Genomic DNA, 43,782 nt, shown 5'->3' with positions numbered 1-43,782 from the left:
CGCCAACCCCTAACCCGACAAAAACACTGGGACTTTGTACCTCCGTAATAATTTGGCGTAAACTCCGGGCAAGCCTGTGAGGAGTTTCCATGACTGCCATAACCATTACCGACGCCGCCCACGATTACCTGGCTGACCTGCTGTCCAAGCAGAACACCCCAGGTATCGGCATCCGCGTCTTTATCACCCAGCCCGGCACCCAGTACGCCGAGACCTGCATTGCCTACTGCAAGCCTGGTGAAGAGAAACCTGAAGACACCGCCCTGGGGCTCAAAAGCTTCACCGCGTACATCGACCACTTCAGCGAAGCTTTCCTGGACGATGCCGTAGTCGACTATGCCACCGACCGTATGGGCGGCCAGTTGACCATCAAGGCGCCCAACGCCAAGGTGCCGAGCGTCAACGCCGACAGCCCGGTCAACGAGCGCATCAACTACTACCTGCAAACCGAGATCAACCCAGGGCTCGCCAGCCACGGCGGTCAGGTCAGCCTGATCGACGTCGTTGATGACGGTATCGCGGTGCTCAAGTTCGGCGGCGGTTGCCAAGGCTGCGGCCAGGCGGACGTGACCCTGCGTGAAGGCATCGAGCGTACCCTGCTGGAGCGCGTCCCGGAGCTCAAGGGCGTACGTGACGTGACTGACCACACGCAGAAAGAAAACGCCTACTACTGACTAAGGCGTTCACTGCGAACAAAAAAACGGCGCCCCGTGAGCGCCGTTTTTTTTGCTTAAAATTCATTGCTTTACGCAATATATCTAACAAACAAGATCAACTGTGGGAGGGGGCTTGCCCCCGATAGCGTCATATCAGCCGCCACCTAAGCAACTGGTACGCCGCCATTTGTGAGGTAAAAACTCATGGCCGATAAAGGTGCGCATGCCCCGCCCGATACAGCGACGATTCACTGAAACTGTCACTCGCCAACACCCGTCCCACCACAATCAGCGCCGTACGCCGAAAACCCTTGGCCTCGACCTTTCCGGCAATGTCACTGAGCGTGCCCACCACCCAGTCCTGATCCGGCCACGTGGCCCGGTGCACCACCGCAATCGGGCAATCAGCGCCATAGTGCGGCAGCAGTTCGGCGACGATTTTCTCCAGATGGTTGACCCCCAGATGAATCGCCATGGTTGTCCCATGCCGCGCCAGACTGTCGAAGTCCTCGCCAGCCGGCATGCTGGTTTTATCGGCATAGCGGGTCAGGATCACGCTTTGGGCGATGTCCGGCAGGGTCAGTTCGGTCTCCAGCAGCGCGGCGCAGGCCGCTACGGCGGTGACGCCAGGGATGATCTGGAATGGGATGCCCAGTTCACGCAAATGACGGATTTGCTCGCCGATTGCGCCGTAGAGGCTCGGATCACCGGAGTGCACGCGCGCGACGTCCTGGCCTTTGCCGTGGGCAGTCTTGATCAGGTCGATGATCTGCTCCAGGTGCAGTTCGGCGCTATTCACCACCTGTTCTGCCTGATGCCCCTCCAGGACCGCAGCGGGCACCAGCGAACCGGCGTAAATGATCACCGGGCAACTACGGATCAGCCGCTGGCCTTTGACGGTGATCAATTCCGGGTCGCCGGGGCCTGCGCCGATGAAGTAGACGGTCATTGGGGAGTTCCTGTCAAAAACGGGCGAGCATGAAGATTGCTCATGATCGGGGAGGGCGATTATCGGGGTTTAACCGGCGCAGGCCAACGCAAAGGTGGCTTGGGCGGTTTTTTTGCGGGTGATGAGCAAGCGGGCAGGCGCGCCGCAGAGCTGTTCCGCAAGGGCCAGGGCGGCGCTTTCGGCGATGCCGTAACAGCCCGTATGGGCGAACGCGACGGCGGACTTGTGGCTGAGTCGATCTGCATAAGCGGCCAGTTGCTCGGCGCTGAAGCATTGCAAAGGCAGATTCAACTGCCGCGCCAGCGCCAGCAAGCCTGGCTCGTCCTGTTTGCGGTCGATGCTGGCCAGTGCGGTGATGCTGTGGCGATCAATCCCGCCCTCGGCGAGGGCGGTATCCAACAGCGCCAGCAGGGCGTGAGCCGCACAACCGCGCTGGCAACCCAGGCCGACCACGTAGGTCATGCCGAGTATTGATCGTCGCGGTTGCGGCGAAACAGCCACGCGCTGATCAGGCCCAGGGCCAGCCAGAACGCCACGTTGGTCAGTTGCGAGGCGATTTTGAACTGCGCTTCCAGGGCTTGCGGCGCGAGCATCGCATGCACTTCCGGTTGCGGCGCGCCGATCACGTGCGGTACCGCAAGGATGGCAGCGCCGAGCACTTTGAGCAGCCAGTTGCGGCCGAACACGATGAGCGCAATCCCGGCAGCGGTGGAGGCCGCAGTGCCGATCCACCACGTCTGGCGCAGCGCCAGATCAGCGGCTGCCGTGCCCGGCAACTCGGGCGGCAGGCCCATCGTCGGCGCCAGCACAAAGGTCGCGTAACCGGCCAAACCCCACAGCAGGCCTTGTGCCGTGCGGGTGGGCGCACGCAAGGTATAGAGGCCGGCCAGCATCAGCGCGAAACCGACCGCTACCACCAGGTTGCCACCCGTAGTGGACAGCACGCGCTGCCAGCCGTTTTCCGGCTCCCAGGCTTCGGCATCGTGGGTGTGGGCAGCAGCGCCGGCGGCGTGTTGATGCACCACTTCGGTGGCCGCAGGGGCTTTTTCAAAGGTTTCCGCCTGCAATATCAGCGGGGCGACCCAAAAGCTTTGCAGCAGGGTCAGCAGCAGGGCGGCCAGCAAGCCGGTGAACCCTGCGGTTTGCGCAATACGCTTGATCATGTCGGCAGTTCTCAGTGGCACGGGAACGCGGCGCTGTGGCGAGTATCGTGGGCAGCGTTGTGCACCGCCTCGATATGCGAGAAACCGGCGAAATACACCAGGCACGCGCCGAGGATCGACGCACCGATGGCGGCGGTCAGGCGTTGGCTCAGGGTAGAAGTGCTGCTGGAGGAGTGCGAAGTGCTGCTGATGATCGACATGGCGCGTCCCTTTCAGGTGTCTGGGTGAAACGAGCGCATGAAAACCCCGCGAGCCAGGCACGCAGGGTTCCGAACAGCGCCCGCCCACCGCGGGTTTGTTATCTGATTTGTCGGGCCGGTCTCCGGGCTTGCGAGGGACACTGGGTCTATAAAGCATCGCCTTCCCATGCCGTACTGGCACAGTGGATCTGACGCTTCACTCGCTTACCGTTGCGGGGGCAGCACCGGACTGGTCATGGCGTGCATGATTTACCGGTTTCCCGTTTCACCCCGTGAGGGGCACCCGAAACAAGATGTGTAGGAGAGCATGGGCGGGGGACGGTAGTCAAATGCAGCAAGCCCCTGTAGCCTTGCACCTTCGAGGTTCTTCGGCCCAGGCCGAAGCTAAGAAGGGAACGCGGTTCAAGCCGCGGCTGCCCCCGCAACTGTGAAGGGTTCATCCGACTGCCACGCCACTGCCATCAACGGCGGGAAGGCGCAGTCGGCGCCGGTCTCGCGACCCGCAAGCCCCAAGCCAGGAGACCTGCCTCGCAACCGATTTTCCAATTCAACCGGGCGGGGTGATCCGGTGACGAAATCCGCTTCTGCGCCATGCCGCAGGGCCTATCGTCCCGTATGCCCGCCCCCAAGGGCATCCGATGAAAACACTGGCCAAACTTCCCGTCACCATCGTTACCGGCTTCCTCGGCTCGGGCAAAACCACCTTGCTGCGCCATATGCTCGACAACGCCCAGGGCCGTCGCATCGCCGTGATCGTCAATGAGTTCGGCGAGCTGGGCATTGATGGTGAAATCCTCAAGCAGTGCTCCATTGGTTGCACCGAAGAAGAAGCCAACGGCCGTGTCTACGAACTGGCCAACGGCTGCCTGTGCTGCACCGTGCAGGAAGAATTCTTCCCGGTGATGCGCGAATTGGTCGCCCGTCGCGGCGACCTTGACCATATCCTTATCGAAACCTCGGGCCTGGCCCTGCCAAAACCACTGGTACAAGCCTTCCAGTGGCCGGAAATCCGCAGCGCCTGCACGGTTGACGCGGTGATTACCGTGGTCGACAGCCCGGCCGTGGCCGCTGGCACCTTCGCTGCGTTCCCCGATCAAGTGGACGCCCAGCGCAAGCTCGACCCGAACCTGGACCACGAGTCGCCGCTGCACGAGCTGTTCGCCGACCAACTGGCCAGCGCCGACCTGGTGATCCTCAACAAGTCCGATCTGATCAGCCCGCAAGACCTGGCCCGTGTGCGCCTGGAAGTCGCCGAAGAGCTGCCGCCAGCCGTGAAGATCATCGAAGCCAGCAGCGGTCGCGTACCCCTGGACGTGCTGATTGGCCTGGGTGCTGGGTCCGAAGAGCACATCGACGGTCGTCACAGCCATCACGATCACCACCACGAAGGTGAAGACGACCACGATCACGATGCGTTCGACTCCATCTCCATCGACCTGCCTCAAGCCGACGAAGCGCTGCTGCTCGACGCCTTGAGCCAGCTGGTGGTGCAGCACGGCATCCTGCGCGTCAAAGGCTTCGCCGCGATCCCGAACAAACCGATGCGCCTGCTGATCCAGGGCGTGGGCACCCGTTTCGACAAACACTTCGACCGCGCCTGGACGGCCGATGAAGCCCGCATCACGCGCCTGGTGCTGATCGGCCAGGACCTCGACGCGGCCGGCCTCGAAGCGCAATTGCGCGCCGCGCTCAGCGTTTAACCCATGCACCTGCTCAGGACTCAGCCCGGTGGTTTCGTCGCGGACGACAATATTGCCGACCTTGGCCAAACGCCCGCCGAGCTGGTGATCCTGTGCAGCGGTGATTCCAGCCTGGCATTGTTGGCCGAAGCGGCCCAGCAGTTACCTGACGACTACCCCAGCCTGCGCCTGGCCAACCCTATGCAGGTGCAGAACCATGCCTCGGTCGACCTGTATGTCGATGAGGTGCTGCGCCACGCCAAGGTCATCCTGATTTCCCTGCACGGGGGCATCGGTTATTGGCGCTACGGCATCGAACGCTTGGTGGAGTTGGCCGAGCGCGGCGTGCAGCTGATCCTGGTGCCGGGAGATGATCGCCCGGATCCGGAGCTCAGCGGCCTCAGTACCGTCGGCGTCGAGGTTCGGGATCGCCTGTGGCAGTTTCTGCGTCAGGGCGGGCTGGGCAATGCGCTGGATTTCTATCGCTGCCTGGCCAGTGGCTATCTGGACCGCGATTACCCGTGGGCCGAACCGCAAACCCTGGCGCGCACGGCGATCTATCACCCCCATAAAGCCAATGCCCGGCTCGACGACTGGCAGGCGGATTGGCACGCCGAGCAACCTGTCGCGGCCGTGCTGTTCTACCGCTCGCACTTGCAGGCGGCCAATACCGGTTTTATCGACGTGTTCTGCCAGCGCTTGCAGGCGGCGGGCCTCAATCCGTTGCCGATGGCGGTGGCCAGCCTGAAAGAGCCCGGCTGCCTCGCGGCGGTCGAGGACTGGTTGGATGAAGCGCAGGCCTCGGTGATTCTGAATACTACCGGTTTTGCCCAATCCAGCCCCGAAGCCCCGCATTTGCGCCCGTTTCGCCGCAATATCCCGGTGATCCAGGCGATTTGCGCCCAGGACAACCAGCCCGGCTGGGAGGCCAGCGAACAAGGCCTTGGCCCGCGTGATCTGGCGATGCACATTGCCTTGCCGGAGCTGGACGGCCGCATTATCAGCCGGCCGATCAGCTTCAAGGACCTGGCCTGGCGCAGCGAACGCAGCCAGTCGGATGTGGTGTGCTACCGCGCAGCACCCGAGCGCATGGATTTTGTCGCTGAGTTGGCGCGGCGCTGGGTCGAACTGGCGCGAGTGCCGAATGGGGATAAACGCATCGCGCTGATCCTGGCCAACTACCCGACCCGCGACGGCCGTATCGGCAATGGCGTCGGGCTGGATACCCCTGCGGCGGCGCTGAATATCCTGCTTGCGTTGCAGGCTGAAGGTTACCCGGTGCCGACGGCCCTGCCGGAAAGCGGCACCGCCTTGATCCACGAGTTGCTGGGCGGCGTCACTAACGACCTGGACAGCCTCGACCTGCGCCCGTGCCATCAAAGCCTCGGCCTGGATGACTACGAGGCGATGTTCAAGCGCCTGCCTGCTGCCAATCAACAGGCCGTGCTGGAGCGCTGGGGCACGCCCCACAACGATCCGATGTTCCGTGACGGTCGTCTGATGGTCGCCGGTCTACGCCTAGGCCTGACGTTCGTCGGTATCCAGCCGGCACGGGGTTACCAGGTGGACGCGAGTGCGGTGTACCACGACCCGGACCTGGTGCCGCCCCACGGCTACCTGGCGTTCTATTTCTGGTTGCGCCACACCTATGGCGCCCATGGCGTGATCCATGTGGGCAAGCACGGCAACCTGGAATGGCTGCCGGGCAAGGGCGTGGGCCTGTCGGAAAATTGCTGGCCTGATGCGTTGCTGGGGCCGCTGCCGAATATCTACCCGTTTATCGTCAACGACCCCGGTGAAGGCGCACAAGCCAAGCGCCGTACCCAGGCGGTGATCATCGATCACCTGATGCCGCCGCTGACCCGCGCCGAAACCTACGGCCCGCTACGTAACCTGGAGTTGTTGGCGGACGAATATTACGAAGCCCAACTGCTCGATCCACGCCGCGCCCGCGAGCTGCAAAAAGACATTCTCAAGCTGGTGCGTGAAGCCTGCATCGACCAGGAACTTGAACTGGATGGCGACGCCGATGCGGCGGTCTGGTTGCCACGCCTGGACACCTACCTGTGTGACTTGAAGGAATCGCAGATTCGCGACGGCCTGCATATCTTCGGCGAGTCGCCCCAAGGCCGCTTGCGCATCGACACCTTGCTGGCGTTGCTACGCATCCCCCGTGGTGATGGCCGTGGCCCGCAATCGAGCCTGTTGCGCGTGCTGGCCAAGGCGTTTGAGCTGGGTTTCGACCCACTGGACTGTGCCCTGGCCGAACCGTGGACTGGACGCCGCCCGGCGGTGTTGCAGAGCATCGACGCGCAGCTATGGCGCACCGCCGGTGACACCCGCGAGCGCCTGGAACTCTACGCGGCGCGACTGATCGATCAGGCGCTGGAAGGCCCGCTTGAGCAGTTGGAAGAACCCGGTTGGGAACACGTGAAAGCGGTTATCGAAAGCCTGCGTATTGTCGTAGCGCCACGCCTGGATGCCTGCGGTCCGGCGGAAATGCGCGGTTTGCTGGATGCCCTCAGCGGCCGCTTCGTACCGGCGGGGCCGAGTGGCGCGCCGAGTCGGGGTCGCCTGGATGTACTGCCCACCGGGCGCAACTTCTTCACCGTCGATGTGCGCAACCTGCCCACCACCACGGCGTGGCGCATCGGCTTCCAGTCGGCCAGCCTGATACTGGAGCGGCATTTGCAGGACCACGGCGATCATTTGCGCCAGTTGGGCCTCTCGGTATGGGGCACCGCCACCATGCGCACCGGCGGTGATGATATCGCCCAGGCCATGGCGCTGATGGGCGTGCGCCCAGTGTGGGCCACGGGCAGCCAGCGGGTGGACGACTTCGAGATCCTGCCGGTCAGCCTCTTGGACCGCCCGCGTGTGGATGTAACACTGCGGGTGTCCGGGTTCTTCCGCGATGCGTTTGCCAACCTGATCCGCCTGTTCGATGCGGCGGTTCAAGCGGTCGCGGCCCTCGACGAGCCCGACGACATGAACCCGCTGGCGGCCAAGGTGCGCAGTGAGCGCGCCGCGTTGCTGGCGTCTGGCCTGGACGCAGAAACCGCCGCCAGGCAAGCCGGCTGGCGGATCTTCGGCGCCAAGCCCGGTGCCTACGGCGCGGGCGTGCAGGGCGCGATTGATGGTCGCCTGTGGCAAAGCCGCGAGGACCTTGCCGAGGTTTACCTCAACTGGGGCGGCTACGCCTATGGCGGCGCCGACGAAGGCACCGCTGCCCGCGAGCAGTTTGCCCAGCGCCTGAGCCAGGTGCAGGCCGTGCTGCAAAACCAGGATAACCGTGAGCACGACCTGCTCGACTCCAACGATTACTACCAATTCCAGGGCGGCATGCTCGCCGCCGTGGAAACCCTGAGCGGCGACAAGGCTGCCAGCTATCACGGCGATCACAGCCAACCGGACTTGCCGAAGATCCGCACCTTGAAAGAGGAGCTGAACCGAGTGATCCGTTCTCGCGCCGCCAACCCCAAGTGGATCGACGGCGTGAAGCGTCACGGCTATAAAGGTGCGTTTGAAATGGCCGCGACGGTGGACAATCTGTTCGCTTTCGACGCCACCACGTCGCTGATCGACGACCATCAATACGCCTTGCTCGCCGACGCCTACCTGCTCGACCCCGACACTCGAGACTTTGTGCAGCAGCACAACCCCGCAGCGCTGCGCGACATGACCGAGCGCATGCTGGAGGCCCAGCAGCGTGGCCTGTGGCAAGAACCGGGGGCGTACCGCGAGGCGTTGGAAAACCTGTTGCTGGATATAGAAGAAGACAGCTGATGACTGATACCCCCCATTTCCCGCTGTCCGCCGTGGTCGGCGCCGACGCCTTGAAACTGGCGCTGTGCCTGACTGCCATCGACCCGAAGATCGGTGGCGTGCTGATCGAAGGCCCGCGTGGCATGGCCAAGTCCACTTTGGCCCGTGGCCTGGCGGACCTGCTCGCCAGCGGCCAGTTTGTCACGTTGCCGCTGGGTGCGACCGAGGAGCGCCTGGTCGGCACCCTGGACCTGGACGCTGCGCTGGGCGAGGGCCGTGCGCAGTTTTCCGCCGGCGTATTGGCCAAGGCCGACGGCGGCGTGCTGTATGTCGATGAAGTCAACTTGCTGGCCGACCACTTGGTCGACCTGCTGTTGGACGTGGCCGCCAGCGGCACCAACTTGATCGAGCGTGACGGCATCTCCCATCGGCATTCGGCGCGCTTTGTGCTGATCGGCACGATGAACCCGGAGGAGGGTGAGTTGCGTCCGCAGTTGCTCGACCGTTTCGGTTTTAACGTGGCCTTGAGCGGGCAGACATTGCCGGCCGAACGTGGCCAGATCATCCGCCGTCGCCTGGATTTCGACAGTGACCCTGTTGCGTTCTGCGCCCAGTGGGCCGAACCCCAGGCGGCCTTGCGCGAGCGCTGCACCCAGGCGCGGGCGCGGCTCGACAGCATTGCGCTGGATGATCGGGCCCTGGCGCAGATCACCGAGCGTTGTTTTGCCGCTGGCGTGGATGGCTTGCGCGCCGACCTGGTCTGGCTGCGCGGTGCCCGGGCGCATGCGGCGTGGCGCGGTGCCCAGGCGATTGCCGAAGAAGATATCGACGCGGTGGCCGAGTTTGCCTTGCGTCATCGGCGCCAGGCACAGTCTCCGCCGGCCAGTCCGCCGCCTGAAGACCAGTCGCCCAGCTCCAGCGAGACCTCCGCCGGCCAAGGCCAGTGGGGCGATATGCCCGCGCCGCCGCTGTCCACCGGTGCACGTCGCGAAGTGCCCACCTGGCCAAAAAAGCCTTAGGCATTCGTCCCCGACCTGACGCGGGGGCGGATGCCCGGCCCAAGGCGGGGCGACTGGACAGGGGCAGGCAAGGCAAGGCACGCAGCGCGCAACACGGCGCGATCAACTGGCCGGGCACCTTGCTCGGTGGTCGGCCGCAATCCCGTGAGGATCTGCTGTTTCACCTGCGCAGCCGTTCGGCCCAGGAGCTGTGGCTGGTGATTGTCGATGCATCGGCCTCCACTCGGCGCCACCACGCGTTGAGCGATGCCAAGGGCTTGCTGGCCCAGCTGTTTGATGACGCGTACCGGCAACGGGCACGCATGGCCTTGCTGACCGCCAGCGGACAGTCGCCCAAATGGCAGGTGCAGGGCTTGAAGGCGGCGAAGAGTATGGCGGGTTGGCTGGAGCGACTTGGCGCGGGTGGCGGTACGCCGTTGCTGGCGGCACTGACCGAGGCCGGGCACTGGTTGCAGGCGCGGCGCAGGCGTTATCCGGCTGAACAGCAGAAACTGCTGGTGATTACCGATGGCCGGCTCAAGGACATCGCCGGGCTACCTTTGTTGGAATGTTCAGGGTTGCTGGTGGATATCGAACGTGGGCCGATCCGATTGGGTAGGGCTCAGGCGCTGGCGGCTGGGTTGCAGTTGGATTATCGGCATATCGATAGGGTGTAGTGCCGGTGGCGCCGCCATCGGGGGCAAGCCACCTCCCACAGGTTGAAATGCATTTCAAAGGTGGGAGGGGGCTTGCCCCCGATGAGGCCATCACCTACACCTCAGATCTATCCGCCAGCCCCCGGCACATTCGGCCAAAGATCCGCCACCAGGAACAACCGCTCCGCTTCCTCCCAGTCCTCACCGTTCTGCACCATCCGCACCAACAACTGCGCCGGCGCCATTGGATCAAGTGCGGTCAGCCAATGCTGCATCCGCTCCTCGCTCCACACGTCATCCGCCAGGTAGTGCGCCGGCGCCAGCCAGGCATGCCGGGGCAGGGGTTGCCAGCGCCCGGGTGCGCTGGCGCTGGCAAACGCCTGCCAATCCCGTTGATGCAACCAGCGTCCACGCAAATGCTGCGCGTGGGCGCCGTCCGGTGGTTCGGCCAGGCCGGGCCAGGGATAGAGCAAATACCCGCCGAGCCACAAATGCGCGTCGAACTTCTGGATATCCAGCGCCGCCAAGACTTCGCGGCTTTCCGGCCGCGCCGAAATCGGCAACTGATGCTGGGCCAGATGTGCCAACTTGCGGTCCAGCCGGTCATGGCAACCCGGCCCCAGCCACTGCGCCGTGTCCTGGCCATTTCCGTTCTGCGGCCCCAGATACAGCTTGATCGCCAGTTCCAGGTGGTGCACGCCATCACGATCGCGCAGCAGCATGTCCAGCTCACCCAAGGTATGCCCCGCGCGGCGGATCGGCAGGTTGGCGGCCAGCAGTTCCACGCCCGGCGCGTGCTGCACGGCAAATTGCCACAGTCGCTCGTAGTACAGGCCCAGGCGGCGAGTGCGGGCCAGGCTCAGCCAATGCTGCAAAGCCCGGCTGTCCTGATCCAGTTGCCGCAGCCAATGTTCCAGGCGGTCGGGCGCCTGCACCCAGTCGCTGCCGGCCAACGGATGGCGCTGCGGCCAGGGCGTCTGCGCGAGCATCGGCGGGGCGAGCACCACCCACGCCAGGTCGCGCACCTCAGGGTGACGCAATTGGCGGGGCAGGGTATGCAGGTCGGGGAATACAGTCATGGTCCGAGCATAGCCTTTTAAGCCAGGGGTGGGCGTGTGAGAACCATTGTCATCAAGGCGTAGCGGTGACAAAGGATTTTGTCTGTGGCGGCCTTTCGCCCATAATCGTTTCTTTTTTGCCACACCCCACATCCCGCAGGAGCCCCATGGAGCACTTTCGCAATATCGGCATTATCGGTCGCCTGGGCAGTACCCAGGTGTTGGACACCGTCCGCCGGCTGAAAAAATTCCTGCTGGGTCGCCACCTGCACGTGATCCTCGAAGACACCATCGCCGAGATCCTCCCCGGCCACGGCTTGCAGACCTCGTCGCGCAAAATGCTCGGCGAAGTGTGTGACATGGTCATCGTGGTCGGCGGCGACGGCAGCCTGCTCGGCGCCGCCCGTGCACTGGCGCGGCATAACGTGCCGGTGCTGGGGATCAACCGGGGCAGTCTGGGGTTTCTCACCGATATCCGCCCGGATGAGCTGGAAGTCGAAGTGGCCAAGGTGCTCGACGGCCATTACCTGGTGGAAAACCGCTTCCTGCTGCAAGCCGAAGTGCGTCGCCACGGCGAAGCCATCGGCCAGGGGGATGCCCTCAACGATGTGGTGCTGCACCCCGGCAAGTCCACGCGGATGATCGAGTTCGAGCTGTACATCGACGGCCAGTTCGTGTGCAGCCAGAAGGCCGACGGCCTGATCGTCGCCACGCCCACCGGTTCCACGGCCTACGCGCTGTCGGCCGGCGGACCGATCATGCATCCCAAGCTGGATGCCATTGTGATCGTGCCGATGTATCCCCATATGTTGTCGAGCCGGCCGATTGTGGTCGATGGCAACAGTGAGCTGAAAATCGTGGTGTCCAAAGACATGCAAATCTACCCGCAGGTGTCCTGTGACGGGCAGAACCACTTCACCTGCGCCCCCGGTGACACCATCACCGTGAGCAAAAAGGCGCAGAAGCTGCGGTTGATTCACCCGCTGGACCACAACTATTACGAAGTGTGCCGCACCAAGCTGGGCTGGGGCAGCCGCTTGGGGGGTGGAGGCGACTGATGCTCGATCCCGCGCGTAGCTACGACCTGATTGGTGACGTGCACGGTTGCGCCCATACCCTTGAGCACTTGCTCGACCAGATGGGTTACCACAAGCAGGGCGGCACCTGGCGTCATCCGTCGCGCATGGCGGTGTTCCTCGGCGATATCATCGACCGTGGCCCCCGCATCCGCGAGGCGCTGCATATCGTCCACGACATGGCCGAGGCCGGCCAGGCGCTGTGCATCATGGGCAACCACGAGTTCAACGCCCTGGGCTGGACCACACCGGCGCCCCCGGGCAGTGGCAAGCAGTTCGTGCGTGAGCACAACCCACGGCATGCGCGGTTGATCCACGAGACCCTGACCCAGTTCGAACACCACCCGGCCGATTGGCACGACTTCCTCGGCTGGTTCTACGACATGCCGCTGTTCGTCGACGCTGGGCGTTTCCGCGTGGTGCATGCGTGCTGGGACGACGGCTTTATCGCGCCGCTGCGTGCGACCTTTCCGGACGGCTGCATCGACCAGCATTTCCTGCAGGCCGCCGCCGTGCCCGGCAGTTTTGCCTGCAACGCCTTCGACCGCCTGCTGCGCGGCACCGACATGCGCCTGCCCGATGGCCTGACGCTGACCGGTGGCGACGGCCTGACGCGCTCGTTCTTCCGCACCAAGTTCTGGGAAGACGACCCGAAGACCTACGGCGACATCGTGTTCCAGCCCGACGCACTGCCCGAGCCGGTGGCGCGCACGCCGCTGTCCTCCACCGAAAAAAATTCACTGCTGCGTTATGGCGTCGACGAACCGTTGCTGTTCGTCGGCCACTACTGGCGCAGCGGCAAACCAGCGCCGATCCGCGACAACCTTGCCTGCCTGGACTACAGCGCGGTGCTGTACGGCAAGCTGGTGGCGTATCGCCTGGACCAGGAAACCCGCCTCGACCCGCGCAAGTTCGTGTGGGTCGATGTCGAGCGGCCGCAGGTGCTGACATGAGCCCTTGCGCGACGCACATGCACTTTTGAGGAACCTCCATGGATGATTCGACGTTCGACCAACTGGAGGCCGCGCTGTCCGCTGCCCCCGGTAACGTCGCGCTGCTGACCCTGCTGCTCGGCGCCAGCCTTGAGCGTGGCGAGCACGAGCGCGGGCTCAAGCTGTTGCCTGCTGATCTGGAACACTTGCAAGACGCCTCTGCCTTGAAACTGGCGGCGGCCCAGTTGTTGCTGGCTGACGGCCAGGCGCAAAGAGCGCTGCCCCTGATTGAAGGTGACGATCCCGCAGCGCGTCTGCTCAAGGCGCGCGTGCTGGCGGCTTTGGAGCGCCTCAAGGAAGCCCAGGTGGAATACCGCGCAGCGGTGGACGCCAACCCGGCCCTGGAAGACATGGCGCTGTGGCGCCGCTTGAATGTGTCGGTGGTGGATTTTCCGGGGGCCGAAGGCCGCCCGCGCTTGCGGGTGATCTCCAATGACGACACCGACCAGAGCGAAGTGGTGCGCCTGCTGGTGCCGGAAAACGAAACCCTGACCTTCGACGACATTGGCGGCCTGGATGAGCTGAAAAAGACCATCCACAAGAAGATCATCCTGCCGTACCAGAAGCCGGGATTGTTCCAGCGCTTTCGCAAGAAAGTTGGCGGCGGCGTGCTGCTGTACGGCCCGCCGGGTTGCGGCAAGACCATGCTGGCCCGCGCCACGGCCGGGGAGTGCAAGGCGACGTTTTTCAACGTGGCGATTTCCGACGTGCTGGACATGTACATCGGCGAGTCCGAGCGCAAGTTGCATGCGCTGTTCGAACAAGCGCGGGCCCAGGCGCCGGCGGTGATGTTTTTCGACGAAGTGGAAGCTCTGGGCGGTAAACGCTCCAACACCCGCGAGTCCACGTCGTCCAAGCTGGTCAGTCAGTTCCTCTCCGAGATGGACGGCTTTACCAACGACAACCACGGCGTGCTGATCCTGGCCGCGACCAACGTACCGTGGTCGGTGGATTCGGCGTTCCGTCGCCCCGGTCGTTTTGACCGCGTGCTGTTTGTGCCGCCACCGGATCGCCCCGCGCGGGAAAGCATGCTCAAGTCGATGATGAAAGGCCGACCGATGGCCGACGATATCGACTTCGCCTTTCTCGCCAAGAATACCTCGGGCTTCTCCGGCGCCGACCTCAGTGAACTGGTGGAAACCGCCGCCGATGAGGCGATTGAAGCGTCCATCGAGAGTGGCGCAGAGCAGTCCATCTGCGACCGGCATTTCAAGGCAGCCTTGAAAGACGTGCGCGCCACCACCCTGGAATGGCTGACCACCGCGCGCAACTACGCGCGCTACGCCAACGAAGGCAACCAGTACGACGAAGTGCTGGCGTTCCTCGACAAACACGGGAAGGGCCGCTGATGGCGCAGTACGGTGGTTATCGCATCGAAGATGAACCGCGTCCGGGGGCCTTGGCCAAGTTTGCGGTTTCGCCCTTCTGGCCGCTGCTGGGCCTGATGCTGGGCGGCGCCTGGCTGGGCTTGCCGTGGTTCGTGTTCAACTCGATTGCGGTCGGCAGCCCGACGCGGGGGCGCGAGTGGATACTTGCCGGCGTGGCGCTGGTGGGCAGTATCGTGATCGGTTTTGCATTGCTGCAACTGGTGGGTGCCGGTTATATCCAGACCCCGGCCGAGATTCAGTACGCCTTGCTGGTGCTGGTGGTGTGGAAACTCACCATTGGCTACCTGCTGTACATGCAGCAAAACGCGACCATCGAGATTTACCAGTATTACGGCGGCGAGTTGAACCGCTTTGGTCTGCCCTTGGCGTTGATTGGTGGCTTCGTGCTTAAAGGCATGGTCGTCAAATGGCTGCCGTACACCCTGTGGTATCTGGTGGTGAGCTGATGAATACCGACTATCTGCTGCAACTGGCTTACCAACGCCTGCAAGCCGACCACAACGACGGCGCCATTGATGCCCTGCGCCAATTGCTCGCCAGCGATCCGCATTCGGCCGAGGCCCATGCCTTGCTGGCGATCTGCTTGATGAACATGCGCCGGGTGCATGCCGCCAAGCGCGAAGTGCAGTTGGCGCTGGTTTGCGACGCGCAATTGCCGTTGGCCCACTATGCCGCCGCCCAAGTGGCGATTGCCCAGCGCAAATTCAAGCTGGCCCAGGAGCATGTGAACCAGCTGTTGGACATGGAGCCGCTCAACCCGGTCAACTCCCGCTGCCTGGCCGACCTGTATCAACTCACCGGCCGCCTGGCGCAGAGCCGCGAGCCGTTGGAAAAGGCCCTGGAACTCGGCCCGGACGATCCGGCGAACCTGGTGGCCATGGCGCAGTTCCATCGCGCAAGTGCCCATTGGGACCAGGCCTACCAGTTTGCCCGCCAGGCGTTGCAGGCCGATCCATCGAACGCCGCCGCCGTGGTGGTGCTCGGCCACCTGTTGCTGCGTGAAGGCGACCTCAACGGCGCCCGCGAGCATGCGATCTGGGCCCTGCAGGAAAACCCCAGCAACGTCTCCGCGCTGCATTTGCTCACGGCCGTCAAGGCGCGCAGCAATGTGTTTCTCGGCACGTGGTGGCGCTTCAACAGCTGGATGAACGAGCGCAGCGCCACCGGCGCCATTGTTCTGCTGCTGCTGATGTTTGTGGTCTACCGTGTAGTGGTCATTACCCTCACGGCCCAGGGCTATCCGCAGGCGGCCGAGATGATCAATTGGCTGTGGCTGGCCTTTGCCGCGTATACCTTTGCCGCGCCGCAGATTTTCCGGCGCTTGCTCGACAAGGAGCTTGTCCAGGTCAAGCTCTCCAAGGATTTTTGACGGGCCAGGCCCCGTCGCCCATGCACTCGCTGAACCAGCGACCGTTACCAGAGGTTGTCTACATGTCGTCTTTTGTTGAAATGATCGAAAACATCACCCCGGACATCTACGAGAGCCTCAAGCTCGCCGTAGAAATCGGCAAGTGGTCCGATGGCCGCAAGCTCACCGCCGAGCAGCGCGAGCTGTCCCTGCAAGCGATGATCGCCTGGGAGCTCCAGAACCTGCCGGAAGAACAGCGCACGGGCTACATGGGCCCGCAGGAATGTGCGTCCAAATCCGAGCCGGTGGCGAACATTCTGTTCAAGTCGGATGCGATCCATTGATTGAAATTGGTCGCGGTGCAGTCAGCAAAATGTCGGCGCAACTCGGTGAGCCGACCGTTCAATATGCGTTTCGCCTGGGCGACACCGAGGTGCCGGTCAATCCATTGATCGGTACTCACATTCGCCTGGAGTACCTCGGCGCCATCCACTGCAGCCATTGCGGCCGCAAGACCAAGACCAGCTTCAGCCAGGGGTATTGCTACCCGTGCATGACCAAGCTGGCCCAGTGTGATCTGTGCATCATGAGCCCCGAGCGTTGCCATTACGACGCCGGCACCTGCCGTGATCCAGGCTGGGGCGAGCAGTTTTGCATGACTGATCATGTGGTCTACCTGGCCAACTCGTCGGGCATCAAGGTCGGTATCACCCGCGCTACCCAACTGCCTACGCGCTGGCTGGACCAGGGTGCGAGCCAGGCGTTGCCGATCATGCGTGTGGCCACGCGCCAGCAGTCCGGCTTCGTCGAGGACGTGCTGCGCAGCCAGGTGGCCGACAAGACCAACTGGCGTGCGTTGCTCAAGGGTGACGCGGCGAAAGTGGACCTCAAGCACGTGCGCGATGAGCTGTTCGCCTCCTGCGCCGAAGGCCTGGAAAACTTGCAGGAACGCTTTGGCCTGCAAGCCATCCAACCAGTGACCGACATCGAGCCGATTGAGATTCGCTACCCGGTGGAGCAGTATCCGGCCAAGATCGTCAGCTTCAACCTGGACAAGAACCCGATTGCCGAAGGCACGCTGCTGGGGATCAAGGGCCAATACCTGATCTTCGACACCGGCGTTATCAATATTCGCAAGTACACGGCCTATCAGCTCGCCGTGCATCAGTAGAAGGATGCCACCCATGCGCACCGAACAACCGAAGATGATTTACCTGAAGGACTATCAGGCGCCGGACTACCTGATCGACGAGACGCACCTGACCTTCGAGTTGTTCGAGGACCACAGCCTGGTCCACGCGCAACTGGTGATGCGCCGTAACCCCGAGCGTGGCGCTGGCTTGCCGCCGTTGGTACTCGATGGCCAACAGTTGGAGCTGTTGAGCGTTAACCTGGCCGACCAGGAGTTGACTGGCGCTGACTACCAGTTGACTGACAGCCACCTGACCGTGCACCCCAAGAGCGACACGTTCACCCTCGACACCACGGTCAAGATCCACCCGGAAACCAACACCGCCCTGGAAGGCCTGTACAAATCCAGCGGCATGTTCTGCACCCAGTGCGAGGCCGAAGGTTTCCGCAAGATCACCTATTACCTCGACCGCCCGGACGTGATGAGCACGTTCACCACCACGGTGATCGCCGAGCAGCACAGCTACCCGGTGCTGCTGTCCAACGGCAACCCGATTGCCAGCGGCCCCGGTGAAGACGGCCGCCACTGGGCGACCTGGGAAGACCCGTTCAAGAAGCCGGCCTATCTGTTTGCCCTGGTGGCCGGGGAATTGTGGTGCGTCGAAGACAGCTTCACCACCATGACCCAGCGCGAAGTGGCGCTGCGCATCTATGTCGAGCCAGAAAACATCGACAAGTGCCAGCACGCCATGACCAGCCTGAAAAAATCCATGCGCTGGGACGAAGAAACCTACGGTCGCGAGTACGACCTCGATATCTTCATGATCGTCGCGGTGAACGACTTCAACATGGGCGCCATGGAGAACAAGGGCCTTAATATCTTCAACTCCAGCGCCGTGCTGGCGCGTGCCGAAACCGCCACCGACGCCGCGCACCAGCGTGTCGAGGCCATCGTCGCCCACGAATACTTCCACAACTGGTCGGGCAACCGCGTGACCTGCCGCGACTGGTTCCAGCTGTCGCTCAAGGAAGGCTTTACCGTGTTCCGCGATTCGGGCTTCTCGGCCGACATGAACTCGGCCACGGTCAAGCGCATCCAGGACGTGGCGTACCTGCGGACCCACCAGTTCGCCGAAGACGCCGGCCCGATGGCCCACGCGGTGCGCCCGGACAGCTTTATCGAGATCTCCAACTTCTACACCCTGACCGTGTACGAAAAGGGCTCGGAAGTGGTCGGCATGATCCACACCTTGCTCGGTGCCGAAGGCTTCCGTAAAGGCAGCGATCTGTATTTTCAGCGCCACGACGGCCAGGCCGTGACCTGCGACGATTTCATCAAGGCCATGGAAGACGCCAACGGCGCTGACCTGAGCCAGTTCAAACGCTGGTACAGCCAGGCCGGTACGCCACGTCTGGCGGTAAGCGAGTCCTACGACGCGGCGGCCAAGACCTACAGCCTGACCTTCCGCCAGAGCTGCCCGGCCACCCCGGACAAGGTCGAGAAACTGCCGTTCGTGATTCCGGTCGAGCTGGGCTTGCTGGACGGGCAGGGCGCCGGCATCGCCTTGCGCCTCGCCGGTGAGGCGGCGGCGGGTGCCACGTCCCGCGTGATTTCGGTAACAGAAGCCGAGCAGACCTTCACCTTTGTCGACATCGCAGAACAGCCGCTGCCATCGCTGCTGCGCGGTTTCTCGGCGCCGGTGAAACTGAGCTTCCCCTACAACCGCGATCAGCTGATGTTCCTGATGCAGCACGACAGCGATGGCTTCAATCGCTGGGATGCCGGCCAGCAACTGTCGGTGCAGGTGTTGCAGGAACTGATTGGCCAGCATCAGGCGGGCCAGGCGCTGAAGATGGATCAGCGCCTGATCGACGCGCTGCGCACGGTACTGAGCGACGAAAGCCTGGACCAGGCCATGGTCGCGGAGATGCTCTCGTTGCCGGGCGAAGCCTACCTGACGGAAATCAGCGAAGTGGCCGATGTGGATGCAATCCACGCCGCCCGCGAATTTGCGCGCAAGCAACTGGCCGACCACCTGTTCGAAGGGCTGTGGTTGCGTTATCAGGCCAATCGCGAGCTGTCCAAGCAAACCCCTTATGTGGCCGCGGCCGAGCACTTTGCCCGGCGCGCCTTGCAGAACATCGCGTTGTCGTACCTGATGCTCAGCGGCAAGCCTGAGGTATTGGCGGCGACCCTGGAGCAGTTCGACAGCAGCGACAACATGACCGAGCGCCTGACCGCGCTGGCAGTGCTGGTGAACTCGCCGTTCGAGAGGGAAAAAGCCCAGGCGTTGGCGGTGTTTGCCGAGAACTTCAAGGACAACCCGTTGGTCATGGATCAATGGTTCAGCGTGCAGGCCGGCAGCACCCTGCCGGGCGGGCTGGCGCGGGTGCAGGCGTTGATGGAGCACCCCGCATTCACGCTCAAGAACCCCAACAAGGTGCGTGCCCTGATCGGCGCCTTCGCTGGGCAGAACCTGATCAACTTCCATGCGGCGGATGGCTCCGGCTACCGCTTCCTGGCGGACCTGGTGATCCAGCTGAATGGCTTCAACCCGCAGATCGCGTCGCGCCAATTGGCGCCGTTGACCCGCTGGCGTAAATACGACAGCGCGCGGCAGGCGCTGATGAAGGCGGAGCTGGAGCGCATTCGTGGCTCGGGCGAGCTGTCGAGCGATGTGTTTGAGGTGGTCAGCAAGAGCCTGGCATAACAGGCAATGAACAACCTGTGGCGAGGGGGGCAAGCTTCCTCGCCACACGTGTCCTTCCCTCAACTGATTGGTACTCATCTGATCAGTCCTTTTCCTGCTGACATTTACTGACAGTAGGCTCTGCTAAGCTGCGGCACTTTTCCTTTTTCGGCGGGATCAATGTGTCGCGTACCACTCGTCTACTGACCTTGTTGCAGGCCCTGCGGGGCAAGAAACGTCCGGTGACCGCTGCTGTGCTGGCGGCGCAGTTGGAGGTGTCCGAACGCACGTTGTACCGTGATATCGCCGAGTTGACCGCCCTTGGCGCCCCCATTTTCGGTGAGGCGGGTGTCGGGTATGTGCTGCGCAGCGGGCTGTTTCTACCGCCCTTGATGCTCAACGCCGAGGAGACCGAGGCGGTGGTGCTGGGCTTGCGTTATGTGGATCAGCGTGGGGATGAGGTGTTGAGTCGGGCGGCAGCCAATGCGCTGGCCAAGATTGCCGATGTGCTCGATCCCGCCGCCCAGGAAGCCTTGCGCAACCCGACGCTGCTGCCTGGACCGCCAGGCTTCGGCTACCCGGAGAACCGCGTGCCCCTGAACGTGTTTCGTGAGGCTATCCGCAACCAGGCCAAGCTGCATATCGACTACGCCGATGCCAGCCAGACCCAGAGCCAGCGGCTGGTCTGGCCGCTGGCCCTGGGTTTTCTCAATGAAGCACGCGTGATTGTGGCCTGGTGTGAATTGCGCGGCGCTTACCGCACCTTTCGTACCGACCGTGTGGCGAGCGCTCAAGCCCAAGGTGAAAGGTATCCGGGGCGGCGCAGTGATTGGCTGAGGGCCTGGCGCACGCTGATGGAGCAGAATGAGTCTGCACCGTTCACTCCTGACAAAAGCTGACACAGCCCTGGCTTAGCATGGCGCCATAAATCACCAAAAAAGGAGCTGTGTCATGCCCCAGTCTCAGTTGGCCCCGGCCATCCAGGCCTATATTGCGGCGACCAATACCCGCGACACCTCAGCGGTTGCCCAGTGGTTCGCCGACGATGCGAATGTGTTCGATGAGGGCGAGCACCAGGTCGGCCCCGCCGCGATTGCGCGCTGGATGGAGGACACTGCACGGCGTTACCAGCCGCGGGTGGAGGTGCTGAATGTGCAACACCGCACCGGTAAAGTGCTGGTGAGCAACGTGGTCTCCGGCAATTTCCCCGGCAGCCCGCTGGAGTTGCGCTACACCTTCCGCCTTAACGAGCAGGGCAAGATTTCACGGCTGGATATCTCGCTGTAGGTCATAATCGCGGGCATGACTTTCGACTCGCCCCTCGCTGCCTATCAACACGCCATCGCCCAACAAGGCTTCGTCGCCGACGACGCCCAGCGCCGGGCGGTGGATGCCCTGCAAGCCTGTCATGACGCCTTGCACCAAGGCCGCTCGCCGATCAACGGCGTGTACCTGTGGGGGCCCGTCGGGCGCGGCAAGACCTGGCTGATGGACCAGTTCTACCAGAGCCTGCGGGTGCCGGCGCGGCGGCAGCACTTTCATCACTTCATGGGTTGGGTGCATCAGCGCTCATTCCAGCTGACGGGCACCGCCGATCCTTTGCAGGCCCTGGCGCGGGAACTGAGCCAGGCAGTGCGTGTGCTGTGCTTTGACGAGTTGTTCGTCAATGACATTGGCGACGCGATCATCCTGGGTCGGTTGTTCCAGGTGATGTTCGAGGAGGGTGTGGTGATGGTCTGCACCTCCAACCAGCCGCCCGACCTCCTGTATGCCGAGGGTTTCAACCGCGACCGGTTTTTACCGGGTATCGCAGCCATCAAGCAACATATGCGGGTCGTAGCGGTCGACGGGGTCGATGACCACCGCCTGCATCCGGGTGTCGGCCTGCAGCGCTATTGGGTCAATCAACCCGAGGCGCTGGCGAATGTGTTCGGGCAATTGGCGCAGGGGCAGAGGGTGAGCCACGAGCCGGTCGTGGTCGGCCACCGCAGCATCGTGACGGTGCGCTCCAGTGACAGCGTGCTGTGGTGTCGTTATGCCGACCTGTGCGAGCAACCCTTGGCCGCGATGGACTTCATGCTGCTGTGTGATCGCTTCAAGGCAATCTTGCTCGGCGACGTGCCTGACCTGAGTGCGCAGCAGCGCCCTGGCCGGATCGCCCGAGGCACCGAAGACGGCGCCGAGCGGGTAGTGGCGGGTGATCGCGAATTGCCGCAGTTGTCCGTGCATGATGACAGCGTACGTCGGTTTATCGCCCTGGTGGACGAGTGCTACGACCGCAAGGTGCCCCTGTTCATTGAGGCACGCGTGCCGCTGGAGCGCCTCTATACCGAGGGCTACCTGGCGTTTCCCTTCCGCCGTACCCTCAGTCGCCTGCAGGAAATGCAGATGGAACGTTTCGGCGCGGCGTTGTAAGACCCGGCAAGGCTTGCCTGGCGCTGTTTCCCGCGCATACCGTGCGCACTTCAGGCAGATATTTGTAGTTAATCTCCTTCATCTACCGCCGACTCCGCGCTTACAATCGTGCCCCTCAAAGGGAGCCGGTTCCCTTGTTGTCGTGAATCGAGGAAGGCAATGGAAACCCCAGATATCCTGGTGCTGCAAGCCAGCTACACCAACCCCGTGCACGCTGAAGCCATAGGCCACGTGCTGAACCACTACGCCGAAGACCCGATGGGCGGTGGCCATGGCCTGCCCGCTGACCTGTTGAAGCAACTGCCGGCAGAACTGGCAAAACGCCCGCACGCCTTCAGTGTTCTCGCGTTTGTCGGCGGTGTGCCGGCAGGGCTGGTGAATTGTTTTGAGGGGTTCTCCACCTTTGCCTGCCGGCCACTGGTCAATATTCATGACGTGGCGGTGATGAATGAGTTTCGCGGCCTGGGCCTGAGTCAGAAAATGCTGCAGAAGGTCGAGGAAATTGCCCGCCAGCGTGGCTGCTGCAAAATCACGCTTGAGGTGCTTGAGGGTAATGCTGTCGCCCAGTCGGCGTATCGAAAGTTCGGTTTTGATGATTCGAAGTTTGATGCAGCCCATGGCCGCATGTTGTTCTGGAACAAACCGCTTCAATAAATAACAGGCAAAAAAAGGGCGCCATTAAATGGCGCCCAATAAACCATTGGCCAATGGAGCGGAATGGCCATGGGTGTTGCGGATTAACTAAACATTAATTAACTCTTCGGTTGTTCCTGATCGGTGGTGCTGGTCTTTGACGTCTTGCCGTCGGCGGAAGCGGTTTGTTCATTTGTGCCGTGAACGCTCTGCTGGGTGAAGGTGAAGTTGTTGTAGTACTCCTTCATCCGCTCGGAGCCATCCTCTGCAAACGCGGCGGCGGAGGCCAGGGTCATCAGGCTGGCAAGCATCAAGGTCGAGAGTTTCATCGGGGTATTCTCATTAAGTGTGATCGTTTTATCCGTTCTGTCCTTGAGCAGATTCATGGGGCGATTGTGGAGTGATCTTATTAAGTGGGAATTAACCCGAGCAATATCCGAAGTTAACGATTTGGTTAACTTCGGATGGGGGGCTTTAAAGTTTCCAGTCCAGCGCAAGGGTAATGGAGCGTGGATCACCCCAGTACACGCCGTTATAGAAGCCGACACGCTCGTAATATTTTTTATCAAACAAATTGTTGACGTTAAGCGACGCTGAAACGTGGTCGTCGAACTGATAGCGGGACATCAGGTTGACCACGGTGTAGGCCTGCTGCGTGATTTTTGCTCGGGTGGTGATCATGTCGCCGTCGCTGTCGCGCTCACCGGTCGGTCGATTGCTGAAGTCGTAGATATCGCTCTGCCAGTTCACTGCGCCGCCCACGGTCAGGTTGCGCCATGCGCCCGGCATCCGGTAAGCGCTGGACACCTTCAGCAGGTTCAGCGGTTGCCCGGTGTTGTTGCGTTTGCCAGAGCCATTCACTGAATGGGTGTAGGTGTAGCCGGCCGTGAGGTTCCAGTCGGGCATTACTTCCCCGGACGCTTCCAGTTCGAAGCCGTTCACCTTGTTGCCTTTGCCGCCTGACTTGTAGTACTCCTCGCCGGTCGCTGGGTTGCGTGGGACGGTGTAGTCGCGCTCGGCAACGTTGTCCTGGGTGCTCCAGAAATACGCTGCCGCCAGGTTCAGGCGCTCTTGCAGCACGCTGCCCTTGATGCCGACCTCGTAGTTGCTGCCCACCACCGGCTCAAGGTACTTCTTGTTGGCGTCCTTGAGGCTTTGGGGTTTGAAAATATCGGTATAGCTGGCGTAGACGGTGTACTCCGGCGAGATGTCGTACAGCAGCCCGGCGTAGGGAGTCCACATGTCATTGTGGGTCTGACTGGTTTTGCCGGCGGCGGTCAGTTGGTCGTTGTCATCGTATTCAGGAGCGGCGCTTTTCAGCTCCCAACTGCCATAGCGGCTGCCCAGCACCGCATGCAGGCGGTCGGCGAGGCTCAGTCGCGTGGCCAGGTAGCCGGCCTTCTGTTGCTTGCTGCTGTGTTCGCCTTTGAGGTCGGTGACGGTGTCGCCGAACTTGGCGATCGCGCCCATGTATTTCCAGTCTTCAATGCTGTAGTAGCCAGCGGGAATGTTGTCGCGCATAAACGGCGAACTATCGCGTTGCGCGGCCTCGCCATAGCCCATCATCAGCGCGTGTTCGCGGCCCAGTAATTGATAGCTGCCGGCCAGGTTGAGGTCGATGGCCTCCATGCGCGAAGTGCCGCGCATGTGGCTCGCCCAGGCGGCCATGCCGCTGCGGTCGTCGTTGGGGAAGCCTGAGCCGCCGTAGTAGACCTTGCCATCTGTGTCGCTCTGACGATGGGTGTAGGCGGCCTTGATATGCCAATCGCCGCCCAGGCGATGGTCAAGGGTGGCGAAGGTAGTCTTGTCCGTCAGCGGCCAGGAACTCCAGTGCGCCGCCATATTGGTGGAGCGCGACAGCCCGGCCTTGCCGCCCTGGCTGTTCCAGTAGGGCACGGTGCCCCAGGAAGTGCCCTGGACTTGTTTGTTCTGGTAATCGAAACCTACAGCCAGCACGGTGTCGTCTGACAGATCGCCTTCGAGAATGCCGTAGCCGACCGCCCGCTGCAGACCATAGTTGTCACGGAAGGATTGGCTGTCGCGGTAAGCCAGCACCGTGCGCCCGCGCAACTTGCCGTCGAACGCCAGCGGGCCGCCCACGTCCACGTAGCTGTAGTAGTTGTCATGGCTGCCTGCGCTGATGCCGGTTTTCGCCCGCCATTGGGCGGTGGGGCGTTTGCGCACCATATTGATGGTGGCCGAAGGGTCGCCGGCACCTGTGGTCAACCCAGTAGCGCCGCGTACGACCTCGATATGGTCGTAGATGATGGTGTCGGCGTCAGACTTCATGTAACCGAAGGTGTTGAGCATCCCGTCAACCTGATAATTGGTGATGCCATAACCCCGGGCCGAATAGGACACACGGTCGGAGTCATTGTGCTGCACGTTGATACCGGTGGTCTGGCGCAGCACGTCGGTCAAGGTATTGAGATTGAAATCATCCATCTGCTGGCGCGTGATCACCGAGATCGATTGCGGGGTTTCCTTGACGGACAGGTTGAGGCGGGTGGCGGTGCTCATCGAACCGGTGGTGTAGGCCCCGGTGTGTTCGGTGGTGGCGCCGAGGCCATCGGCAGTGACCCGGGTGGCGCCGAGTTCGAGCGGGGTCTGTTCGGGGGCGGTTTCAGCCAGCAGCTCCGGACTCAATGCGGCGCTGCACAGGCCAAGCGTGAAGGTCAGGGAACGGGTAAAGGGCGCGAACATCGCGGAAGACTCCTTGTCGTCTTTGCGGCCACCCGGAAAGGGAAGGCCTTGGCTCAAAGACGAAAGGAGGGGAGGAACTTTAGGTTTAAACGAGAATGATTGTTATCTTTCTGTTACAAGCCCGGCGCTTCCTGAAGCACCACATCGGTCGGATTTACCTTCTTCGGCTTGATCAGGCTGAAGTCGATCAAGGCTTTCTGCTGGCGCATATATGGATTGCCGATCAGCTGTGGGCGCGGTTTGAAGCTGTCGCTCACCAGGCTTTTGCTGCGGTCCAGTTCATTGAAGCTCAGCCCGGCCAGGTCGGCCCAGGTGTGAATCAGCTGTGAGCTGGTGTACGGGCGTTGCAGGTCGCTTGCGAAACTCCAGTCGTGGGTTTCGCGCCATTTTGGCGAGGCGTAGGCCATGAAGGGAATGGTGTACATCGGCGCAGTCGGTTTGCCTTCGTTACGTCCCAGCGTGGCGTGGCCCGCGGAGTCGAATACGTCTTCGCCGTGGTCCGACAGGTACAGCAGGAAACCGTTTGGATCGGTCTTGGCGTAATCCTTGATCAGGCTCGACACCACGAAGTCGTTGTACAGCACCGCATTGTCGTAGCTGTTGTAGGTGGGCAATTGGTCATCGCTGATACCCGCCGGCACGCCTTGGCGATCAGTGAACGTGTCGAAGGTCGGCGGGTAGCGGTACTGGTAGCTCATGTGGGTGCCAAGCAGGTGCACCACGATGAACTTGCGTTCGGCCGGATCGGCCAGGGCCTTGGAGAATGGCGCAAGGACGTCGCCGTCGTACTGGCGGGCGTTCTGGTTACGGTTGTTGTTCAGGTAGACCTGTTCGTCGGCCTGCTCGGAAAAGGTCGTGAGCATGGTGTTGCGCTTGGTCATGGTCTGCTGGTTGGTGATCCAGTAGGTCTTGTAGCCGGCCTGTTTCATCACGCTGACAATCGACGGCGTTTTCAGGTACAGGTCCGGGTTCTCCTCGTCGGCAAACGTCAGCACCTGTTGCAGCGCTTCGATGGTATAGGGGCGCGGGGTGATGACGTTGTCGAACACGGCCAATTGGTCGCGCAGCTTGTCCAGTTCCGGCGTGGTGTTGCGCGGGTAGCCATAAAGGCTCATGCGCTGGCGGTTGGTGGACTCGCCGATGACCAGCACCAGGGTCGAGGGCTGGCCGGCCATGGTGTCCTTGAGATTGGTCAGGGGCGGGATCTGGCTGGCGCTGTCGAGCATGCCTTGCATGTTGTCGAGTTGTTCGGTGTAGCGCCGATAGGCAACGATCATCTGCCAAGGCACGGCAGGCTCGATGCGCGATTCGAAGCGGTCGATGGCGTCGTCCATCGTGTCGCTGCGGGCGATCTGTTTGACCAGCGGGTAACCGATAATGGCCACCAGGATCGCAGTTGCCGCCACCAGGGCCTGGCCGCGTGGCAGGTACACGGGGCGCACTCGGGTCCACAGGAAAATCGCCACGGCGGTATGGGCAATAAAGGCCAGCACGATCCACCAGGCGAAGTACTGGGTGGCGTACTCGCCCGCTTCAGAGATGTTCGATTCGAACATGATGAAGATGACGCTTTGGGAGAATTCCTGCTGGTAAATGAAGAAATAGCCCAGGCTGGCCATGGAGCAGGCCCACAGCACCACACCGATCAGGGCGGCAAGCAAGCGCGTACGGCGCGGGAAAACGAGTAGGGGGGCAAGCCACAGTGCGCTCATGAAGAACGCTTGGCGAAAACCACTGAAGCCGGACGTGCCGCTGAGTTGAATCAGCAGCTGGGTGATACCGGAGAAGTACCAGAAAAACAGGAATAACCAGCCAAGACCGGCCCAATCAAAGCCTTTCGCAGACTTAGTGCTGCGTTCGAACAGTGCCATCCAGCGCTCCAACCCGGTAATTTTTCAGTCGCGCGCAGGGCTGCGCGCAACGGAGGCCACCCTTGCATGGGATGGCCCTTGGGGGCGGGAGTATCGGGAGGTGCGTGTGAAAACTTTGTGAGATTTTTGTAGCCGTTATCTTACAAAGTGATGACGGGGCTCAGCAGAGCGCAGGTTGCGCGCCGGAGGGCTGGTCCAGTTGGGCTTGAATGATATGAGCACGCAGGCGCATGACCTCGTGCTGCAACTGGTCGCGTTCGTCTTTCAACTGGCGCAGTTCATCGCGACGGAGCGTGACGTAGAGGGTCTGGGGAGGACGGGTCATCTGTGCAGTGCTCATTGCTTACCTCGCAAATAGCCGGTGTGTCGCGGTGTGCCAGAACGCTTGAGTCGAGGTTCTCGGCATCAGTCGGAAGCAATTCTGAATTCTTTTTCAGCGCAATGGAACTTTTTTATTTTTGGCGGTCGTGTGACTTTTGCTAGCGTGATGGTGAAACGATGGCAACTTTTTCTCATGAAACTACATGGATCTGCCCCTGACTAACCCTCATTAGCCTCATTGCGCTATAAACTATGTCACACATTTATTTAGTAGTTAGGAGCATCAGCACATGCAACTGGGGATTATCGGACTAGGCCGCATGGGCGGGAATATTGCACGGCGCCTGATGCTCAATGGGCATTCCACCGTTGTTTTCGACCGTAACGAAGCATTTGTCAAAGGCTTGAGCGAGGAGGGCGCCACGGGCGTCTCCGACTTGAAAGCCCTGGTTGCCGGGCTGCAAAAGCCTCGCGCCGTGTGGGTGATGTTGCCGGCAGGCGACCCCACTGAAAACACCATCAATGAACTCAGTGAGCTGCTCGAAGACGGTGACGTGATCATTGATGGCGGCAACACCAACTATAAGGATGACGTTCGTCGCGGCAAGGCACTGGTGCAAAAGGGCCTGCACTACGTTGACGTCGGCACCTCCGGCGGCGTCTGGGGCCTGGAGCGCGGCTACTGCATGATGATCGGTGGCGACACCGAAACCGTACAGCGCCTCGACCCGATCTTCGCCGCCCTGGCGCCGGGCCTGGGCAGCATCCCGCGCACCAAGGACCGTTCCGCCAGTGCCGACAAGCGCGCCGAGCAGGGTTACATCCACGCCGGCCCAGCGGGTTCCGGGCATTTCGTCAAGATGATCCACAACGGCATCGAGTACGGGATGATGCAGGCCTTCGCCGAAGGTTTTGACATCCTCAAGACCAAAAACTCGGACAACCTGCCCGAAGACCAGCGTTTCGACCTCAACGTGGCCGATATCGCCGAAGTCTGGCGCCGTGGCAGTGTGGTCTCGTCCTGGCTGCTCGACCTGACCGCCGACGCCCTGGCCACCGACCCGAAACTCGACGGCTACTCCGGTTCCGTTGCCGACAGCGGCGAAGGCCGCTGGACCATCGAAGCCGCCATGGAACAAGCCGTGCCGGTACCGGTGCTGTCCACCTCGTTGTTTGCGCGGTTCCGTTCGCGCCAGCAGAGCACTTACGGTGACAAGATGCTGTCTGCCATGCGCTTCGGCTTTGGTGGTCACGTGGAGACTTCCAAAAAATGACCGCTAACGGCAAGAAACCCAAGGCCGAACCCGCTCCACCGACCACCTTGTTTCTGTTTGGCGCCCATGGCGACCTGGTCAAGCGCCTGCTCATGCCGGCGCTGTACAACCTCAGTCGTGATGGCCTGCTGGGTGATGGCTTGCGCATCGTGGGTGTTGATCACAACGCTATCAGCGATGCCGACTTCGCCAAGAAGCTGGAGGATTTCATTCGCACCGAGGCCGCAAGCAAGGTCAAGGGCAATGCGGACAATGCGTTGGACCCGGACTTGTGGGCGCAGTTGGCCAAAGGTATCAGCTACGTCGAGGGTGATTTCCTCGACGACAGCACCTACGCCGACATCGGCAAGAAGATCGCCGACAGCGGCACCGGCAATGCGGTGTTCTACCTGGCCACCGCGCCGCGCTTCTTCAGTGAAGTGGTGCAGCGCCTGGGCAGTGCCGGATTGTTGACGGAGACTGACGACAGCTTCCGACGTGTGGTGATCGAAAAGCCGTTTGGCTCCGACCTCGCCACCGCCGAAGCACTGAACGCCAGCCTGCTCAAGGTGATGAGCGAGAAGCAGATCTACCGCATCGACCATTACCTGGGTAAGGAAACCGTACAGAACATCTTGATCAGCCGTTTTTCCAATGTGCTGTTCGAGGCGTTCTGGAACAACCATTACATTGATCATGTGCAAATCACCGCCGCCGAAACCGTTGGCGTGGAAACCCGAGGCAACTTCTTCGAAAAAACCGGCACCCTGCGCGACATGGTGCCCAACCACCTGTTCCAGCTGCTGGCGATGGTGGCCATGGAGCCGCCAGCGGCCTTTGGCGCCGACGCGGTGCGCGGTGAAAAGGCCAAGGTGATCGGTGCGGTACGGCCGTGGTCCCTGGAAGATGCACGGGCCAACTCGGTGCGCGGGCAGTACACAGCGGGCGAAATCGGCGGCAAGCAGATGCCGGGCTACCGCGAAGAAGCCAACGTCGCGCCCGACAGCAGCACCGAGACGTTCGTTGCCCTCAAAGTGATGATCGACAACTGGCGCTGGGTCGGCGTGCCGTTCTATCTGCGAACCGGCAAGCGCATGAGCGTGCGTGACACAGAAATCGTGATCTGCTTCAAACCGGCGCCGTATGCGCAGTTTCGCGACACCGAGGTCGATGAACTCAAGCCCACCTACCTGAAAATCCAGATCCAGCCCAATGAAGGCATGTGGTTCGACCTGCTGGCGAAAAAGCCTGGGCCGACCTTGGATATGGCCAATATCCAATTGGGTTTTGCCTACAAGGACTTCTTCGCGATGCAGCCGTCGACCGGGTACGAAACCCTGATCTACGACTGCATGACGGGTGATCAGACCTTGTTCCAGCGGGCCGACAATATCGAGAACGGCTGGCGTGCGGTACAGCCATTCCTCGATGCGTGGAAGGAAGATGATGGGATCCAGGCTTACAAGGCCGGTGAGGATGGTCCTGCGGCGGCAGATGCGTTGCTGGCCCGCGATGGTCGCACGTGGCATAGCCTCGGATGAGTGATGCCGCGATTCATCCCGTCCGTTTTATCCTCAGCGACGTGGACGGCACGTTGCTGCACCCGGACCACAGTCTTAGCCAGCGCACGATTGATGCGGTCAGTGCGTTGCGCGAGGCCGGGGTGTTTTTCAGCCTGGCCAGCGGTCGACCACCCAAAGCCATGCTGCACCTGATCGAGACCTTCGGGATCGATGTGCCGGTGGCCGGTTTTAATGGCGGCACCTTGATCAACCCGGATGGCAGCATTCTGGTTGCCCACCACCTGCCGGCCGAGGCGGCACTGGTGACCTTGGCGATGTTCTCGGCCGAGCCGGACGTGGAAGCGTGGGTATTTGCCGACGGTGACTGGCTGCGCCGCGGCCCGCCGGGACCGGTGGAACCGCGAGAAACCCATGGCCTGGGGTATGGGCCGGTGGTGGTGGAGAGTTTCGAGCCTTATTTGGATCGGATCGACAAGATCGTCGCCGCGAGTAACAACACACAGTTACTGGTGGAACTGGAAGCGCGTTTACAGCCCAAGGTGCAAGGCCTGGCGCAAGTATCGCGTTCGCAACCGATTTATCTGGATGTGACGGCCATGCTGGCCAATAAAGGTGAGGCCTTGAAGACCCTGGCGGCGCACCTTGGGGTGCCGCTGGAGCAGGCGGCGGCCATCGGTGATGGGGGTAATGACCCGGCGATGTTTCATGTGGCCGGACTATCGATTGCCATGGGGCAGGCGGAAGAAACCGTCAAGCGCCAGGCCAATGTGGTCACCGGCAGTAATATCGATGACGGCGCTGCAGAGGCAATCGAGCGGTTTATTCTCGCTGCGCAATAAAAGTGTCTTAACTTAAATCAGCCAACTTCCGATCAGTGTTTTGCAGTGATCGGAAGTTGGCGTAGCGACTTACTTCGGCATGGCCCACGACTGCAACTGGTAGCCATCTTTGTCGAGTTCGGCGCGGGCCTGCAACAGCAAGTCTTCCAATTGCGCCGGGTCGCTGTAGGTGTTCGACGACAATTGTTTGCTGCCGATACGGGTATTGGTACGGTCGACGACGCTCAGGCTCAGGGCGCCATTGCCATCGTGCCAGGCCACGCACTGAAAGGGCTGGAAAGCACGGTCTGCGATCAAAAGAGCTTCGTTGATGCGGAGCGGGGCGTTCATGTGGGTCTCTCTCTAAATGCCCATTCAAGTGAGTACCGGCGGTTGGGCTGACCGTGCGGCGGGTTACTTGTACTGATGCACGATGACGGGGTACGGGTCACATGTTAGAGCAACAAATTTCAACCTTTCCTGATTAACGTCATGTAAGCAGCTGTTTTGAAAGCTGAATGAAGGTTTTAGCGTGGCATAACTTTTTTGCCGGAACCCGCAGATGCTGGCTTTTTGCTCGCACTTATAGCGAAACGGTACAAGGCCTGTGTCAAGATTTTGCTAGTGTTAGCGCTGGACGTCACAAGCTATTGTTTATAAATAACTTTGTCGCCACTAACCAACAATTTTGACGCCAAGGAATAGTCATGGTTGTTACACCTGCGCAACGCCGCTTGCTCGTGGTCGATCCGTGTGATGACTGCCATGGGCTATTGCCCGGTTTGCGCACCGCCGGTTGGGAGGTGGACAGCTGTGCGTTGGAGGCGGTAGGCGACCGGTCTTGTGACGTGGGTTTGCTGCGCTTGCAGCCCTATCACCTGGAACGTCCGGAAGCGGTCAAGGAGCTGATTAGCCGCAGCGGCACCGAGTGGATCGCAGTGCTTAGCCAGGACGTCCTGCGCTTGCAGAATGTCGGTGATTTTGTCTGCGAATGGTTTTTTGACTTTCATACCTTGCCGTTTGACGTGTCTCGTGTCCAAGTCACCTTGGGGCGTGCATTCGGCATGGCGCGCTTGCGCGGCAAGGGCAACACCCCGGTGGATGAGGGGCATGAACTGCTCGGTGACAGCCGACCGATTCGTGAGTTGCGCAAACTCCTGTCCAAACTGGCGCCCACCGAATCCCCGGTATTGATCCGGGGCGACAGTGGCACCGGCAAGGAACTGGTGGCCAAGACCCTGCATCGCCAGTCCCAGCGCCATGCCAAGCCCTTTGTCGCGATCAACTGCGGCGCGATCCCGGAACACCTGATCCAATCCGAATTGTTCGGCCATGAAAAAGGCGCGTTCACCGGCGCCCATCAGCGCAAGGTCGGTCGCATCGAAGCGGCGAACGGCGGCACCTTGTTCCTTGATGAAATCGGCGATCTACCCATGGAGCTGCAAGCCAACCTGTTGCGGTTTCTCCAGGAAAAACAGGTCGAGCGCGTCGGCGGCAGCCAACCCATCCCCGTGGACGTGCGGGTGTTGGCCGCGACCCACGTCGACCTTGAGGCCGCCGTGGCCCAGGGCCGCTTCCGTGAAGACTTGTACTACCGACTCAACGTGTTGCAAGTCATCACCGCGCCGCTGCGCGAGCGCCATGGCGACGTCGCGATGCTCGCCAACCACTTCGCGCGCTTTTACAGCCAGGAAACCGGCCGTCGCCCACGCAGTTTCAGCGAAGACGCGCTGGTCGCCATGGGCAAGCACCCGTGGCCTGGCAACGTGCGCGAATTGGCCAACCGCGTGCGCCGTGGCCTGGTACTCGCCGAAGGGCGGCAGATCGAAGCCGTTGATCTGGGATTGATCAGCGAACAGGCAATTTCGCCACCCCTGTCTACACTGGAAGACTACAAGCACCGCGCCGAACGCCAGGCGCTGTGCGATGTGCTCAACCGGCACAGCGACAACCTGAGCGTCGCGGCCCGCGTCCTGGGAATTTCCCGGCCAACGTTCTACCGGTTGCTGCACAAACACCAGATCCGCTAGGGCGGGTAAACCGAAAAGCCCCGTAACGACCCTTATCGTTGCGGGGCTTTTCCTTTTATTGCGCTGCTGCGCTGGCGCTGACTTTTGCTCTTGATTTGGCTCTTGATCTTGATCTCAGGCGCCCCGTCAAACACGCTGGCCGAACGCAGGCTTGAATCCGTGGGTAACCCGGCAGGACGCCGGGTTAGCCGCACTGGGCCATGGATGGCCCATTGCGGCGGCCCACGGATTCAAGCCGGAGTGAGGCCAGCGTGGTTAACGGGGCGCTTAAGATCAAGATCAAGGTCAAGATCTAAAGCAAGATCAAGAGCGGCTCAACAGATTCCTCAAACGCCCTAGAAGTAATACGGAAACTTCAGGCTAAACGTAAAGTCCGGCGCATCATCCGTCATCCCAATCGCCAGGTTCGGCACGATGGTCAAATTATCCGACGCCGCAATCGTCATCCCCACGTTGAAGTACCCTGCGTTCGCATCACTGGATACCACCGACTGCCAGTCCCCGCCATTGGGCTTGAGCCGACTCTTGCGCTGCACCAGGTCCGACACCGAGAACGACATACTCATCTTCTCGTTGAGGGCAAAGGCCACGCCGACGCCAAATTGGAAGCTGTCGCCCAGGCTGACCTTGCCGCCGACCTTCTGGTTGACGTCACTGCTGATGTCATCAAACGAATCTTCGAAGTTGTGGGTGTAGGACAGCGAGCCGAACAACACCGCCGGGTCGAAGGTCTTGACCAGCGAGATCCCCGGCGTGACCGACCAGACGCCGTTGCCCGTAGGCAGGCTTTCCGGCACGAACAGGTTGTCGTTGCCGGGTGTATTGACCAGCTTGATACCAAACGGCTCTTTACCCGTAGGCGCCTTGACCCGCACCGACACCACGGCGTCTGGCAGGTTGGGGGTTTCGTCGAGGAATTTGTACGCCACACCGAAGTTGACGTCGCCGATGGTCGGGTCGCGAGTGACCGAGGCTTCCGAGGTCGCGGTGCCGTTGTTGCCGGCTCCGGCTGACTGGTAGGTGGAGTCGCGGTACACCACGGGGACGTTCACGTCGAACTGCCAGCGGTTATCGAGGTTGTAGCGCCCGGTCAGGTCCAGGGTCCAGTTGTCGGACTTGATCCGGTCCAGGTTGATGTTGCCGAGGAAAATCGAGTCCAACGCCAGGAAGCCGTTAAGGGTCAATTGGCGAGCGTCATATCGGGCATAGGTAATGCCGGTTTCAAAGCTGAACTTGCCATTGCCAAAAAAGCCGCTGGCTTCGTTATAGAGGTTGCTCACACTTTGTGCAGGTGCCGAGTCGTCCTTGAGGGACTGGCCATAGGAGCTGCCGCCGCCGCCGCCCGCGCCGCCGGACGCTGCTGCGGCGCCCGTACCTGCGACGGTGGCGCCGCTGGCTTTCTGAAAGTCTGCCGGGGATTTGGCCAGGCGTTTGGGCGCCGGTGCCGCCGGCTGATCTTCGACCTGGCGTACCCGTTGTTCCAGGACCGCCAAGGCTTTTTGCTGAACGTCATACCGCTGCTTGAGTTCCAGAAGCTCCTGTTTGAGCGTTTCGATATCGGCATCTGGCGCGGCATACAGAACGGATGCAGGCAAGAGCGTACTTAAACAGACTACCGCGCGGAGCGATAACGATCGATGCATGAAGTAAGCCGTCCTTTTCCAATGCGTAAGTGACGAGGGTCAGCGTAGTTCAATAACCGAGGGTACGTAGGCCTTTGAGTTGGTCCAGATTGCAGTTGAGCGCGCCGTTGTTCAAACCGTTGTTGTTCATCACCACATTGAGCTGGGTCATGTTGTTGACGAAGTTGGTGTTGCCGGTCAAAACCGTGCCTTGCAGCACCGTGCCGCTGCCGATCTGCTGCACACTGTTGCCCTGGTTATGGTTGGCCTGGATCGCCATCTGCAGGCCGCCGTTGTTGGCCGACACACTGACCCGGCCTGCTGCGCTGTCCCCGGTCACCGTGCCACCGGCAACCAACACTTGCCCCGATTGCACGATGTTGGAAGGTGCAAAGCCATTCTCGACGGTGATGCCCACGTTGTTGTAGGCGGTGTTGCCATCGCCCGCGGTGCGCACGCTCTGGGTGACGCCTTGGCCACTGCCCAGGCCGGCGCCGCCTGTGACCGTGCCGGTACCGGTGTTCGGGTTGGTACCGTTGCCGGTCGAGCCGGTGGTCTGTACGTAGAATTGTGGGGTGATGGTCGACGAGTCGACCTGCATGTTGGCCTTGCCTGTGATGGTGTCACCCACGGCGTTGGTCCAGGTGCTGCTCATGACAATGCCGAAGCTGATGATTCGCCCCGGCATCACGTAACGGCCGCGCAGGTCGGCCATTTCCGAATCCTTGAGTTCGATGGGTTTGAACCCCGATGAAGCATAAGCGGGCATTGAGGCGGCCAGACACATGACCGTCAGCCAACGGGAAGTGTTCATCTTCTGCTCCTGGAGCATCCTGCCCCTTATTGCGCTTCTTAGAAGAAGTCGCTCTGGATAAAACCGAAATCCATCAGCTCGGCATCGCCTACGGGCCTGAACTCATTCAACTGGTTCTTGGCGGTCAGCGGGGTAGGCGGGTCGAGCAAGACATTGGCCTTGTCGTAACCCTCGCCCAGCACGGCAAACACGATGCCATTCCAGCCCTTGACGAAATCGTCGTGCGAGTAGCGTTTATGGCCCAGTACCGGGTCGCCTATGTAGACCCAGTTCTTGTCGGCGCGCTGCATCACCACGAAGTGCTTGTAGCCGCGAATTTCCAGCAGTACCACCACAGGGATTTTGACGGTGACCAAGGTGTCGGCCCCAATCTTGTAGCCCCGGGCACGCATGCCGATGCTTTCGAGGTAGCGCTTCATGTCCAGCATGGAAAAGCCCTGGGTACGCACCAGGTCCTGGTCAGCAGTGACCAGCATGCCTTTGATGATGTGATCTTCGTCGACGTCCAGCCAATAGGCCTGGCGCAGGATGGTGGCGAGTGCCGCAGCACCGCAGCTGAAATCGGTTTTCTGTTCCACCAGGTTGGCGAAGCGGCGTTCGCGGATACTCTCGACCTTCTTGAAGATCACTGCACCGCCAGGCATGGCTGAGATGGCCATGGTGCCTGCCCACGCAGGGCCGGTGAGTAACATCAGGAGGGTGAGGGTCGCGAGGCGCATGATCGACTGACCTGTTGGACACTGGAATAAAAAAGGGGCCTTGTTGCCAAGGCCCCGTTGGATCAGAAGCGCACGCCGCTGGCGCAGACAGTGCAACCTTGACCGATCGACAGGCTGTTGCTGCCTTGGTTGCCGGCACCGGATTGCAGGTTCACACCCACGTTGCCGGAGTTGCGGTTAACCGAGTTGTCGAGGCTGGAGTTGTTGGACACGTATTGGGCCTTGCCGCCATGGCCATAGCCGTGGCTGGTTGCAGCGGTGTTGAGGTAGCTGTTGCCGAGCGAGTTTTGCTCGGTGTTGGCGGCTGCAGCGATGTTTTTGCCGTCAGCAGTGGTGATTGCCAGGTTGTTTTTACCCTGGTTGCCTTGACCGGCCTGACCGTTGTAACCCACGTTGCCGGAGTTACCGTTAACCGAGTTGTCCAGGGAGGCGTTGTTTTGGGTGCCTTTGTTGCTGTAGGTATTCAGCAAGCTGTTTTGATTCACATCGACGACCGCGAATACGGTTGCAAAGTCGCCTTTGGCACTGGAGATCGCGCCGGAGTTGTCTGCCTGGTTACCACTGCCCGACTGGACGTTAACACCGGTATTACCGCTGTTGCTGTTTACCGAGCCATCGGCAGAAGCGTTGTTTTCGGTGTTGGTGTCGTCAAACCGGTTGCCCGCGCTGTTTTGCACGTCGGTCACGACAGACGCAACCACGCCGGTTGGTTGAGGCGCAGGGTGCCAGCCACCACCTGCTTGAGCTGCAGCAGCCATGAGTGCGGCGAGAGCGAAAACCATTGGTTTCAGAGCCATTTGAGGTTTCATGGTGTTTCTCCTTGCTTCTAATTAGTTGGTTAAGTGTTGGTACGGTCTGACTAGTGCTACCAAGCAGTTACTTGATAGTGATGCCTAGGGTGTTAGCCACTCGGTTCCCCACCCCGGCACTCTGGTTCACCTGAATCACTCCTCGGCTGCCTGTGAAGGCCTGGTCGCTGGTGGCGACTTGGCGGCTGCCAGTGGTGGGGGTGAGCCCTGAGTCGGTCAACTGCGTCGTGTTCTGTTGCAACAGGACGCTGTCATCGATGCTTTGCGGGCCAGGGTTGATGCTGATCCGCACGGCGTTGATTGATTGGTTATTGGCCCCGGCCGACTGGTTGATGCCCAGTACACCGTTGCCGCTGGTGAAAGAGGTGCCCTGGATCGCCGCTTTGGCATTCAGGGACCGGTCGACGCTGCCGTCCAGGCGCTGGAGGTTGACGTTGGTGGCCTGGCCACCGAGCGCAATGGCGCGGCTGTTGGACATTTGTTGCTGATTACCCGCCGCCTGGTTGATCGACACCACGCCTTCGTAGTGTTGGCCGCTGTTGTTGATCACCGCGGTGTTGTCGGCGAAGGCCGGGGCGCTGGCCAGCAGGGCGAGCACGAGCAGGGAACGGTTCATTACTTGCCCCCCATCATGCTGCCGATGTTGTTCAGCGGCGCCATGCCGCGCTGGATCGAATCACTGATCTGCCCACCCATGCTGCTGCCCGCACCGTGGCCGGCGGCAGAGCCAGCCCCCAGGGTGGACATGCTGTTTTGCGTGGCATGCAGGCCAGTCAGCGTGTTGTTCGTCGGGATAGCGCCGACGATGCTGGAGCCGCTGCTGATCCCGCCGATATCCATATCACTGAGCTCGCCAGTGGCATTGATGATGTCGCGGCTGGGATTGGCGTTGGCGGTGGTGGGGTAGGGGTCTTTACCGAAGGCGGCGCGGCCGTACATATGAGCCTGCACGTTGCGCCCTGTCACGATCACGCCGTCACCTGCAAAGCTGGGAACACTGATGCCGACGCTGAGTACACAGCTGATCAGCAGTACGTTCATCGAACCTTGAGTGAGTGTGATCACGGCGGCATTCCTTATTCTTCGCGCTGACCCTAAACAGCGCTGTAAGGGATAGAGCAGAAGCCGTGCCGCTTTTTATATTTCGTTGTTTTTCAATGGGTTGACGTTATTCGAGGGCAAAGTGATGTCAGTGCTGTTTCAGGGCTGATACACCTACGGCCAAGGCACGCGCGCGCGGCCGTACCACAAACGATTCACCCGGCTGTATCAGCGGTGAAACACTGCACATGACAAATCGATGAATCCGCCCAGTACGGGCGATGCAGAGCAGGCGTGTGTTTCAAAAATGGACACAGCAGGCGCGAAAAAGCCCAGGTGCGTGGCTAAGGCTCAGCCTTTGGGGGATTGACGCGGGATGGAGTTGAGCACGGGGTTGCCATCCTGGTTCTGGGTCAGGTAGACCGGCAAAACCTTGGGCAGGGACGGGATGAGGTTGTGAACCTCATTGATGTTGTAGATGCCGCCGATACGAATTGCCCCGGTGCTGGCATCCGCCAGCATCACCGGTTTGTTCAGGTAGCGGTTGATCAATGGCAGCGCATCGGCCAGGGCCAGGTTGTCGAGGATCAGCTTGCCCTGGCGCCAGGCCAGGGCGGTGTCGTTTGGATTGATCGTCGTTACCCGTGGCGTGGCATCGCCGTGTTGATAGCTGGCCTGCATGCCCGGCGTCAGGGGAACGCTGCCGTGCTGCTGGTCGCTGGCAATCTGTACCGAGCCTTCGAGCAGCATCACGCGCACCTGATCGCCATACTTCCAGACGTTGAACTGGGTGCCCGTCACCTGCACCTGGCCTTCGCCGGCACGCACGATGAACGGATGGGTGCTGTCATGGGTGACCTTGAAAAATGCCTCGCCTTTTTTCAGCGTGACCCGACGCTGGTCTTTGTAATTGCTGTAGACCAGCTCGGTGCCCAGGTTCAACTCCACCTGGCTGCCGTCTCCCAGCGTCACCTGGCGTAAACCATTGCTGGCTTCGAAACGTTCGTAGGCGCTGGGCAGCCAACCCGCTTCCCAACCGGTGAACGCGGCCAGGGGCAGTGCGCCCAGGCAGATCGCAGCGGCTACGGCGTAAGTACGCAGTCGACTGCGAGGTTTGAACGGCACCACGCAGGCGATAGGTTCGGTGCGGGGCAGGTGGTCGGCGACGTCCCAGATTTCCAGCATCGCCGCGTATTCAAACGCGTGCAGCGGGTGGCTATCGTGCCAGTGCGAAAAAGCCTGACGCTCCGCCGGGGTGCAATCACCCGCGTGCAGGCGCATGCACCAATGCGCGGCGGCCTCGGTGATGGCGTCATATTCGGCTTCTGAAAGGGACTTTTCGCTCATTAACTCATCCTGATTTCCCACATTCTAACCCCCAGGGTGGACCGCGAGAACAGCCATCATGGCGATTGCACATCAATTGGAAGCCATTCTCGTTTGGGCGTGCCCGAAAATGTTCGTATGACCCCCGCGCCGCTCAGGCGCCTTCATCCAGTACACGCCCCAGTTCAGTGATCATGCAGGTCACGGAATCGGCGTTGGCCAGGATGGTGTCTATGCGCTTGTCGCTGTTGCTCATGAAGACTGTGCGGGCATCTTCAAGGGTTCTGCATCCGGTGCTGCTCAGCACTTTTTTCTTGTTGTCGCTGCTGAAGTCCTGCCACTCCTGGGTAAAGGCGTCCCAGGTCCGAAAGAGCATCGAGATGGGGGTCGAAAGGGACAGCGCGTTTTCACGCAAGTCGGTCAAGTCGGTTTTCATGGCGCTGGACCCGCTGATGTTGACGTTTATCAGGTCCGGGAACGGTCGCATGCTGTCCAGGTAAGCCAAGTCTTCGGTCAAGGACTTGATGTGGGTTATCTCGTGAATCAGCGTGGTTGCCCGTGCATGGGCCGAGAGGTTGAACGGCGTGGTCAAGCGGTTCTGGTAGATGTCCATGGGCGGGTCGAAGAAACGGTCCAGCAGGTAGATTTTGTGGTCCGCGTCATCGGGCAGTACAAAGGCAAAGTTGGTATGGCGGTCGAGGCGATGGGTGCCGCTGACAAACCGCATGGAGTCGGGGCCGATGAGCGTGTGGTTAGTCAACTCATCAAGTACCTCGTCGACCCGCCGCTCGACTCTCTGCAACTGTTCGGACGTCAGCGTGACAATGCCGAACAACTCACTGAAAAAACGCCCGAGCCGGCTGCCGGGAGCGCGCAGCGTCGCGAAGTGGAGGAGGTTGCGTTTGGCGGTGACGGCATAATACGTCGCGACATTGAGCGCCTCATTAATGCATTGCGCTTTCCAACTGGATAACGCAGCGATCGCCCGTATGCCCACTGCTTCAATATTGATGGCTTCTCGTACCGCCATGCGGTTGAAAAAGTTGTATGAGTAGCGACTCAGGGTTTTGCCGTAGCGCGGGTGGTGGCGGTCGAGGTCCAGCGTCCACTCACCCTGCGCATTGGACTGTACGTAGGGACCCTGTTGCTCGGCCTGGCTCAGGCACCAGTGCTCACCGGCTTTTTTCACCGGATAGACTTTTCCCGCCAACGGCACGAAGTGGCGGGTGTTGGTTTTGTCCGCGTAAACGTGGGTCTGCGCGCTTTTTTCCAGGTCAACCAGTGCTACGTCACGCGCTTCAAACGCGTTCAGTTGTGTACGCCCCGGCGCCGTCAGACCCAGCTCGGCCAGGCTGGTCGCCGCCGGGGGGCGTTGCTCCAGGGTGGTGCTTTCCTGGGCAGGCGAGGCCGGCGGGAAGAGCGCATCCAGCCCCTTGCGCAACGAGGCCAACTCGGCCACCCCGCCGGCAAAGGTTCTGAGCGCGTTTTGCCAGCGGTGCTGCTGCAGGTTTTCTGCGGAGGCAAGGAACAGTTTGTAGCTGCGCCACACCACCATTGGGTAGGCCAGTTTACCCGGCAGAAATTGCAGGCTGTTGTGGATCCCTTTGGTCAGCAGGCTGGTAACCGCATCCCACTGGGTCTTGCCCGACGGGGTGAACTGGCGATCGAGCATCTGCAACAGCTGCTCGATGTTGTCTTTGAACAGTTGCTCAAGCAGGTTGCCCGTGATCGGGGACGCGCCCAGATGGATGTCCGAAGGCTTGCGGCCCCAGCGTTGGCGTAGCAAATTGCGATACGTGGCTTGATGCGGCGCCTGCAACTGGCCGACGACCCACTCCTGCAGGGCTCCAGGGCTGGTGAACTCATTGAGGAGCGCGGCTTCATTGGCGTACTCCTTCAATAAATGTGTGGCGCTGCAAGGCGCATACAGGACCGACGGACCTGAAGCACCGGCCTCAGGACCGATCAGGTAGCAGCCCAGCGCCTTGGCCTTTGCTGCGCCAGCGGTGGCGATCAATTCCAGGGGGCGAATGATTGCCGTCACACCCCTCACGGCGGCGCGTGCCACGCCATCGGGCATATCAAAGACTTGCGCGATGAAGCCCCAGGCCGATGCGGACAGTCGCTCGTCCAGTTTCAGTTGGTGGGCGTATTGCAGGAGTTGCCACGGCAGCTGCCGGCAGAACAAGTGCCGGCGTTTGCGGGTGTCCTCGCTCTGGCCTTTGAGGTGAGTGGTCAGCTGTTGTTGAAAATGGCTTTTCAGGTCGAGCTGTCGAACCAATTGCTCTATGGCGTTGCCATCGAGTGTGTCGGGCAGTGGCATTGCGGTGCGCGATCGTAGCCGGATTTCGTCGGCGCGCAGTTCAGGCAAGTGCCGCAGGGCGAAGTCCGTCAGGCTCAGCGCGTTGCCTTCAAGGCCGATACGGCCGGCGATCAGTATGTTGTCAGGGTTGACCAATTGCCCTGGGAACCGCTTAGCCAGCAGAGTCGAGAGGCTGCTCACCGCGTGTTCGCGCATAGGCGTGATGCTGTGAAGGTAGTCGCGCTCGTCCAGCGCGGCGAGGCGGTACTGTTCGAGCAGTTCGGCCTGCAGAATTTGCTCGTCGGGCCGGGCGAGGCCCAGCCAGACCGGCAATTCCTGCTGGCGGATCATAGCGCGCGCCATGCTGATCGCCCTGGGGAGGTTGGACGGCGGTGCTCGGCGGATCAGCGCGTCCATACACTCCTGAAAGCGTTTTGCGCCCAGATTCATCAAAAGCAGATGGTCAATTTCGTCCCGTACCAGATCACTGTAGGTCTGTTGGCGATTGTTCAGCACATGATCATCAATACGTTGCAGCGGCCCGAGCCGATAGGTTTGATGGGGTAGCCGCCTGGACACCGCGAGGTTCTCTATCAGGTACAAACGGTTCAGAGGATCCTGCAAACGTTGTTCCAGCGCTTCGCGCAAGGCCCTGATTGACGCAAAGGCCTCAAAACCGCAACGCGGCGTCCACAGCAATGCGGCCCCGGAATGAACGGGGTCCAGGCCGCCCCGTTCGGTCAGTACAAAACAATTGGCCAGGGGTTGGGGCTGAAGAGTGGCACCCAGGTTCAGGGTCAGGCCAAAGGCATCCGGCAGAAAACCGTTCAGCCCATGGCGGTGCTGGCGGCTGCGCAGACTGTCAGGGTTGAGCACGCTGGCCAGCAGGGCAAGATTGCCCGGTGACAAGCTCTTGTACAGCCGGCTCAGTTCAGCCTCGCCGCTCAAGCCCTGTAACATCGCGTAGCTAAGGTGCGCCTGGTTGTTTTCCAGCAGTTGGTGCGGCAATTGGCGAAGGTCGTGCTGGGTGAACGTCTTCATGGCCTGATCAATCACAGCATTGAAGCTATCGACCGTCAGGTTGTTCAGTTTGTTGGCGCGGCCTTCGCGGCGGGGGCCGTAGAACCAGGTGTGGGGGGAATTCTTCAGGGCGGAGGCTTTGTGGACCACGCGTTTGATGAAGTGCGTGACCATACTGGTAGAGGTCTGCGGCAATCGTAACTCACGCTCCTGCGCCGCTGTGGCGTAGGTGTTGATGTAGACCTCGGCGGGTTTGAGGTCCAAGTGCTTTTTGGTCAACACGACCTCCAGCGCGTGGGCCGCAAGCTCGCTCAGTGTTATGTACTGCTTGCGCTTCAAGGCCATTGCGTCCTCGATGGACAGCAAGGTCTGCAGTTTGCGTTTGGCCTGCTCCGCCCGCACGGTGGTGGGGCGGCCATTGCCCAGGTTGACGGGGTGCACCGTCCAGCGCCCACCGGCATCCTGCTCCAGCAAGCGACTGTCGAGCATGGTGCGCACATCCAGTGCATGGTCGAGCAGCGCCGCCAGGTCAATGTCGCTGGCGCTGCGTCGATAGAGCCCCAGCGCATGTTCCAGGTTACTTAGCTGCTTGGCGACGATGCCGTCGAGCATGTCCTGGAATACGTTACCGGCGATAGGCTGTCCGGTGACCTGGATCTGGTTCATGCCAATAAACAGACTGCGTTCGTCCAGCGACAGGAAGTTGAGCAGTTCGTCCTCATGCCCTGCGGCCTTGAGCATGGCCAGCAGCGTGGCGTTGAGATCATCGAGGTCCTTGAGGACCTGCAGGCCGCGGGTTTGGGTATAGAGATA

At 61.2% G+C, this 43,782-nt stretch carries 39 protein-coding genes and 2 riboswitches (1 of these 41 cut by a window edge); of the genes, 21 read left to right on the top strand and 18 right to left on the bottom strand.

What is annotated here, in order from left to right:
• The first annotated feature begins 89 nt into the window (after positions 1–89).
• Positions 90–674, top strand: coding sequence for a Fe-S biogenesis protein NfuA (gene nfuA / locus AOA60_RS15990; protein WP_032887092.1), 585 nt, complete (start codon positions 90–92; stop codon positions 672–674).
• A gap of 184 nt (positions 675–858) precedes the next feature.
• Here the strand turns inward: nfuA and cobM are convergent, their stop codons facing one another.
• From cobM to AOA60_RS15970, 4 genes are all read right to left on the bottom strand, one after another.
• Positions 859–1,605 carry a precorrin-4 C(11)-methyltransferase gene (cobM, locus tag AOA60_RS15985; RefSeq protein WP_099585260.1) on the bottom strand — a complete coding sequence of 249 codons (747 nt, stop codon included), beginning with the start codon at positions 1,603–1,605 and terminating at the stop codon, positions 859–861.
• 69 nt (positions 1,606–1,674) lie between these two features.
• Entirely contained in the window at positions 1,675–2,067 is a 393-nt protein-coding gene (locus tag AOA60_RS15980; protein WP_099585259.1) for a cobalamin biosynthesis protein, read from the bottom strand.
• Positions 2,064–2,768, bottom strand: coding sequence for a CbtA family protein (locus AOA60_RS15975; protein WP_099585258.1), 705 nt, complete (start codon positions 2,766–2,768; stop codon positions 2,064–2,066). The genes AOA60_RS15980 and AOA60_RS15975 overlap by 4 nt, the downstream gene beginning before the upstream one ends.
• Before the next feature lie 11 nt (positions 2,769–2,779).
• A complete protein-coding gene (locus AOA60_RS15970; RefSeq protein ID WP_099585257.1) occupies positions 2,780–2,968 on the bottom strand; it encodes a CbtB-domain containing protein in 189 nt (62 codons plus the stop codon).
• Between the two features lie 95 nt (positions 2,969–3,063).
• Positions 3,064–3,270: riboswitch (cobalamin riboswitch) on the bottom strand.
• Between the two features lie 42 nt (positions 3,271–3,312).
• Positions 3,313–3,514, top strand: a riboswitch (cobalamin riboswitch).
• A 92-nt stretch (positions 3,515–3,606) separates the two neighbouring features.
• Between AOA60_RS15970 and cobW the strand changes: the two genes are divergently transcribed.
• Genes cobW through AOA60_RS15950 form a run of 4 tightly spaced genes read left to right on the top strand, consistent with a single transcriptional unit; the run spans position 3,607 to position 10,087 of the window.
• Positions 3,607–4,668: a cobalamin biosynthesis protein CobW gene (gene cobW / locus AOA60_RS15965; protein WP_099585256.1), complete on the top strand. Its 1,062-nt coding sequence runs from the start codon at positions 3,607–3,609 to the stop codon at positions 4,666–4,668.
• A gap of 3 nt (positions 4,669–4,671) precedes the next feature.
• The gene (cobN, locus tag AOA60_RS15960) at positions 4,672–8,433 is read left to right on the top strand and encodes a cobaltochelatase subunit CobN (RefSeq protein ID WP_099585255.1); all 3,762 of its coding nucleotides are present in this window, start codon (positions 4,672–4,674) and stop codon (positions 8,431–8,433) included.
• Positions 8,433–9,431, top strand: coding sequence for an ATP-binding protein (locus AOA60_RS15955; RefSeq protein ID WP_099585254.1), 999 nt, complete (start codon positions 8,433–8,435; stop codon positions 9,429–9,431). Before cobN ends, AOA60_RS15955 begins: the two co-directional genes overlap by 1 nt.
• 53 nt (positions 9,432–9,484) lie before the next feature.
• Positions 9,485–10,087: a VWA domain-containing protein gene (locus AOA60_RS15950; protein WP_099585266.1), complete on the top strand. Its 603-nt coding sequence runs from the start codon at positions 9,485–9,487 to the stop codon at positions 10,085–10,087.
• Between the two features lie 107 nt (positions 10,088–10,194).
• Here AOA60_RS15950 and AOA60_RS15945 read toward each other — a convergent pair whose 3' ends face one another.
• Positions 10,195–11,145: a DUF1853 family protein gene (locus AOA60_RS15945; RefSeq protein ID WP_099585253.1), complete on the bottom strand. Its 951-nt coding sequence runs from the start codon at positions 11,143–11,145 to the stop codon at positions 10,195–10,197.
• 146 nt (positions 11,146–11,291) lie between these two features.
• Here AOA60_RS15945 and AOA60_RS15940 point away from each other — a divergent pair, with 146 nt between their 5' ends.
• The 12 genes from AOA60_RS15940 to AOA60_RS15885 all read left to right on the top strand — a co-directional run bounded on the left by AOA60_RS15940 (position 11,292) and on the right by AOA60_RS15885 (position 22,818).
• The gene (locus AOA60_RS15940; RefSeq protein WP_099585252.1) at positions 11,292–12,182 is read left to right on the top strand and encodes an NAD(+) kinase; all 891 of its coding nucleotides are present in this window, start codon (positions 11,292–11,294) and stop codon (positions 12,180–12,182) included.
• Entirely contained in the window at positions 12,182–13,153 is a 972-nt protein-coding gene (locus AOA60_RS15935) for a metallophosphoesterase (RefSeq protein WP_099585251.1), read from the top strand. The genes AOA60_RS15940 and AOA60_RS15935 overlap by 1 nt, the downstream gene beginning before the upstream one ends.
• 38 nt (positions 13,154–13,191) lie before the next feature.
• The gene (locus tag AOA60_RS15930; RefSeq protein ID WP_099585250.1) at positions 13,192–14,541 is read left to right on the top strand and encodes a 26S protease regulatory subunit; all 1,350 of its coding nucleotides are present in this window, start codon (positions 13,192–13,194) and stop codon (positions 14,539–14,541) included.
• Entirely contained in the window at positions 14,541–15,026 is a 486-nt protein-coding gene (locus AOA60_RS15925; protein WP_099585249.1) for a hypothetical protein, read from the top strand. Before AOA60_RS15930 ends, AOA60_RS15925 begins: the two co-directional genes overlap by 1 nt.
• Positions 15,026–15,949 (top strand): lipopolysaccharide assembly protein LapB, encoded by a 924-nt coding sequence (locus AOA60_RS15920; protein ID WP_099585248.1) that lies wholly within the window; start codon positions 15,026–15,028, stop codon positions 15,947–15,949. Before AOA60_RS15925 ends, AOA60_RS15920 begins: the two co-directional genes overlap by 1 nt.
• A gap of 62 nt (positions 15,950–16,011) precedes the next feature.
• Positions 16,012–16,272 (top strand): YeaC family protein, encoded by a 261-nt coding sequence (locus AOA60_RS15915; protein ID WP_099585265.1) that lies wholly within the window; start codon positions 16,012–16,014, stop codon positions 16,270–16,272.
• Positions 16,269–17,099 (top strand): DUF2797 domain-containing protein, encoded by an 831-nt coding sequence (locus tag AOA60_RS15910; protein WP_099585247.1) that lies wholly within the window; start codon positions 16,269–16,271, stop codon positions 17,097–17,099. Before AOA60_RS15915 ends, AOA60_RS15910 begins: the two co-directional genes overlap by 4 nt.
• 13 nt (positions 17,100–17,112) lie before the next feature.
• On the top strand, positions 17,113–19,770 hold the full coding sequence (pepN, locus tag AOA60_RS15905) for an aminopeptidase N (protein ID WP_099585246.1): 2,658 nt from the start codon (positions 17,113–17,115) through the stop codon (positions 19,768–19,770).
• 161 nt (positions 19,771–19,931) lie between these two features.
• Positions 19,932–20,648 (top strand): YafY family protein, encoded by a 717-nt coding sequence (locus AOA60_RS15900; RefSeq protein ID WP_099585245.1) that lies wholly within the window; start codon positions 19,932–19,934, stop codon positions 20,646–20,648.
• A 52-nt stretch (positions 20,649–20,700) separates the two neighbouring features.
• Positions 20,701–21,036, top strand: coding sequence for a nuclear transport factor 2 family protein (locus AOA60_RS15895; protein WP_099585244.1), 336 nt, complete (start codon positions 20,701–20,703; stop codon positions 21,034–21,036).
• A 15-nt stretch (positions 21,037–21,051) separates the two neighbouring features.
• Positions 21,052–22,164: a cell division protein ZapE gene (gene zapE, locus AOA60_RS15890; RefSeq protein ID WP_099585243.1), complete on the top strand. Its 1,113-nt coding sequence runs from the start codon at positions 21,052–21,054 to the stop codon at positions 22,162–22,164.
• 159 nt (positions 22,165–22,323) lie between these two features.
• Positions 22,324–22,818: a GNAT family N-acetyltransferase gene (locus AOA60_RS15885; RefSeq protein WP_099585242.1), complete on the top strand. Its 495-nt coding sequence runs from the start codon at positions 22,324–22,326 to the stop codon at positions 22,816–22,818.
• A 98-nt stretch (positions 22,819–22,916) separates the two neighbouring features.
• On the opposite strand, the gene AOA60_RS15880 is transcribed toward AOA60_RS15885, so the two are convergent.
• From AOA60_RS15880 to AOA60_RS33050, 4 genes are all read right to left on the bottom strand, one after another.
• Positions 22,917–23,126, bottom strand: a complete 210-nt coding sequence (locus AOA60_RS15880; protein WP_099585241.1) for a hypothetical protein — start codon at positions 23,124–23,126, stop codon at positions 22,917–22,919.
• Between the two features lie 145 nt (positions 23,127–23,271).
• Entirely contained in the window at positions 23,272–25,500 is a 2,229-nt protein-coding gene (locus AOA60_RS15875) for a TonB-dependent siderophore receptor (protein WP_099585240.1), read from the bottom strand.
• A gap of 113 nt (positions 25,501–25,613) precedes the next feature.
• Positions 25,614–27,371 (bottom strand): phosphoethanolamine transferase CptA, encoded by a 1,758-nt coding sequence (locus tag AOA60_RS15870; protein ID WP_099585239.1) that lies wholly within the window; start codon positions 27,369–27,371, stop codon positions 25,614–25,616.
• Between the two features lie 160 nt (positions 27,372–27,531).
• Positions 27,532–27,711 (bottom strand): DUF6026 family protein, encoded by a 180-nt coding sequence (locus tag AOA60_RS33050; protein WP_256592840.1) that lies wholly within the window; start codon positions 27,709–27,711, stop codon positions 27,532–27,534.
• Positions 27,712–27,982: 271 nt separating this feature from the next.
• On the opposite strand from AOA60_RS33050, the gene gnd reads away from it, so the two are divergent.
• From gnd to AOA60_RS15855, 3 genes are read left to right on the top strand one after another with little or no spacing between them, the layout of a single operon-like run.
• Positions 27,983–28,966 carry a phosphogluconate dehydrogenase (NAD(+)-dependent, decarboxylating) gene (gene gnd / locus AOA60_RS15865; protein ID WP_099585238.1) on the top strand — a complete coding sequence of 328 codons (984 nt, stop codon included), beginning with the start codon at positions 27,983–27,985 and terminating at the stop codon, positions 28,964–28,966.
• Positions 28,963–30,486, top strand: a complete 1,524-nt coding sequence (gene zwf / locus AOA60_RS15860; RefSeq protein WP_099585237.1) for a glucose-6-phosphate dehydrogenase — start codon at positions 28,963–28,965, stop codon at positions 30,484–30,486. The genes gnd and zwf overlap by 4 nt, the downstream gene beginning before the upstream one ends.
• A complete protein-coding gene (locus tag AOA60_RS15855; RefSeq protein WP_099585236.1) occupies positions 30,483–31,307 on the top strand; it encodes an HAD family hydrolase in 825 nt (274 codons plus the stop codon). Before zwf ends, AOA60_RS15855 begins: the two co-directional genes overlap by 4 nt.
• Positions 31,308–31,376: 69 nt before the next feature.
• Here the strand turns inward: AOA60_RS15855 and AOA60_RS15850 are convergent, their stop codons facing one another.
• Positions 31,377–31,637 carry a hypothetical protein gene (locus AOA60_RS15850; RefSeq protein ID WP_099585235.1) on the bottom strand — a complete coding sequence of 87 codons (261 nt, stop codon included), beginning with the start codon at positions 31,635–31,637 and terminating at the stop codon, positions 31,377–31,379.
• Between the two features lie 356 nt (positions 31,638–31,993).
• On the opposite strand from AOA60_RS15850, the gene AOA60_RS15845 reads away from it, so the two are divergent.
• Complete coding sequence (locus AOA60_RS15845; protein ID WP_099585234.1) at positions 31,994–33,316, top strand: sigma-54 dependent transcriptional regulator; 1,323 nt, start codon at positions 31,994–31,996, stop codon at positions 33,314–33,316.
• Positions 33,317–33,651: 335 nt separating this feature from the next.
• Here AOA60_RS15845 and AOA60_RS15840 read toward each other — a convergent pair whose 3' ends face one another.
• The 8 genes from AOA60_RS15840 to AOA60_RS15805 form a co-directional block, all read right to left on the bottom strand.
• Positions 33,652–34,959 (bottom strand): autotransporter outer membrane beta-barrel domain-containing protein, encoded by a 1,308-nt coding sequence (locus AOA60_RS15840; RefSeq protein WP_099585233.1) that lies wholly within the window; start codon positions 34,957–34,959, stop codon positions 33,652–33,654.
• Between the two features lie 49 nt (positions 34,960–35,008).
• The gene (locus tag AOA60_RS15835; protein ID WP_099585232.1) at positions 35,009–35,752 is read right to left on the bottom strand and encodes a hypothetical protein; all 744 of its coding nucleotides are present in this window, start codon (positions 35,750–35,752) and stop codon (positions 35,009–35,011) included.
• A 38-nt stretch (positions 35,753–35,790) separates the two neighbouring features.
• Positions 35,791–36,471, bottom strand: a complete 681-nt coding sequence (locus AOA60_RS15830; RefSeq protein WP_099585231.1) for a C39 family peptidase — start codon at positions 36,469–36,471, stop codon at positions 35,791–35,793.
• Between the two features lie 62 nt (positions 36,472–36,533).
• Positions 36,534–37,280: a hypothetical protein gene (locus tag AOA60_RS15825; protein WP_099585230.1), complete on the bottom strand. Its 747-nt coding sequence runs from the start codon at positions 37,278–37,280 to the stop codon at positions 36,534–36,536.
• Between the two features lie 67 nt (positions 37,281–37,347).
• Positions 37,348–37,896 (bottom strand): adhesin, encoded by a 549-nt coding sequence (locus AOA60_RS15820; RefSeq protein ID WP_099585229.1) that lies wholly within the window; start codon positions 37,894–37,896, stop codon positions 37,348–37,350.
• Positions 37,896–38,345, bottom strand: coding sequence for a hypothetical protein (locus AOA60_RS15815; protein ID WP_099585228.1), 450 nt, complete (start codon positions 38,343–38,345; stop codon positions 37,896–37,898). The genes AOA60_RS15820 and AOA60_RS15815 overlap by 1 nt, the downstream gene beginning before the upstream one ends.
• A 327-nt stretch (positions 38,346–38,672) precedes the next feature.
• Positions 38,673–39,668: a FecR family protein gene (locus AOA60_RS15810; protein WP_099585227.1), complete on the bottom strand. Its 996-nt coding sequence runs from the start codon at positions 39,666–39,668 to the stop codon at positions 38,673–38,675.
• A gap of 133 nt (positions 39,669–39,801) precedes the next feature.
• Positions 39,802–43,782: the 3' portion of a DUF6543 domain-containing protein gene (locus tag AOA60_RS15805; protein ID WP_099585226.1), read on the bottom strand. The gene runs 1,158 nt beyond the window's last position; 3,981 of the gene's 5,139 nt are visible here — the last part of the coding sequence; its start codon lies beyond the right edge, outside the window — the gene reads right to left on this strand; it ends in the stop codon at positions 39,802–39,804.

It is taken from the genome of Pseudomonas sp. 2822-17, from assembly GCF_002742485.1.
In the GTDB taxonomy this organism is placed as follows: domain Bacteria; phylum Pseudomonadota; class Gammaproteobacteria; order Pseudomonadales; family Pseudomonadaceae; genus Aquipseudomonas; species Aquipseudomonas cyclaminis.
This window is presented reverse-complemented; position numbering and strand designations above follow the sequence as displayed.

Excerpts from the sequence above, each read along its gene's own strand:
- nfuA (WP_032887092.1), top strand. The coding sequence starts at position 90 with ATGACTGCCATAACCATTACCGACGCCGCCCACGATTACCTGGCTGAC.
- cobM (WP_099585260.1), bottom strand. The coding sequence starts at position 1,605 with ATGACCGTCTACTTCATCGGCGCAGGCCCCGGCGACCCGGAATTGATC.
- AOA60_RS15980 (WP_099585259.1), bottom strand. The coding sequence starts at position 2,067 with ATGACCTACGTGGTCGGCCTGGGTTGCCAGCGCGGTTGTGCGGCTCAC.
- AOA60_RS15975 (WP_099585258.1), bottom strand. The coding sequence starts at position 2,768 with ATGATCAAGCGTATTGCGCAAACCGCAGGGTTCACCGGCTTGCTGGCC.
- AOA60_RS15970 (WP_099585257.1), bottom strand. The coding sequence starts at position 2,968 with ATGTCGATCATCAGCAGCACTTCGCACTCCTCCAGCAGCACTTCTACC.
- cobW (WP_099585256.1), top strand. The coding sequence starts at position 3,607 with ATGAAAACACTGGCCAAACTTCCCGTCACCATCGTTACCGGCTTCCTC.
- cobN (WP_099585255.1), top strand. The coding sequence starts at position 4,672 with ATGCACCTGCTCAGGACTCAGCCCGGTGGTTTCGTCGCGGACGACAAT.
- AOA60_RS15955 (WP_099585254.1), top strand. The coding sequence starts at position 8,433 with ATGACTGATACCCCCCATTTCCCGCTGTCCGCCGTGGTCGGCGCCGAC.
- AOA60_RS15945 (WP_099585253.1), bottom strand. The coding sequence starts at position 11,145 with ATGACTGTATTCCCCGACCTGCATACCCTGCCCCGCCAATTGCGTCAC.
- AOA60_RS15940 (WP_099585252.1), top strand. The coding sequence starts at position 11,292 with ATGGAGCACTTTCGCAATATCGGCATTATCGGTCGCCTGGGCAGTACC.
- AOA60_RS15935 (WP_099585251.1), top strand. The coding sequence starts at position 12,182 with ATGCTCGATCCCGCGCGTAGCTACGACCTGATTGGTGACGTGCACGGT.
- AOA60_RS15930 (WP_099585250.1), top strand. The coding sequence starts at position 13,192 with ATGGATGATTCGACGTTCGACCAACTGGAGGCCGCGCTGTCCGCTGCC.
- AOA60_RS15925 (WP_099585249.1), top strand. The coding sequence starts at position 14,541 with ATGGCGCAGTACGGTGGTTATCGCATCGAAGATGAACCGCGTCCGGGG.
- AOA60_RS15920 (WP_099585248.1), top strand. The coding sequence starts at position 15,026 with ATGAATACCGACTATCTGCTGCAACTGGCTTACCAACGCCTGCAAGCC.
- AOA60_RS15915 (WP_099585265.1), top strand. The coding sequence starts at position 16,012 with ATGTCGTCTTTTGTTGAAATGATCGAAAACATCACCCCGGACATCTAC.
- pepN (WP_099585246.1), top strand. The coding sequence starts at position 17,113 with ATGCGCACCGAACAACCGAAGATGATTTACCTGAAGGACTATCAGGCG.
- AOA60_RS15895 (WP_099585244.1), top strand. The coding sequence starts at position 20,701 with ATGCCCCAGTCTCAGTTGGCCCCGGCCATCCAGGCCTATATTGCGGCG.
- zapE (WP_099585243.1), top strand. The coding sequence starts at position 21,052 with ATGACTTTCGACTCGCCCCTCGCTGCCTATCAACACGCCATCGCCCAA.
- AOA60_RS15885 (WP_099585242.1), top strand. The coding sequence starts at position 22,324 with ATGGAAACCCCAGATATCCTGGTGCTGCAAGCCAGCTACACCAACCCC.
- AOA60_RS15880 (WP_099585241.1), bottom strand. The coding sequence starts at position 23,126 with ATGAAACTCTCGACCTTGATGCTTGCCAGCCTGATGACCCTGGCCTCC.
- AOA60_RS15875 (WP_099585240.1), bottom strand. The coding sequence starts at position 25,500 with ATGTTCGCGCCCTTTACCCGTTCCCTGACCTTCACGCTTGGCCTGTGC.
- AOA60_RS15870 (WP_099585239.1), bottom strand. The coding sequence starts at position 27,371 with ATGGCACTGTTCGAACGCAGCACTAAGTCTGCGAAAGGCTTTGATTGG.
- AOA60_RS33050 (WP_256592840.1), bottom strand. The coding sequence starts at position 27,711 with ATGAGCACTGCACAGATGACCCGTCCTCCCCAGACCCTCTACGTCACG.
- gnd (WP_099585238.1), top strand. The coding sequence starts at position 27,983 with ATGCAACTGGGGATTATCGGACTAGGCCGCATGGGCGGGAATATTGCA.
- zwf (WP_099585237.1), top strand. The coding sequence starts at position 28,963 with ATGACCGCTAACGGCAAGAAACCCAAGGCCGAACCCGCTCCACCGACC.
- AOA60_RS15855 (WP_099585236.1), top strand. The coding sequence starts at position 30,483 with ATGAGTGATGCCGCGATTCATCCCGTCCGTTTTATCCTCAGCGACGTG.
- AOA60_RS15850 (WP_099585235.1), bottom strand. The coding sequence starts at position 31,637 with ATGAACGCCCCGCTCCGCATCAACGAAGCTCTTTTGATCGCAGACCGT.
- AOA60_RS15845 (WP_099585234.1), top strand. The coding sequence starts at position 31,994 with ATGGTTGTTACACCTGCGCAACGCCGCTTGCTCGTGGTCGATCCGTGT.
- AOA60_RS15840 (WP_099585233.1), bottom strand. The coding sequence starts at position 34,959 with ATGCATCGATCGTTATCGCTCCGCGCGGTAGTCTGTTTAAGTACGCTC.
- AOA60_RS15835 (WP_099585232.1), bottom strand. The coding sequence starts at position 35,752 with ATGAACACTTCCCGTTGGCTGACGGTCATGTGTCTGGCCGCCTCAATG.
- AOA60_RS15830 (WP_099585231.1), bottom strand. The coding sequence starts at position 36,471 with ATGCGCCTCGCGACCCTCACCCTCCTGATGTTACTCACCGGCCCTGCG.
- AOA60_RS15825 (WP_099585230.1), bottom strand. The coding sequence starts at position 37,280 with ATGAAACCTCAAATGGCTCTGAAACCAATGGTTTTCGCTCTCGCCGCA.
- AOA60_RS15820 (WP_099585229.1), bottom strand. The coding sequence starts at position 37,896 with ATGAACCGTTCCCTGCTCGTGCTCGCCCTGCTGGCCAGCGCCCCGGCC.
- AOA60_RS15810 (WP_099585227.1), bottom strand. The coding sequence starts at position 39,668 with ATGAGCGAAAAGTCCCTTTCAGAAGCCGAATATGACGCCATCACCGAG.